The sequence below is a fragment of the Thalassobacillus hwangdonensis genome (assembly GCF_042675915.1).
Classification (GTDB): Bacteria; Bacillota; Bacilli; order Bacillales; family Halobacillaceae; genus Thalassobacillus_A; species Thalassobacillus_A hwangdonensis.
Window position 1 is genome coordinate 165,886 of record NZ_JBHTKL010000002.1, and the last position, 48,422, is coordinate 214,307.

The 48,422-nt window shown below is 45.2% G+C and carries 52 protein-coding genes and 12 tRNA genes (1 of these 64 running past the window's edge); 44 read left to right on the forward strand and 20 right to left on the reverse strand.

All coding sequences use genetic code 11. The features are described 5' to 3' along the window. From ACFQ2J_RS08775 to ACFQ2J_RS08800, 6 genes are all read right to left on the reverse strand, one after another. Positions 1–138, reverse strand: the beginning of a protein-coding gene (locus tag ACFQ2J_RS08775; protein WP_386058880.1) for a TVP38/TMEM64 family protein. The gene continues 537 nt to the left of window position 1, outside the view; only the first 138 of its 675 coding nucleotides appear in the window; its start codon is at positions 136–138; its stop codon lies off the left edge, out of view. Beyond that, positions 128–1,111: a heme ABC exporter ATP-binding protein CcmA gene (ccmA, locus tag ACFQ2J_RS08780; protein WP_386058882.1), complete on the reverse strand. Its 984-nt coding sequence runs from the start codon at positions 1,109–1,111 to the stop codon at positions 128–130. The genes ACFQ2J_RS08775 and ccmA overlap by 11 nt, the downstream gene beginning before the upstream one ends. 4 nt (positions 1,112–1,115) lie before the next feature. Continuing rightward, positions 1,116–1,916, reverse strand: coding sequence for an ABC transporter permease (locus ACFQ2J_RS08785; protein ID WP_386058885.1), 801 nt, complete (start codon positions 1,914–1,916; stop codon positions 1,116–1,118). Between the two features lie 3 nt (positions 1,917–1,919). Further along, entirely contained in the window at positions 1,920–2,774 is an 855-nt protein-coding gene (locus ACFQ2J_RS08790; RefSeq protein WP_386058887.1) for an ABC transporter permease, read from the reverse strand. Then, positions 2,755–3,990: an ABC transporter substrate-binding protein gene (locus tag ACFQ2J_RS08795; protein ID WP_386058890.1), complete on the reverse strand. Its 1,236-nt coding sequence runs from the start codon at positions 3,988–3,990 to the stop codon at positions 2,755–2,757. The genes ACFQ2J_RS08790 and ACFQ2J_RS08795 overlap by 20 nt, the downstream gene beginning before the upstream one ends. Positions 3,991–4,092: 102 nt before the next feature. After that, entirely contained in the window at positions 4,093–4,764 is a 672-nt protein-coding gene (locus tag ACFQ2J_RS08800) for an SIMPL domain-containing protein (RefSeq protein ID WP_386058893.1), read from the reverse strand. A 107-nt stretch (positions 4,765–4,871) separates the two neighbouring features. On the opposite strand from ACFQ2J_RS08800, the gene ACFQ2J_RS08805 reads away from it, so the two are divergent. Next, the gene (locus tag ACFQ2J_RS08805) at positions 4,872–5,468 is read left to right on the forward strand and encodes a class I SAM-dependent methyltransferase (protein WP_386058896.1); all 597 of its coding nucleotides are present in this window, start codon (positions 4,872–4,874) and stop codon (positions 5,466–5,468) included. Here the strand turns inward: ACFQ2J_RS08805 and ACFQ2J_RS08810 are convergent. After that, positions 5,462–6,088: a pyridoxamine 5'-phosphate oxidase family protein gene (locus ACFQ2J_RS08810; protein ID WP_386058899.1), complete on the reverse strand. Its 627-nt coding sequence runs from the start codon at positions 6,086–6,088 to the stop codon at positions 5,462–5,464. The two genes, ACFQ2J_RS08805 and ACFQ2J_RS08810, sit on opposite strands and share 7 nt — an antisense overlap. Before the next feature lie 127 nt (positions 6,089–6,215). Here ACFQ2J_RS08810 and ACFQ2J_RS08815 point away from each other — a divergent pair, with 127 nt between their 5' ends. Beyond that, positions 6,216–6,476 carry a DUF2164 domain-containing protein gene (locus ACFQ2J_RS08815; RefSeq protein WP_386058902.1) on the forward strand — a complete coding sequence of 87 codons (261 nt, stop codon included), beginning with the start codon at positions 6,216–6,218 and terminating at the stop codon, positions 6,474–6,476. Between the two features lie 141 nt (positions 6,477–6,617). Here the strand turns inward: ACFQ2J_RS08815 and ACFQ2J_RS08820 are convergent, their stop codons facing one another. The 7 genes from ACFQ2J_RS08820 to ACFQ2J_RS08850 form a co-directional block, all read right to left on the reverse strand. Next, on the reverse strand, positions 6,618–7,286 hold the full coding sequence (locus ACFQ2J_RS08820; RefSeq protein WP_386058905.1) for a VOC family protein: 669 nt from the start codon (positions 7,284–7,286) through the stop codon (positions 6,618–6,620). A gap of 14 nt (positions 7,287–7,300) precedes the next feature. After that, on the reverse strand, positions 7,301–8,296 hold the full coding sequence (locus ACFQ2J_RS08825; RefSeq protein ID WP_386058908.1) for an LLM class flavin-dependent oxidoreductase: 996 nt from the start codon (positions 8,294–8,296) through the stop codon (positions 7,301–7,303). Positions 8,297–8,401: 105 nt separating this feature from the next. Further along, positions 8,402–9,640, reverse strand: a complete 1,239-nt coding sequence (locus ACFQ2J_RS08830; RefSeq protein WP_386058911.1) for an efflux RND transporter periplasmic adaptor subunit — start codon at positions 9,638–9,640, stop codon at positions 8,402–8,404. Between the two features lie 74 nt (positions 9,641–9,714). Continuing rightward, complete coding sequence (locus ACFQ2J_RS08835) at positions 9,715–10,383, reverse strand: hypothetical protein (RefSeq protein ID WP_386058914.1); 669 nt, start codon at positions 10,381–10,383, stop codon at positions 9,715–9,717. A 224-nt stretch (positions 10,384–10,607) separates the two neighbouring features. After that, positions 10,608–11,675 (reverse strand): LysM peptidoglycan-binding domain-containing protein, encoded by a 1,068-nt coding sequence (locus ACFQ2J_RS08840; protein WP_449343032.1) that lies wholly within the window; start codon positions 11,673–11,675, stop codon positions 10,608–10,610. A 434-nt stretch (positions 11,676–12,109) separates the two neighbouring features. Continuing rightward, the gene (locus tag ACFQ2J_RS08845) at positions 12,110–13,498 is read right to left on the reverse strand and encodes an MATE family efflux transporter (protein WP_386058917.1); all 1,389 of its coding nucleotides are present in this window, start codon (positions 13,496–13,498) and stop codon (positions 12,110–12,112) included. Continuing rightward, a complete protein-coding gene (locus tag ACFQ2J_RS08850; RefSeq protein WP_386058920.1) occupies positions 13,495–13,947 on the reverse strand; it encodes a MarR family winged helix-turn-helix transcriptional regulator in 453 nt (150 codons plus the stop codon). The genes ACFQ2J_RS08845 and ACFQ2J_RS08850 overlap by 4 nt, the downstream gene beginning before the upstream one ends. Before the next feature lie 124 nt (positions 13,948–14,071). Here ACFQ2J_RS08850 and ACFQ2J_RS08855 point away from each other — a divergent pair, with 124 nt between their 5' ends. Both ACFQ2J_RS08855 and ACFQ2J_RS08860 read left to right on the forward strand, forming a co-directional pair. Continuing rightward, complete coding sequence (locus ACFQ2J_RS08855) at positions 14,072–14,734, forward strand: DUF4396 domain-containing protein (protein WP_386058923.1); 663 nt, start codon at positions 14,072–14,074, stop codon at positions 14,732–14,734. Positions 14,735–14,854: 120 nt separating this feature from the next. Beyond that, complete coding sequence (locus ACFQ2J_RS08860) at positions 14,855–15,757, forward strand: YegS/Rv2252/BmrU family lipid kinase (protein ID WP_386058926.1); 903 nt, start codon at positions 14,855–14,857, stop codon at positions 15,755–15,757. 68 nt (positions 15,758–15,825) lie between these two features. On the opposite strand, the gene ACFQ2J_RS08865 is transcribed toward ACFQ2J_RS08860, so the two are convergent. After that, positions 15,826–16,437, reverse strand: coding sequence for a class I SAM-dependent methyltransferase (locus ACFQ2J_RS08865; RefSeq protein ID WP_386058928.1), 612 nt, complete (start codon positions 16,435–16,437; stop codon positions 15,826–15,828). A 151-nt stretch (positions 16,438–16,588) separates the two neighbouring features. Here ACFQ2J_RS08865 and ACFQ2J_RS08870 point away from each other — a divergent pair, with 151 nt between their 5' ends. From ACFQ2J_RS08870 to abc-f, 3 genes are all read left to right on the forward strand, one after another. Next, entirely contained in the window at positions 16,589–17,053 is a 465-nt protein-coding gene (locus ACFQ2J_RS08870; protein ID WP_386058931.1) for a MarR family winged helix-turn-helix transcriptional regulator, read from the forward strand. Positions 17,054–17,120: 67 nt separating this feature from the next. After that, positions 17,121–17,228, forward strand: a complete 108-nt coding sequence (locus ACFQ2J_RS08875; protein ID WP_386058934.1) for an RAxF-45 family protein — start codon at positions 17,121–17,123, stop codon at positions 17,226–17,228. Between the two features lie 98 nt (positions 17,229–17,326). Further along, entirely contained in the window at positions 17,327–19,189 is a 1,863-nt protein-coding gene (gene abc-f / locus ACFQ2J_RS08880; RefSeq protein WP_386058937.1) for a ribosomal protection-like ABC-F family protein, read from the forward strand. A 355-nt stretch (positions 19,190–19,544) separates the two neighbouring features. On the opposite strand, the gene ACFQ2J_RS08885 is transcribed toward abc-f, so the two are convergent. Beyond that, on the reverse strand, positions 19,545–20,642 hold the full coding sequence (locus ACFQ2J_RS08885) for an SDR family oxidoreductase (protein ID WP_386058940.1): 1,098 nt from the start codon (positions 20,640–20,642) through the stop codon (positions 19,545–19,547). Between the two features lie 135 nt (positions 20,643–20,777). Here ACFQ2J_RS08885 and ACFQ2J_RS08890 point away from each other — a divergent pair, with 135 nt between their 5' ends. The 5 genes from ACFQ2J_RS08890 to ACFQ2J_RS08910 all read left to right on the forward strand — a co-directional run bounded on the left by ACFQ2J_RS08890 (position 20,778) and on the right by ACFQ2J_RS08910 (position 24,858). Beyond that, entirely contained in the window at positions 20,778–21,410 is a 633-nt protein-coding gene (locus ACFQ2J_RS08890; protein WP_386058944.1) for an SDR family oxidoreductase, read from the forward strand. A gap of 128 nt (positions 21,411–21,538) precedes the next feature. Continuing rightward, on the forward strand, positions 21,539–21,814 hold the full coding sequence (locus ACFQ2J_RS08895; protein ID WP_386058947.1) for a glutaredoxin family protein: 276 nt from the start codon (positions 21,539–21,541) through the stop codon (positions 21,812–21,814). Between the two features lie 184 nt (positions 21,815–21,998). Then, complete coding sequence (locus ACFQ2J_RS08900) at positions 21,999–22,424, forward strand: YppG family protein (RefSeq protein ID WP_386058949.1); 426 nt, start codon at positions 21,999–22,001, stop codon at positions 22,422–22,424. A 110-nt stretch (positions 22,425–22,534) separates the two neighbouring features. Further along, positions 22,535–23,227, forward strand: coding sequence for an alpha/beta hydrolase (locus ACFQ2J_RS08905; protein ID WP_386058952.1), 693 nt, complete (start codon positions 22,535–22,537; stop codon positions 23,225–23,227). 131 nt (positions 23,228–23,358) lie between these two features. Then, the gene (locus tag ACFQ2J_RS08910) at positions 23,359–24,858 is read left to right on the forward strand and encodes a flotillin family protein (protein ID WP_386058955.1); all 1,500 of its coding nucleotides are present in this window, start codon (positions 23,359–23,361) and stop codon (positions 24,856–24,858) included. 50 nt (positions 24,859–24,908) lie between these two features. Here ACFQ2J_RS08910 and ACFQ2J_RS08915 read toward each other — a convergent pair whose 3' ends face one another. Together ACFQ2J_RS08915 and ACFQ2J_RS08920 are read right to left on the reverse strand one after the other, a co-directional pair. After that, on the reverse strand, positions 24,909–25,763 hold the full coding sequence (locus ACFQ2J_RS08915) for a DegV family protein (protein WP_386058958.1): 855 nt from the start codon (positions 25,761–25,763) through the stop codon (positions 24,909–24,911). 45 nt (positions 25,764–25,808) lie between these two features. Further along, positions 25,809–26,726, reverse strand: a complete 918-nt coding sequence (locus tag ACFQ2J_RS08920) for a DMT family transporter (protein WP_386058961.1) — start codon at positions 26,724–26,726, stop codon at positions 25,809–25,811. A gap of 216 nt (positions 26,727–26,942) precedes the next feature. On the opposite strand from ACFQ2J_RS08920, the gene ACFQ2J_RS08925 reads away from it, so the two are divergent. The 4 genes from ACFQ2J_RS08925 (at position 26,943) to ACFQ2J_RS08940 (ending at position 32,004) form a co-directional block, all read left to right on the forward strand. Beyond that, a complete protein-coding gene (locus ACFQ2J_RS08925; RefSeq protein WP_386058964.1) occupies positions 26,943–28,412 on the forward strand; it encodes a DEAD/DEAH box helicase in 1,470 nt (489 codons plus the stop codon). A gap of 572 nt (positions 28,413–28,984) precedes the next feature. After that, a complete protein-coding gene (locus tag ACFQ2J_RS08930; RefSeq protein ID WP_386058968.1) occupies positions 28,985–29,527 on the forward strand; it encodes an RNA polymerase sigma factor in 543 nt (180 codons plus the stop codon). Next, entirely contained in the window at positions 29,520–29,843 is a 324-nt protein-coding gene (locus ACFQ2J_RS08935) for a hypothetical protein (RefSeq protein ID WP_386058971.1), read from the forward strand. The genes ACFQ2J_RS08930 and ACFQ2J_RS08935 overlap by 8 nt, the downstream gene beginning before the upstream one ends. Further along, the gene (locus ACFQ2J_RS08940) at positions 29,833–32,004 is read left to right on the forward strand and encodes a hypothetical protein (RefSeq protein WP_386058974.1); all 2,172 of its coding nucleotides are present in this window, start codon (positions 29,833–29,835) and stop codon (positions 32,002–32,004) included. Before ACFQ2J_RS08935 ends, ACFQ2J_RS08940 begins: the two co-directional genes overlap by 11 nt. Before the next feature lie 45 nt (positions 32,005–32,049). Here ACFQ2J_RS08940 and ACFQ2J_RS08945 read toward each other — a convergent pair whose 3' ends face one another. Then, the gene (locus ACFQ2J_RS08945; protein WP_386058977.1) at positions 32,050–32,811 is read right to left on the reverse strand and encodes a rhomboid family intramembrane serine protease; all 762 of its coding nucleotides are present in this window, start codon (positions 32,809–32,811) and stop codon (positions 32,050–32,052) included. A 127-nt stretch (positions 32,812–32,938) separates the two neighbouring features. Here ACFQ2J_RS08945 and acpS point away from each other — a divergent pair, with 127 nt between their 5' ends. The 15 genes from acpS (at position 32,939) to ACFQ2J_RS09020 (ending at position 45,839) form a co-directional block, all read left to right on the forward strand. Then, complete coding sequence (acpS, locus tag ACFQ2J_RS08950; RefSeq protein WP_386058980.1) at positions 32,939–33,298, forward strand: holo-ACP synthase; 360 nt, start codon at positions 32,939–32,941, stop codon at positions 33,296–33,298. Positions 33,299–33,358: 60 nt separating this feature from the next. After that, positions 33,359–34,876, forward strand: a complete 1,518-nt coding sequence (locus ACFQ2J_RS08955) for an NAD(P)H-hydrate dehydratase (RefSeq protein ID WP_386058983.1) — start codon at positions 33,359–33,361, stop codon at positions 34,874–34,876. 53 nt (positions 34,877–34,929) lie between these two features. Continuing rightward, positions 34,930–35,949 carry a LolA family protein gene (locus ACFQ2J_RS08960; protein WP_386058986.1) on the forward strand — a complete coding sequence of 340 codons (1,020 nt, stop codon included), beginning with the start codon at positions 34,930–34,932 and terminating at the stop codon, positions 35,947–35,949. Positions 35,950–36,434: 485 nt separating this feature from the next. Next, complete coding sequence (gene alr / locus ACFQ2J_RS08965; RefSeq protein WP_386059055.1) at positions 36,435–37,610, forward strand: alanine racemase; 1,176 nt, start codon at positions 36,435–36,437, stop codon at positions 37,608–37,610. Between the two features lie 136 nt (positions 37,611–37,746). Then, the gene (locus tag ACFQ2J_RS08970) at positions 37,747–38,031 is read left to right on the forward strand and encodes a CopG family ribbon-helix-helix protein (protein ID WP_386058989.1); all 285 of its coding nucleotides are present in this window, start codon (positions 37,747–37,749) and stop codon (positions 38,029–38,031) included. A 4-nt stretch (positions 38,032–38,035) separates the two neighbouring features. Further along, on the forward strand, positions 38,036–38,386 hold the full coding sequence (locus ACFQ2J_RS08975; RefSeq protein ID WP_386058991.1) for a type II toxin-antitoxin system PemK/MazF family toxin: 351 nt from the start codon (positions 38,036–38,038) through the stop codon (positions 38,384–38,386). 237 nt (positions 38,387–38,623) lie between these two features. Then, positions 38,624–39,493: an RsbT co-antagonist protein RsbRA gene (locus tag ACFQ2J_RS08980; RefSeq protein ID WP_386058994.1), complete on the forward strand. Its 870-nt coding sequence runs from the start codon at positions 38,624–38,626 to the stop codon at positions 39,491–39,493. 5 nt (positions 39,494–39,498) lie between these two features. Then, on the forward strand, positions 39,499–39,855 hold the full coding sequence (locus tag ACFQ2J_RS08985; protein WP_386058997.1) for an STAS domain-containing protein: 357 nt from the start codon (positions 39,499–39,501) through the stop codon (positions 39,853–39,855). A 2-nt stretch (positions 39,856–39,857) separates the two neighbouring features. Next, entirely contained in the window at positions 39,858–40,259 is a 402-nt protein-coding gene (locus ACFQ2J_RS08990) for an anti-sigma regulatory factor (RefSeq protein ID WP_386059000.1), read from the forward strand. 16 nt (positions 40,260–40,275) lie between these two features. Then, complete coding sequence (locus ACFQ2J_RS08995) at positions 40,276–41,286, forward strand: PP2C family protein-serine/threonine phosphatase (protein WP_386059003.1); 1,011 nt, start codon at positions 40,276–40,278, stop codon at positions 41,284–41,286. A gap of 72 nt (positions 41,287–41,358) precedes the next feature. Next, complete coding sequence (locus ACFQ2J_RS09000; protein ID WP_386059006.1) at positions 41,359–41,688, forward strand: STAS domain-containing protein; 330 nt, start codon at positions 41,359–41,361, stop codon at positions 41,686–41,688. Between the two features lie 2 nt (positions 41,689–41,690). Next, the gene (gene rsbW, locus ACFQ2J_RS09005; protein ID WP_386059009.1) at positions 41,691–42,167 is read left to right on the forward strand and encodes an anti-sigma B factor RsbW; all 477 of its coding nucleotides are present in this window, start codon (positions 41,691–41,693) and stop codon (positions 42,165–42,167) included. Continuing rightward, positions 42,139–42,933: an RNA polymerase sigma factor SigB gene (gene sigB, locus ACFQ2J_RS09010; RefSeq protein WP_386059011.1), complete on the forward strand. Its 795-nt coding sequence runs from the start codon at positions 42,139–42,141 to the stop codon at positions 42,931–42,933. Before rsbW ends, sigB begins: the two co-directional genes overlap by 29 nt. Next, positions 42,930–43,529 carry a SpoIIE family protein phosphatase gene (locus tag ACFQ2J_RS09015; RefSeq protein ID WP_386059014.1) on the forward strand — a complete coding sequence of 200 codons (600 nt, stop codon included), beginning with the start codon at positions 42,930–42,932 and terminating at the stop codon, positions 43,527–43,529. The genes sigB and ACFQ2J_RS09015 overlap by 4 nt, the downstream gene beginning before the upstream one ends. A gap of 144 nt (positions 43,530–43,673) precedes the next feature. Further along, positions 43,674–45,839 carry a Tex family protein gene (locus tag ACFQ2J_RS09020; protein WP_386059017.1) on the forward strand — a complete coding sequence of 722 codons (2,166 nt, stop codon included), beginning with the start codon at positions 43,674–43,676 and terminating at the stop codon, positions 45,837–45,839. A 121-nt stretch (positions 45,840–45,960) separates the two neighbouring features. On the opposite strand, the gene cmpA is transcribed toward ACFQ2J_RS09020, so the two are convergent. Next, positions 45,961–46,068 carry a cortex morphogenetic protein CmpA gene (gene cmpA, locus ACFQ2J_RS09025; RefSeq protein WP_386059020.1) on the reverse strand — a complete coding sequence of 36 codons (108 nt, stop codon included), beginning with the start codon at positions 46,066–46,068 and terminating at the stop codon, positions 45,961–45,963. A gap of 71 nt (positions 46,069–46,139) precedes the next feature. On the opposite strand from cmpA, the gene ACFQ2J_RS09030 reads away from it, so the two are divergent. From ACFQ2J_RS09030 to ACFQ2J_RS09090, 13 genes are all read left to right on the forward strand, one after another. Further along, entirely contained in the window at positions 46,140–46,592 is a 453-nt protein-coding gene (locus tag ACFQ2J_RS09030; RefSeq protein ID WP_386059023.1) for a SprT family protein, read from the forward strand. Positions 46,593–46,953: 361 nt separating this feature from the next. After that, a tRNA-Asn gene (locus ACFQ2J_RS09035) sits at positions 46,954–47,028 on the forward strand. 2 nt (positions 47,029–47,030) lie between these two features. Then, positions 47,031–47,121, forward strand: a tRNA-Ser gene (locus ACFQ2J_RS09040). Between the two features lie 16 nt (positions 47,122–47,137). Then, positions 47,138–47,209: transfer RNA gene (locus ACFQ2J_RS09045), tRNA-Glu, on the forward strand. Between the two features lie 15 nt (positions 47,210–47,224). After that, a tRNA-Asp gene (locus ACFQ2J_RS09050) sits at positions 47,225–47,301 on the forward strand. A gap of 15 nt (positions 47,302–47,316) precedes the next feature. Next, positions 47,317–47,391, forward strand: a tRNA-Gln gene (locus tag ACFQ2J_RS09055). Between the two features lie 111 nt (positions 47,392–47,502). Continuing rightward, positions 47,503–47,578: transfer RNA gene (locus ACFQ2J_RS09060), tRNA-Lys, on the forward strand. A 10-nt stretch (positions 47,579–47,588) separates the two neighbouring features. Continuing rightward, a tRNA-Leu gene (locus ACFQ2J_RS09065) sits at positions 47,589–47,673 on the forward strand. A gap of 54 nt (positions 47,674–47,727) precedes the next feature. Next, positions 47,728–47,815: transfer RNA gene (locus tag ACFQ2J_RS09070), tRNA-Leu, on the forward strand. A 69-nt stretch (positions 47,816–47,884) separates the two neighbouring features. Beyond that, positions 47,885–47,961 (forward strand) — tRNA-Arg (locus ACFQ2J_RS09075). A 5-nt stretch (positions 47,962–47,966) separates the two neighbouring features. Then, positions 47,967–48,043: transfer RNA gene (locus tag ACFQ2J_RS09080), tRNA-Pro, on the forward strand. Positions 48,044–48,094: 51 nt separating this feature from the next. After that, positions 48,095–48,168 (forward strand) — tRNA-Gly (locus ACFQ2J_RS09085). An 11-nt stretch (positions 48,169–48,179) separates the two neighbouring features. Then, positions 48,180–48,256: transfer RNA gene (locus ACFQ2J_RS09090), tRNA-Ile, on the forward strand. Positions 48,257–48,422 lie beyond the last annotated feature (166 nt).

Consider the following 48,422-nt stretch of genomic DNA (forward strand, 5'->3'; position numbering starts at 1 on the left):
TGGACCCCAGATGCCGAAGGATAGAATATAGCTTCTGATTTGTTCGGCGGACACATCGAATTGGCTTCTTGCATACCAGGCTATGCCGATGAATACCGTCAGAAACAAGAGGGACCGTAGAATCACTTTAAGCTTCATTTCGTGCACCTGCTTTTTCTCCGAATAAACGAACAGCAGACTGTGGAAAAGTGACGGTTACACGCTGGTGCTCGCCCACGCTTTCAGTAACTGGGAGTGTTATGAGACGATCGAGGGTTGTCAGATACACGCTGGCAAACCGGATATTGTTCTGGATGGTAATGTAACGCACTTCCCCTTTGTACATCTGATCTTTCTGCTCGTTGTCACTTTCATCATGAAGCAGCCTGCAGGATTGAAGGGGCACATACTGCTTATTGTCCAAAATCAGCTGACCTCCGATGAACTCCGCGACAAACTCATCAGCTGGTTCATGATATAAAGCTTCCGGATGATCCAGCTGATGGAACTTCCCATCATTGAAAATTCCCATGCGATCGCCCATCATCATCGCTTCTTCATGGTCGTGCGTAACGAAGATGCTCGTCATACCTTGCTGCTTCAAAAAATCCTTCATCCATATCCGCAGGCCCTTTCTGAGCTTAGGATCCAGACTGCTGAAAGGTTCATCCAGCAGTAAAAGGTCAGGCTCCACCGCCAAAGCTCTGGCAAGGGCAACCCGCTGCTGTTCCCCACCGGAAAGCTGATAAGGGTATTTATCGCCATACCCTTCAAGGTCAATTGCCTTTAACAATTCCTCAGCCCTTGATCGGGTCTTTTTCAGTTTCGTTCCGTAATTGATATTTTCAGCTACCGTCATATGAGGGAACATAAGCGGCTGTTGAAAAACATAGCCGACAGGACGGCGGTGCACTTTTTCCGTATCTACTCGCTTAGTATTGATGGCGATTTCCCCGGAAGTAAGCATGTCCAACCCTGCGATACAGCGGAGAAGGGTCGTTTTTCCGCTTCCGGAAGGACCGACAATGCTGAGAATTTCGCCTTCTCCAATGGAAAAGTCCAACTCGGAGAAAATCACATCCTGGTCAAATTTTTTCGTTATCTTGCTGGCCTCAAAGAATGATTGTGTCATCAGGCTATTTCCTCCAACGGATGGTTTGATAAGGTAAGAGTTTCATTAGTGCTTCCAAGCATGCATAGAGAAGAAACGGCAGCAGCGCGAACCATAAAGAGAACGCTGCAAGCAGTGAGCCGTTGGCAGTATCTAAATACGGAAAGAACACCATCGCAAGCGTGATGACCTGACCGCCGCCAATGATTGAGGTGATTGCATACTGGCTCAAACTGATTACCATAGTCAGGAAAATCACACTTCGAATCGGCGGTTTCAACATTGGCAATTCGATGGTCAGCCAGGAACGAAAGCTGGTTGCACCTAGCATGGATGCCTGTTCAATCAGCTTTTCTCCCATTTGCTGGTAAGCATTTGTGAAAATTTTGATGCTGTAAGGGATGGTCGGCACAAGGTGGATCAGCATTACGCCAATCCAGGTATCCGCGAGTCCGAGGCGAATCATCATCAGATGTAGTCCCATGGCGATCGCCAGCACTGGAAGAAGGACAGGTGCCAAGAACAATGCTTCCAGAAGTGCTTTCCCTTTAAAATTGGAGAAAGCCATCGCTTTACCAGTCAGCATTCCGATTGCGAGGTTGATTAGAATGATCCAAAGACTGATGAAAACAGACCAGAAGGTGGCGCTGATCCAGCGCTCATCCTGGAATAGAATGTCCCAGCTATCTAAGCGAAAGTCGAGCGGGACAGGTTCCCCGAAGCGCCAGACTGGTGTAAAGCTTTGAAATACCAGTGCAAATATAGGGAAAATAAAGAAACATATAATGATCAACCAAAAAATCGGGCGTTGAAATTTCGAAGGCATAGGCTAGTTTCCTTTCATCGAATGGAAGCGGGATCGAATGGTAATGCGATAACTGAGCCATGCAAGGAACCCGATCATGGCGCTGATCACTATCATGGCAGCAAATGCCATCGGTCGTTCTTCCCAGCCACCTCCATAGAACCACTGATAGCTCAACACACTGATCATCTCAGGAAATGTGGTACCAAGTAGATATGGTACTTCATAAGCAGTAAGTGTGAATGCGAAAATGATGATTCCGGTCTCAATGAAAGCCGGAAAGATCGCTCTCCATTCCACCGTTTTGAATACATGCCAATTCCCGCCGCCAAGCGTCGCGACAAGGTCCTTATAGGAGGAAGGGATGCTTGCGTAAACTGGATAGAGCATCAGGATGACAAACGGGACTTCCTTCCATACATAAGTGAGAATGATTCCGACTCCGGCATCATCCCTCGTCCAGATTGGAAAGTCTGTGGGAGCTTGGATCATTCCCAATTCAAATGCAGCCTTTGCCAGCCAGCCGGTTTCAGATAATAGCAGAATGACGATATATCCCCAGACAAAGTGAGGGAAAAGCATCGGCAGCCAAACCGAAAGTCTGCTTCTGTAATTGTCGAGATATTTATGGAACGCTTTTGTAAGCAACAGCCCTAATAACAGCGAAAGAATCGTAGCAATCAAAGCTGTACGAATGCTGAAGCCGAGAGATGAAAGAAAACGGGAAGATTCGAATAGACTACCATAATGTTCAATCGTCCAGCCTTCAAGGCTGAAAAAACTCTCTTTTACTGCCGCTAACATTCCATAGAAAGGGAGGATGAGAAAGATCATCCCCGGAATCAACAGCCATAGCGTTCTACTTTTCAACAATTTCACGGAACCATTGCTCCTTCAAATACGGTACATAGTCGGATGATGTCTCGGGCAGGAAGCTTTCCTCCAGTCGTTCAGAGGACAATACACTTTCTCCGCGATCGATGTTTTCAAGTTCCTCCCGCTGCTGATCATTCAGTTTATCAATACTGAGTGGAGTGTTTTCTCCCCAATATTCCGGCTTCAATTTCGCGGTCTGTGCTTCAGGAGAGAGGAAGAAGTTTATTGCTGCCATTGCTCCAGCCTTATTTGGACTATTGAATGGGATCGCTAGGAAATGGGTGTTACCGATCGATCCAGGTTCCATAACGAAAGCTTCCGTCGTTTCCGGAAAAATTCCTTGTTCAATCAATGATTCCGCTCTTGCCTCATTGTACCCCATCGTCATCCAAACCTCGCCCTGGCTATACAGTCGGTCAAGCTCTGTCAATGAATTCGGGTAATGCTCGCCTTTCCTCCATAAATCAGGGGCGATCTCCTTTAAGTAACTCCATGTTTCCTGAAACGCATCGGTGTCTTTGGTATCTTCCAATGGCTGATCATAAATATCTGCTGGTTGTTCTGCATTCGCATAAAGAATGTGACGAAGAAAAGCATTTCCGGTGAAATCATCCGGGTTCGGATACGTGAATTCACCTGGATTTTCTTTTATCCATTGCTTCAATTCATTGAAAGAAGCTGGAGGGGTATCCATTTTGGCTGAATCATAATGAAAAACAAATTGCACCTTGCCCCACGGCGCTTCCATTCCTTCAACGTATGTTCCGAAATCGGTCGTCAACGCGGGCGAATCGGTATCATAGTAATCATTGAAATTAGGCAGGCGCTCCACAAAGGGACCTGCCAGCAATCCATTTTCTTTTGCATTTTTGAAGTTTTCACCATTGATCCAAATGATATCGATGGTCCCTTCCTGTTTATCTGCGCGCTTCTCTGTAACGAGTTTTTGTAGTATCTCTTCTGTGTTCATCGGGACCCGCTCAAGCTCGATGTTGTATTGAGCCTCCAATTCAGGGACCGCCCATTCATCGATGTACTGGTTGATTCCCTCATCACCGCCCCACATATACAGGTACACTTTCGTGTTTTCAGCAGAAGAAACCGTTTCTTCCCAACTCTGATTTTTCCAGTCTTCGTTGGAAGAATCTGAAGCTCCTCCACATGCGGATAATAGGAGTGCAAATGAGCTTATAACGAGTGTAAGTATAGACTTTTTCATAAAGGTCCCCCTGGATTGATGCTACATGAAATTTTAATGTTTGTTGTAATCTATCATACAAATATCCAGCATGGATTGAAAATTATAAGGTTCTGTAATGTGTCAGTTGAAGTATTGATAGGTTGCCACTATGTTAGCTTCAATGGTAAGCTGTCCTTTTTCGATGGGGGTAGGCGAGGATTCAGCCGCAAGCACCATCGACGACTTGGCGAAGGGAATAGGCTGCTCCGCAGCGGTCGACTCTATTATTCTAATCGGTACCGCATTCAAGTTGACTTGGAGTGATTGGGCAATCGTCTGCGCTTTCGATACTGCCTGCTGGAGTGCCTGCTGGAGTGCAGCATTATAGTAGGCATCGATGTCCTGGATAGAAAAAGTCACATCCCTGACGAGGTTCGCACCATTCGAGGTAGCTGTATCAATGACAGCTCCAATCATTGATAGGTCATCAAGGGTAAGAGTGAGGATATTATTTACCTGGTAGCCGGTAAACACTTGCTCACCTTCTTTGTAGTCATAATCGGGAAAAATCCGATACTCGGAAGTCTGGATTTGTTCAGGTGCTACACCTAACCTTGTCAGCGCGTCAATGATGGCCTGGATTACTTGATTGTTCTTCTCTTGGGCCTGCTTTAGACTCATATCCTTATTTTGAAATCCAAGCGTGACGGTCGCCTGATCAGGCTCTCCTTTTACAATTCCTCTCCCCGACACCTTCATTGTCCAACTTGTGGTTGGCTCCGTGTTCCTGTAATACGGATGCATATACATCATCCACCACCTCCTGTATATCCTATGAGAGGAGAAAGCCGCACATGTGCTTACCATGTCAGATGAACGGGTATCGAATGGATAGATAAAATTGAAGGAGAGAGTTGAAGATGAAGCCATTGGGTGAACAGTTTGCAAAGCCGGAAGGATGGATCGGGAAGGGAGTAGGCTGGTTCATGAATTTTGAAAATAAAGAATTGAACCGCTGGACGACTTCGTTTTTGGATATCCAGCCTGAAGATCATATATTGGAAATCGGATTCGGACCGGGGAGAGGGATCAAGCATGTATTGAATACGTACCATCCGTGTGTTTTTTATGGTATCGATCCATCGGAACCGATGGTGGAAGCCGCCTTAAAGAGGTTGAAGTCTCACCGTGATGGACAAGTTTGTCTGATGCAGGGAGAGGCGAAGGAACTTCTGCACTTCAACTCAAAGCTTGATAAAGTGTACGCTGTGAACAACATTACCTATTGGGAGGAACCGATTCGGATTTTGGAGCATATCCGCAGCATGATGAGTGAAGGGGGAAGAATCGCCATCACCCTTTGCCCTCATGAAGAAGGGGCGGATGATGATACGACCGAAGTGCTTGGCGGTCAAATCCAATCCTTCCTTATGAAAGCGGGTTTCCAGCACGTTGAAATCTTTAAAAAACACACGGACCCGAATGATACATGCTGTGTAGTCGGCATCAATCAATAAAGTCTTTTCGAATAGCTTTCATTAAGTGAAGAAACGACAGATGCTTCGTCGACATTCGGAAGCTTTACATGAGCAGCGATCATTTTCGCTGGAACTGGAAGCTCACTTTTTTCCTGCCAGGATTCAGGCTTCCATAGATGGGAGCGGATAAATGCTTTTGCACAATGTATATAGCATTCCTTCACTGTGATTTTTATCGCTAATTTCGGAAGCTTCCCGTTCGCTTCCATCTTTTCGAGGATGGACGGATCGGTAGTGAGTGCGGCACTTCCGTTGATGCGCAACGTTTCATTCAATCCAGGAATCATGCAAAGCATGCCGATATGCGGGTTGTCCAGGATGTTATGAAGCGAATCCATCCGCTTATTCCCAGGTCGTTCAGGTATGTAAAGGGTGTTCTCGTCTTGGACGTAGATGAATCCCGGCGCATCGCCACGCGGGGAGCTGTCGCAATCTCCATTTGAATTGGAAGTGGAAAGGACGACGAATGGGGTAGCAGCAAGGTACGCTTCGCAAAGGGGATCGAGCCCCTTGATGACTTTATTCGCTGCTAGTTTACCAGGTTCGCCCTGCAGTGCAGTCAGTGCCTCATGAGACGTGATTTGATAGGTGTCAGACATGTGTATAACCTCCGTGACTGGTGATAGTTTCCATTGTCCATCAGCCGTGGGTGGAGGTCAAGCATCTTTGATGGTATGCCTTTCCAATATGCGGATCATATCTTACAATCAACTTAGATAGGAGTTGATGGGATTGAAAAAATTGAAAAAGGAAGAAAAAGAACAATTGATTAGCGACATCAAGTATTACTTCGAGATGGAAAGAGGAGAGGAGCTGGGAGATTTGGCCGCTGACCAGATGCTGGATTTTTTCTATAAGGCACTGGCGCCCCATTTGTATAACCAGGGAATCGCAGATGCGCGGAAGATGGTTGAGGAGAAGGTAATCAATCTGGACGAGGATATCCGGTCGCTCGAGCAGCCGATTGGCCGTAGCGGATATAGATAAAGAAAAGGAGGATGCCTTTGGTTTTGGGCGTCCTCCTTTTTTGTGAGCGAAAATCTGGATTTGTGAGCGAAATCTGAGAAATATGGGCGAAAAAGCAGATTTATGAGCGAAAACCCATACTTTATGAGCGAACCCGCAAAATTAGGATAAGTGTACGCCACCAAATTCAGCCCGAATGCCTTTTCTACCATCAAGCGACAGCGAACCATTTTCCAATTGCCACTTAATCTTGCCACTCTCGCTTTGTTGCGTGCCAAGCGGATAATAAAGCTGAAACAGGTCCGCAGCTTTCTCAAGGCTCTCCACGCCCATGTTCACATGGGTGGATTCCAGGTCATTCAAGTCGCCCGGCTGGTTGTCCCCATCCCATTCGATTAAGAAAGGAAGCAGCGTTTCCACGGTTGGACCTTCAGGGAACAGCATCCGCCACTTCAGCATCGTACCATCAGCTTTTTTTCTGCTGCCTGGGAATGGGCCTGAGTAGGCAACTCTTTTAGTCTCCCACTCTCTCAAAATCGCGTCCATATCATTCGTTCTCAATGCAAAATGAATCGGCCGGCCGTCACGCTCATCAATCGATCGCGCCAGATGTTGAATCAATGGGTTGTCCGAAGTAAAAGCTTTCTCGTAATCTTCGATGCCGATCCATTCAATGTAGCTGTTGTTACGGAAATGGCTTAAATAGTTATAGGTGCCCCATGGTTCATGGTGGCCACCTTTTGCGCCTTTCCACTGATGCTTTTCTTTCGCTTCTTCAAATGTCTTTTCAGGGTTCTTGGATGCGATGACGAGGTGATCGAATGCTAACATTTCCATCCATCCTTTCAGGGCTTCAAATTGAATGCTTCAGCAATCAGTTCATATGACTTCAACCGAGCTTCAAACGGATGTACGATTGTGTTGACGATGATTTCATCCACACCATATCCTTCTGCCAATGCTTCGAGTTCCATTTTCACCTTAGAAGGTGATCCTACCACCATCCGGTGACGGTTCTCCCGGATGCGTTCTTTTTCGAAAAGAGAATAAGGATAGCTTCGGGCCTCTTCCGGTGTAGGGAAGCCATTCCTGCTCGCACCCTGCTCGATCTTGAGAATGGCAAGATCCAGGCTGGAAGCTAAATATTCCGCTTCTTCGTCTGTTTCCGCACAGATCGTGAATACAGATACATTTCCCTTTGGCGTCTTTTGTTGAATCGAACCTTCAAAGTGATCAAAATACCGCTGCATCGCTCTCGTTCCACCATATCCATTGATGAAGTGAGCGAATGAGTAAGCCGTGCCAAAATCTGCTGCTAACCTTGCGCTGGTACCACTGGATCCGAGCATCCAGATTGGTGGGGCCGTTTCGCCGGTTGGAGTGGCATACACATCCATGGTGTGGGGATCATGGCCGTGAAGGTATTCCATCAATTCCTTCACTTGGCGCGGATATGCCTCAACATTCGGGTGGGAGCCCTCGTTCAGTGCCAAATTGACGTTCGGCATCCCGCCGGGTGCTCTGCCTATCCCCAAATCGATTCTTCCTGGGTGAAGTGTTTCGAGTACGCGGAAAGCTTCCGCTACTTTATATGAACTATAGTGAGGGAGAAGGATTCCTCCCGTTCCTACGCGTATAGTATCGGTATGTGCAGCTAGATGTGCCACCAGAATTTCAGGCGCGGATCCTGCCAGACTCTTCGTGCTGTGGTGTTCAGAAACCCAAAAACGATGGAATCCGAGTTTGTCTGTCCATTTCGCCAGTTCGGTCGTCTGCTGCAATGCCTCGTATGGTGTCATACCGCTTAAAATTGGAGATTGATCCAATACACTAACTTTCATCGTGGTCCTCCTTACTGTTTCCCGTTCATCCTCCCACTTTCAGGAAATGTTTGCAACGATTATGCATAGAAAATCCTTCACGAAAGCATTCGTGAAGGATTGCATTTACCTTCCTAAAAGTCCTAGCAGAAGGTGGTTTTTTATAACGACTTTATTCGAATCCAGCAATTTTTCCAGTAGGAGGTCATCCTGCTGAATCGGGGTGATGAAGACAGTACCGTCCCTGAATTCATCCCTTGGGTAGTCTGCCAGCCATTCTCCAACAGTAAGCCCATTTTGAACTTCGACGATGCCGTCAATTTCCAAGCCTGTTTCAATGGCGCGGTACTCCATTTCACCAGTATCTGTCATCACCCAGGCGAAAAGGTTGTCTTCTGTCAGCAAAACATCGTCGAACGCAGCTGTCGCATTTTCCGCTTTGTCTGTAATGACATCGAGGTCAGCATGATAACCCGGCAGGATCTTGTCTTCCTCACCTGAAGTCGCCACAGTGAACGGATAGTGACTTGCTTGGTTTACGCTCGCCTGATCAGGGAAATCCCGGATGGAATCCAATGCCCCTGTAAACGTTTGGTCGATGTCGTCCACTGTGTACTCGACTTCCATATCCGGTTCTACTTCTTTTCTTTCTGCTTCGGAAAATTCTCCTTCTATATGAAGGGTAGTCGTTTTCATTGTTATTAGAGGTGAAGAAAGGTCTTGAGAAACCTCTGTCACAACACCTGAGTAGGGACTTTCCACAGTGATGAGCTGACCTTCTTCTTCCAATGTCGTCAACTGTGTTTCCACCATCTCGAGCATTGCTTCTTTTTGAGCAAGCTCCATCTCTTTCTCAGCAATTTGTTCCTGCTGGGAAAATTCCGTTTCAACATAAGATGGAGGGTCATTTTGTTCTTCGTCCTCGTCATCGAAATTAAGAATTGGACTAGGAATCCTGAAGCGCTCGATTTCAGTAAGATAGGATTGGATAGCGGTGATCTCGCTTTCATACCGTTCTGCCTGAGCCTCTAAATCAGCTACTTCCTTTTCATAGTTGGTCACTTCATAGGTGTAGAGAGGATCTCCTTCATTTACAGTGGCACCTTCCTCAACAAGAAACTGTTGGAAGGCGCCGATGTCATCATCGAAGTAGACGACATTGGATTCTGTTGACGCAAAAACGCCATTTGTATGTAATCGTTCGTACAGATCAAAGGTAAAGGCTTCTGTCCATTCCTTGACATAGGAATTGCGGTCGACCTTAGAATCCTGATCGAAGAAGATCAGCAGTCCGTTCATCGTTACAAAAACAATGACAGCCACACCTATGATTCTTTGGATATACTTTTTCTTCCTCTTCTTCATCCCAATCCCCCTTTCTTATGACTAGTGTTAATTAAGTTACGGATTTAGTTTTCTGTTTCATTGTTTAATAACAACTAAAGGATGGAAATCAGGAATGAGTCATAGTGAGCTAGTAGGGAAGCTCCTGACCATAGGATGATGTGCCAAATGATGACTTGGAAAATGACCCAGCCTCGTTTTGTCGATGTCAGATAGGTGACGCATTTCACCTGATACCAGATAATCCATAGCTGGAAAATGGAACAGGCTCCAAAGAAATAGATGACCCAATCCAATTCAGTGAAATAGGACGCCAGGACCCCGAAAGAAAAAGGGGATACGTACCAGTCAAGTCCAGCATAGACCATAAAGGGAATCCAGGTAAGTCGTTCCACTAACATGACTAGTAACACGTTCATTTGAATAATGATCAGCTTTTTATAAGAGACGGTATTGAAAAGCCAGAAAAAGAATGGTGTCACTAACAGAAGAAAGAGTGCGAACAGGACGGCATAGATTACACGCCCAAGCAGAAACCATACTTTTCGAAGCTCGTACTCGATCCTTGTGTACTCCGTCGCATTTGCTGACAATGGATCAGTACCTAGACCAATCCAGCTAGTAGCTATGTATGTTAATGTGGTTAAAAACAAAAGTAGGAAAAAGAGATTGTAAAAGTTATAGATTCTTTCCGCACGATGCAGCTTGAAGAGGTGATCGTCACGATGGAAGAATAACTTGAATGGATTGATGAAATACGACATGGCCAGCCACCTTTTTAGTTTCGATGTATCAATTTTAACCGAAAAAGGTAAACTTTTCTAGAATATACCAACATCGTGTCAGACAATGGGTAAAAGGGTGTGAGGCATTGGGTATATGGTAGTGAATTCAAATCATATTGTTTAAAAGTAGGACAGCCGTGGAAAAAGATAAATAAATAGAAAAAGACGTTGCAGTTGCAACGCCTTTTGCATGTGATAGGTAATTAGAATGATTTAGCGCCAAGGTAGCGGCTGGACCAGTAACTGATGTTCATGTCACTGATTTCTACGCCACGGCTGGATCCTGCATGGATGAACTTGTTGTTTCCAAGGTAGATGCCTGCGTGGGATGGACCAGCTTTATAAGTTTCAAAGAATACTAGGTCTCCTACAGATGGTGAGCTTACAGAGGAACCTGCATTATAGATGCCTGCAACCGTTCTTGGAATGCTGATTCCCTGTTGAGCAAATACATATTGTAAGTAACCACTGCAATCAAATCCGCTTGGGGAAGTTCCAGCCCAAACATATGGTACGCCGATATAGGATTTAGCAGTTGAGACCAATCCAGAGTTATTCGCTTCGGATTTAGTTGTGGAAGCGTGTGTCGGTTTGCTGGAATCATCATTGCTTGCAACCGCGTCTCCCTTAAGCGTTAGCGTTTGGCCCACATAGATGATATGGCTGCTGATGTTGTTCCATGATTTCAATGATGCGACGCTTACATTGTATCTGCTTCCGATTCCGGATAGTGTATCGCCACGTTTAACAGTATAGGAAGTAGTAGATTGATTGGATGAAGTAGTAGATTCAGATTTCGTTGTTGTTGAGCTGCCAGTAGTAGAGTTAGAGTTGGAAGTAGTGGCAAGTTTAAGTTTTTGACCTACATAGATGATATCGCCAGACAGGTTGTTAAGACTCTTGATGTCGCTGATGCTGACATCATAATCTCTGCTGATTTCCCAAAGTGTGTCACCCGATTTTACTGTATGATAGCTGACACTTGCTGACGTTTTATTTGATGATGAATCAGATGAAGCAGTCGTATTGGAACTTGATGAACTGGATCCTTCTGAAACTTTCAATGACTGACCTGGATAAATGATATCAGAAGAAAGACCATTCAATTGTTTGATTTTATAAACAGAAACGCCATACTTTTGAGAGAAATCCCACAACGTATCTCCGCTTTTCACATTGACACTTTCTGCATTTGCAACACCCGCACCGATTGTCAAAGCACCCACAAAACTAGTCGTAACAATTGCCTTCTTCAGAAAGTTGTTTTTCATTATGTACCTCCAAAATATATTATGTTTGTAATTTATTAGTAAAAATCTAATTCCTATACTATCACAGAACAGTAGGGGTATAACATTACAAGTCCATTACAAAAACGTAACAACCCCCAGTAAATTTTTTAATATATTTTAGGGTTGTGCCAGGTGGGTTTATTAATAATGGGTAGAAACCTCTTTCTGATCACCAGGCATTAATGCTTGAATGGCAAGGGTTCATTAGACATTTTTCGCTATGGAGCAACATAAAAGTTCTGTTTCTCTGATTTTTCTGCGTCACGATTCGGGGATGTATCCCTGTACATAATGTGTAATTTTACATATGTATTTCAATTTCAATTCATTTGAAGGTGAAGAATACTATTGTTAAATAAAGAAAGACCTGACCGGAATTCCGATCAGGTCTTTCTGATATTGAGGATTTCAAATCAGGAACTCGGAGCAGTAGAATAATTCGTACTTCCCGATCCTCCGTCTGAACTTTTGAAGAACAACTGACGATCTTTATATAGGAATACCATTGAAAGTGTGAAGGCAAGGACATCCGACAATGGGAAAGCGAGCCATACCCCAGTCACCCCGAAGAAATGAGGGAGCACGAGCACTAACGGTATCAGAAACAGTACCTGCCTTGCCATTGATAGAATGAATGCGGGTCTTGCCTTTCCTAATGCCTGATAGAGACCACCGCTGACGACCTGTGCGCCGATAAGGATGGCCATCGCAAACATGATTCGCATCGCATGGGCACCGGCATCGATCGTTTGCTGGTCACCGGTGAAGATCATCATCAGCACTTCCGGCAACGCCATCATGATGACGAAAATTCCGGCAGACATGATCGTGACTACTTTCATTCCGAGTACAATCGTGTCACGCAACCGCCCGTAGTTTTTGGCTCCGTAGTTGAAACCGATGATTGGCTGCATCCCCTGCAGGACGCCGATCATCGGCATGATCGTGAACATCGTCAGTTTCTGGACGATTCCGAACACCCCTACCTCGAATTCTCCACCGAAACGGATGAGCATCGAGTTGATAGCAATCATCATGGCGCTTCCGGCTACTTGACGGACAAAAGCGGGCATGCCGATGATCAATGTCTCTTTAATGACAAGCCATTGAGGTTTCAGAGCTTTTAGGTGCAGGTTCAGTGAACTTTTGCCGCCTAGGAAATAGACAAGTACCATGACGGAACCGATTGCCTGGGCGATGACGGTTGCAAGCGCAGCTCCTTGGACGCCCATATCCAATCCGAAGATGAAGATGGCATCCAGGAAAATATTCAGGATGGCCGGAACCACCATAGTAATCATGGCGACCTTGGAATTTCCTTCAGAACGGATGATGTTGTTCGTTGAAAATGCAAACGTAAAGAATATAGAACCTACTAAGATTGGGAAAATGTAATCTGAAGCGTAGGGCAGGATTTCATCACTGGCACCGAACAGCTTCAACATCGGGTCCATAAAGGTGAATGCACTGATCAACCCGAAGAAGCTGACCGCCACAATCATGAAAATGACATTTCCGAATACTTGGTTGGCTTCTTCCTGACGATCTTCACCAAGCCTACGCGAAATGACGGAAGCACCCCCGATACCTACAGCAGCGGACACTGCCATCATGATCATCATTGCTGGAAAAGCGATGCTGACACCTGCTACACCGAGAATCCCTACACCTCTTGCAATGAAAAGTGTATCGATAACGTTGTATAACGCCATGACGAACATGCCGATCATTGCAGGTACGGATAGGTTACGCAGTAATTTTGGAATTGGTTGTGTACCTAGTCGTTGACTCTGTTCATTCATTGTTGTTCCCTCCCCGCTGTTACTGGCTGGATATTAGCTTTCATTTTGTGCAGCCAGCGCATAATCGTTGCTCTTTCCGACTCCGAAAAGCCTTCACTCACCATGTTCTCGATTTCCAGAATCGTATTCCAAACGAGGTTATCCAACTGCTTCCCTTTGTCACTTATATCGATCACTTTCGTGCGTTTATCTTCAGCACTGGATGTTTTCGTAATCAGTTCTTTCTTTAATAAAGAATCCAGAATTCCGTTTATGGAGGATGCTTTGATATAGAGTCTTTGCTGAAGCTCGGACTGTGTTTGGGCCCCGCAGTCGGAAAGGAAATAAAGGACTTTGGCCTGTGCAGTCGTCAAGCCGAACTCAGAAAGCTTTTCGTTATATATATTTTTAATCAAGTGCGAAATGATATTGATATTGTACCCTAAGTGATGGTCGATCTCTCTTTTCATATTTACTTAGCCTCCTAACTAAATCAGTATAAACCATTCTACGTGTCAGGTAAATCGATAATGCTCGATGTGGAATGTTTATTGGAAAGTTGCTGTAGGGTAGAGAATCATAGAGGTGAGAGTAATGGAAACTTTAAGAGTGGCAGCTTATATAGCTTTAGGAATTGGCCTTATTTCTTCATTAATCATAGTGATAGACATTAGAAAACATCCGCAAATGATGAAAATCATGAACATCGTATGGCCGATCAATGGGTGGTTTCTTGGTCCGTTCGCTCTCTGGACTTACTTCAAGTGGGGAAAACTGAAGGCGAAAGATAATGAAAAGGAAGATCAGCGTGGAGAATCTTCCAAAGTGTTCGTCTCCACCAGTCACTGTTCAGCAGGATGTACATTAGGTGATGCGATCGGGGTTCCGATAGTGGCATTGACAGGAGTTACTGTTGCAGGCTCCGTTTTGTTTGCGCATTATGCAGTGGAATTCATTCTCGCTTACTTATTTGGTATCATTTTTCAATTTTTCGCGATCTATCCTATGAATAAAGAGGAAGGTCGATGGAATGCAATCAGAGAATCGATCAAGGCGGATACATTATCCCTGATTGCATTTGAAGTAGGGATGTTCGGGTGGATGGCTATCGTACATGGGGTGTTATTTGCACAGCCGCCTAAACCGGATACAGCGACATACTGGTTCATGATGCAGATTGCGATGATTCTCGGATTCCTTACCAGCTATCCTGCAAATTGGTGGCTTGTGAGAAAAGGAATAAAAGAAGCGATGTAGCGTGGTCGACTAAGTCATCCTCTATGGGGTGGCTTTAATTTTTTCGGGGGTTTTACCTGGAATAAGAATCCCGGAATAAGGGTAGAAGGATAAGAGGATGTTTGGAAGGGGGAAGACAGGATGCCGCGTTATAACCGCGCGTTATTTTTATATAATGGAAATGCCGGCAGTGACAATTTGGAACAGAAATTGTCCAAAACATTGCCGATTCTAGCACAGGAAATAAAAGAGCTTACCGTTGTGCAGACAAAAAGCATTGATGAAGCTAAAGAAGTCTGTCTTGAATATGGAGAAGTAGTGGAACTGGTGCTAATTCTCGGTGGAGACGGAACATTGCATGCGTGCTGCAATACATTGGCTGAATTAGATAAGCGGCCGGTGATCGGTGTGTTACCAGGTGGTACAAGTAACGATTTCAGCCGTCTGCTCGGTATGCCACAGAACTTATCACAGGCTGCTTCTGCAATCATCAACGGAAGGGAAGCCCCTGTAGATGCAGGGAAAGTCAATGGAGGGTACTTTCTTAACTTCTGGGGAATCGGTCTCGTGACAGAGACCTCCTTGAATATAGATGAAAACCAGAAAAACCGGCTTGGTGTACTCAGTTATTTCATCAGTGCACTTAAAACGATGAATCAGGCGACGCCATTCAATTTCCGCCTGGAGCTTGATGGAGAAGTAATGGAAGACGAAGCGGTGATGGTGCTTGTGTTGAACGGTAAGTTCATTGGCACAAGACGAATCCCGATTGATTCCATTGATGCAGGGGATGGGCTGTTGGATATTATGATCGTGAAGAATTCCAATCTGACGATGTTCAAGGAACTGCTGACCGCCAATCAGGCCTGGTCGGATGAAGACAGCTTCCAGGAACTCTGTCACAGGCGAGCTGAAAGGATCACGATTGAAGCTACTCCGAATCAGCAGTCGGACATGGATGGAGAATTGAAAGGGGAGACACCGACAACGATTGAAGTCGTGCCCAATCATTTCACTTTCCTTTATGCAAATTCCGAAGAATGAATACGCATGTCTAAATTCGGTACATACACGAGACATGCAAAAGGAGCTTTCACAGATGAAAGCTCCTTTCACTTTATACAGACGGCTATTCCAAGGGGGTAGTTTACTTTATCCCGTGGAGGCTCAATCAAAACTCCTTTTTGATAAAAAAAGTTCGTTTCACTGTAATTGGTAAATAAGTCACGGAATTCCTGTGGAGTGATCTGGTGAACATGAAAAGGTGACCCGCACGATTGACCTCTCCCCTCGCCGAAAGGTGTGGAGACGATCAACGTGCCACCCGGCTTCAACAGTGCATGATAGTTAGCAAGCAATTGCTCTTCGTCCTCAATATGCTCATAGGTTTCAAAGCTCGTAATCACATCGAAGGTTCCGAGTTCTGCTGGAAAGTCCGGATCAACTGCATTCATCACTTTGAACGTTGATAATGGATGGTAATACGTTCCCTTGGCATATGTAATGATTTCCGTATCAATATCGATTCCAACCACTTCATCGACGACGGACTTGTTTTCCTTCGCCATCATATGCGTTCCGTAACCAGATCCGCAGGAAAGATCAAGTACTCGTCCTTTCACGTATGGTAATGCAAACTGGTAGCGTGCCATATGCTCAAGAAGCAATTTGTTCGAGCTTTTCATGAACTCAGGAATGACGCGCTCTCCTGTATCTTCAATCACTTCGTTTCACCGCTTCCCTTATGGTAAGATAAGTATATGAACATTATGACATAAAAGCTGGTCAGAACAAATGGACTACTCTGATTGACAAGGTAGTGGGCGGGTTTTTATAATCGGTTTAATTTGAAGTGCAACAGAGAGGACGTAAAGTATGGAAGATAAAGAATTATATCAAAAAAAGAAGAATGACCCTTCTCTGAAGCTGTTCGTCGTTTTAATGAAAGCGGAGCGCGCAGTCGAAGAACTGGTGAAAAAGGATATTCAGCAGCACGGTCTTAATCCGACTGACTTTGGAGTGCTTGAATTGCTTTATCACCGTGGAGATCAACCGCTCCAGAAAATCGGTGAAAAGATCCTGCTGGCAAGCGGCAGTATCACCTATGTTGTGGACAAGCTCGAAAAGAAAGGGTTGCTTGAACGTAAGCCTTGTCCTGCAGATCGCAGAATTACGTATGCTGGGATTACAGAAGCGGGAGAGAAGTTGCTGAATGAAATCTTTCCGGATCATTGGAAAAAAATCGAAGAAATCACTGCCGGTTTGACCGATGAAGAGAAAGAACAGGCGATTCATTTGCTGAAAAAACTTGGTCAGTATGCCGACTCGATGAAAGGCTAGGAATTTTCAGAAAGATAGGGTATGATATAGTCAGCATTCATTACTAAAGACAAAGGAGGGTACGAAGATGCTATTTAATACGTGCGACAATGATCGTCATCTGCTTCATATTAATCGCGCGATTATTCATGATTTAACTGCGGATGGGAGAAGTCTGTCCTTTTTTAACAGTTAAATAATGAAAATAGCGTCTCGTATCTGATTAAATATTATGTATGAAAAGTCAGAGGTACAGGAGACCTCTGGCTTTTTTTGTCTTTAGGAGGAAAAATGATGATGATAACAATGAATGATATAAAGAAAACAATGGGTGGAACGGTATTGTTCGAAGCGCTCCATTTTGAAATGAAAGTTGGGGAAAGGGTTGGTCTTGTAGGCAGGAATGGTTCCGGCAAGTCTACATTATTCAAGTTGATCACTCAGGAAGAACCTATCGATGCTGGTGCATTGTATATCCAGAAGAATGTTTCCATCGGTCACCTCAAGCAAATCCCGGATGAGTGGGAAGGTACTGCAAAAGCATACCTTCTGTCTGCTTTTGATGATTTGATGAAGATGGTCCATGCCATGAACGAATTGGAGCAGGACATGGTCGACCCGGAGAAAATGGATAAGGCGTTGAAAAAGTACGGCGATCTGCAGGAGCAATTCACGCAGGCAGGTGGCTATGAAATAGAGGCGAACATTGAAAAAATCGCCCACGGTCTTGGTATTTACCATTTGCTTGACCAGAAATTCGCTCAGCTGAGTGGTGGGGAAAAAACGAAGCTTGGCCTTGCTATGCTCCTGCTTGAACAACCGAATGTCCTGCTGCTTGACGAGCCGACGAACCACTTGGATCTGAATGCGATTGAATGGCTGGAAAACTATCTGACCAGGTATGACGGAGCGGTTTGTATCATATCACATGATCGTACCTTCCTTGATCAGACGGTGGACCGTGTTGCTGATTTAGAGTCCGGGGAGATTACGAGTTATAAAGGTAACTATATAGCGTTTGAAAAGCAGAAAGAGGAGAAGCTCCTCGCTGAATTTCAGGCGTACCAGGAACAGCAGAAGAAGATCAAGAAAATGAAAGAAGCGATCCGAAGACTGAGGCAATGGGCAAATGAAGCTAACCCTCCTAATGAAAAGCTTTTTAAAAAGGCGAAAAGCATGGAGCGTGCCCTGGAACGGATGGAAAAGAAAGAAAAGCCGTTGATCGATCCGAAGAAAATGAAGCTTGCGCTTGATGCGGATGGAAGAAGTGGTACAGATGTATTTCTATTACAGGAAGTCCGTAAGTCTTTCGGTAACAGAGATGTGCTGACGGGAGTCGATTTGCACCTGCGATATAAAGAACGCCTGGCAATCGTCGGTGCGAATGGCAGTGGAAAGTCCACCCTGCTCCACATTCTTCTTGGTAAAGGGAAAGAAGATCAAGGGACGGTACAGGTCGGTAGTTCGATGGAAATTGGCTACTTGCCTCAGGAGCCGCTACAGGGTGCGGACCCCGAAATGAGGATGATCGACTATTTCCGTGAGCATATTCGAGTAACGGAAGGGCAGGCGCGCCACATATTGGCTGCTTTCATGTTCTATGGCTACCACGTCTTTCACAAAATCAGGCAGCTGAGCGGTGGGGAACAGATGCGGTTGAAGCTCGCCATTTTCATGCATCAGGGAATCAATGTGTTGATCCTTGATGAGCCGACGAACCATCTTGATATTGAGTCGCAGGAAGTGTTGGAGGAAGCGGTCGAAAAGTTTGCCGGGACAGTACTGGCTGTCTCACACGATCGATACTTCCTGAATGCATGCTTCCCTGAAACCGCCTATTTAGTGGATGGTAAACTCCATCGTTATCTTGGGAATTATGATGCAACTCAAACGAAATGGAAAGAACTGCAGGAAATGGCTTTGGAAAAAGTGGAGCGTAAGTCTGTTCCAGATCAACAGAAGCGGACACCTGAATCTCCAATAATTGACGAAGCGGATGTTGAAGAACAGATTCTAGCACTCGAGGAACAATTGGAACAGCTTCAGCTGCAAATGGCTGAAGAACAGGACGTGGATCAGTTGATGGAAGCGCAGGATCGAAAAGAAACACTGGAAAAAGAGCGTGATCGACTGTATGAGCACTGGATAACGAGCTGATGTGAAAGAGGCTGGGACAAAACAATTTATCCACGGTCCAAAGACGATCATTTTAGTGTATTCTCTGAACCTCGCTAATGATCTCCGTGCAAGACTCCGCTTTCCGCGGGTAGCCCGTAAGCCTCCTCGGTCGTACCTCCCTGTGGGGTCTCACATTAGCTACTCTTCCCACAGGAGTCTACGTCTTGCACTCCAATCAACCGCTGGAAAGAGCTAGAACTAAATATAAATTCGAACTAAAAAACCGAACTATTTGGCATCAGCAAGCCAATTCAGTTCGGTTTTTATATACACTAAAACACTTTTGTCCCAGCCTCTTTGTTCTGTTCAAATTTACTGTATACAATCATTGAGTTCAATGAATCACCGGGTGCTTCTCGCGGTCGTGCTTGTGCTGCTCGTAATAGTCAACCATGTGAGGAATGACTTCTTTCAAGTCCGGACATCGGATCGGTGTGCTCCTCAAGTCTTCCAACGCCTGTGTGCAATCATAATTACTTTCACAAGTGAAGTAAGCCAACGATTCTTTCTGGACCCCAAGTGCCTTGCGTAACTGTGGCAGTGACAATGATTTTTCAGTCAGGAACATCGGTAGCGAGAAACGAGGTTCCTTTTGTAAGTATTCGTTCAGCAGCATTTTATAGATATCCCTGGCTTTATAGGGGCGCGGATCTGTTAAATGATAGGTTTTGCCTTCGCCGGATGGATTGTGTGAAAGCTCGATCGTAGCCTGGATCACATAATCCAGTGGAACGAGGTTTACATAGGCATTCCCCTTACCAAAATACGGGACAATTGGCGATCTCCGAATGCGCTCCAGCAAATTCAACATAAGGTAAGGACCATCGAATTTCATTGTTTCGCCGGTTTTTGAGTCACCGATGACGATTCCGGGACGGATAATGGTAGTGGGAACTTCATTCATTATCGAAGCTAGCGTCCGTTCTGCTTCATATTTCGTATATTCGTAGTGGTTTTTGAAGCCTGCATTGTGCTCAAGTTCATGTTCGTAAATCGTACCTTCACGTTTCCCTGAAACGTAGGCAGTACTGAAATACGTGTATCGCTTCAACTGTTTGAGTCCCTTCAACCATTCGTTGATGTGACTGGTCCCGTTAACATTTACTTGCCACGCTGGCTGCAAAGGTACAGCTAAATCATAGATCGCAGCAAGGTGATACACGTGTGTCACTTTCTCACGTAACTGTTCCTGTTGCGTCGGTTGCAGCCCGAGGCCGGGTTTGGTGATATTTCCTTCCACAGCTGTCAATTTATCAGCGGAAATAAGTCCTTCCATTGACAACTGTTGAATAGAGTCTTCCGCTTTATGTTTCATGTCGGGTAAATGAAGCAGGTACACCTGATCGATTGCATACCCCTGATGAATGATTTCTTTAATCAGATGGGTGGCTAGAAATCCTGGATATCCAGTAAAGAAATAAGTGGCTCCCATAACGATGCTCCTTTTATGTTTGGATATTTTTGTATTTCTAGAAGTTTCTGGAGGAATCCTGCTTTTTCCGTAAGGCTAGTTTATTCTGCGTGCTTCAGGGAAATATTTGTATGTGAGTAAAAGGAGGCAATTTAAATGAAGGTATTAGTGATTGGAGCAAATGGACAAGTAGGGAAACACATCGTAGAAAAGCTGAAGGGTACTGAACATGAGCCTGTAGCGATGGTTCGCGATACGAACCAGATACCTCAATTTGAAGAACAGGGGGTAAAAACGGTTCTCGGAGATTTGGAAGGTGACTTTGAGTCGGCATTTTACGGAATCGACAGCGTCATTTTCGCTGCTGGTTCAGGACCTAATACAGGGGCGGACAAGACGATCCTGATCGATCAGGAAGGTGCCATCAAAGCCATGCATTTGTCCACCTTCTATGGTGTGCGCCGATTCATGATGCTAAGCTCTGTCGGAGCCGATCGCCCTCATTTGGGAACGGATGATATGAAGCATTATCTCTATGCGAAACACCGAGCAGATGAACATCTGAAAAGTACCGACTTGAATTATACAATTGTACGTCCCGGTATCCTCACAAATGACGCTGGCAATGGAAAAGTCGAAATTGCAGAGCACCTTTCGGAGATCGGAGAAATCCCGAGAGAGGATGTCGCTCATTCCATTGTACACTTATTGGATGTGCCTGCTGTGGAATATAAAAGTTATGACCTTGTTAGTGGAGAGCAGAAGATCGATCAGCTGTTCAGGACCTGAATATGTATAACCGACAGGATTCTAAAAATTTCATGTTTATCCTATTTCAATGGGGGTAAACATGTCTATGGACTTATGTTATGATAATCCGTAGTTATTTGGAACTATCGGTTTAAGGAGGTCACACCATGTCAACTCAACAAGTGGTTGTCTATATCAGTGATAATTGTAAAAGTTGTGAGCGTCTCATTCATCAGTTCGAAGAATGGGAACTTGATTATACAGTGAAAAATATTTCAAAAGATAAAGCGTATTTTCAAGAATTGCAGCAGAAGAAGGTGTATGGAACCCCGGCCACATTCATTGACGATGAACGAGTATTAGGCTTTCAAAAAAGAAAACTGAAACGGACGCTAGGAATCCGTGAAAATGATATGCGCGATAACACCGCATTCAATGCGTGAGAAACAAGCGATGCCCCCATCCCTTGTTTCTCTTTTTTTATGGAAAAGCTCCGTTTGCTGAAGACTCAGTGTCGAGACAAGTGTCTCCCAGCCGACCTTTCCACTGATTGAAACTGACAGTAAGCATTAACTTTTTTCGGGTTCTATCATAGGCTGTAGTATAAATTGGAAAGGGTGAGTACACGTGTATCCGTTCGATTACAGACCAGAAATGCCGTTCAACCAGAACTTCCCCCCTTTCGAGCAAATGCAGCAGCCATTCTTTCCACAACAACCTCAGCAATGGGAGGGAATGGAATGGGGAATGAATCCTCAGGTTGGGAACGACTTCAATACCCAACAGGCGCCCCCAAACCCACCATCTACCCCTTTTGAAATTTACGCTAAGCCGCCATACGAGCCGCCGCAGGATGCTTTCGGTGGTTACGGGCAGAATCAGCAGTTCTACGGTGGTGCTCCGAAGCCGGGAATGTTAAGCATGTTCCAGGATAAAAATGGGCAGCTGGATATGGAGAAGATGATGTCGACGGTAGGACAGATGGCAAACACAGTCAATCAATTGTCGCCTCTTATGAAAGGAATCGGGGGATTATTCAAAGGGTTCCGTTAAAAAGCGTGCAAAACTGCACGCTTTTGTGCTTCAATCGGCTGAGAGAGCGGCATGCTTTTTCTTTCAATGGGGTATGGTATAGGTAACAGATTACATAGGAGGGACCAGCGATGATCGGTTGTCTTTGCATTCACGGGTACACAGGAAGTCCATATGAGGTGAAACCTTTAGTTGATTATTTGGATGCGAGGACGAACTGGGAATTCGTAGTCCCTACATTGCCAGGTCATGGGGAAGATCTGGATTTGAAGGGCCATTATTATCAGGAGTGGATTGCAACGGCCGAGCTGGCGCTGCTGCAGATGATGAAGGAAAAAAGCTATGATAAAATCTATATCATCGGTTTTTCCATGGGTGGAATGATTGCAGCCTACCTTACTGCAAAGTATAAGATCGATCGACTTGTGCTGTTATCTGCTGCAGGTAAATATATATCGATTCCTCAAATGTACAAAGATATCCTCGGACTGATGGTGGAAGCGGTGAAAGGGAGCGTCAGGTCGAATGAACTCTATCTACGTTACAGTTATAAGATGAAGCGCACACACTTTTCTTCTACGCTCGAGTTCATCAAGTGTGTGAATTTCACGAGGGATTACTTAGCATATGTCACCTGTCCGGTATTGATCATGCAAGGAGAACTGGATGGCATGGTTCCGCTGAAGTCCGCCTTTTATCTGGAACAGGAAATTCCATCTGAGAAAAAGGAGCTTGTCTTTTTGAAGCAGTCGAAGCATCTGGTCTGTCACGGAGAGGATCAGGATGAACTGTTCGATACAGTCCTCTCCTTTTTAACAAGATGACAAGATAGGAATAATTCACAAACATAGAATCTTAATGATTCTATGTTTTTCTTTTGGGTCAAACCCCCATTAAAGGTAATTTATGTTAAGGTGAAAGAGGTGTAATTACTAACGAAGAAAGGAATGGTAAGATGCTTGAAGGTGCTTTGATCATGATTGTTCTTGCGGTACTTGGAGTGGTAGTGGTGATTGGTGGAATCATTACGTTCATCATTTTCCGTCTCCGTTACAAAACCGCAAGTTCGAATGAAGCGTTGATTGTCACTGGCCCGAAACTTGGCGACCCTGAACAGGAAAAGAACGTATTTGAGGACGATAATGGCAGATCTGTCAAAATCATTCGTGGTGGTGGATACCGCCTGAGAATGTTCCAGACAGCGACCCCGATCGACCTTACGTCTTTCCAATTGCAGGTCAACTCAGATAAAGCTTATACAAAAGAGGGAATCCCAGTACGTGTCGCCAGTACTGCTGTAATCAGTATCGGCAGTGAACTGGAAATCATGGCGAACTTCGCAGAGAAATTTCTCGGTAAGAAACAGAAGGAACGGGAATCGGAATTGAAGGATGTATTGAATGGACATTTGCGTTCCATCATCGCCTCGCTCCCGATTGAGAAAATCTACAACGATTTCAAAGAAGTGAACACCCAAGTCAAAAAGATCGCTGAATCCGACTTGAAAGGGATGGGCTTTGAAATTACATCCTTTGCACTAAATGATGTGGAGGATGTCGATGTGGAAAATGGCTACATCGATGCACTGGGCCGACCGCATATCGCAGAAGTACAGAAGAAAGCGAACATGGCTGAGTCCGATGCAAACAAAGAAACACGGATCTATCAGGCTAAGAACGACCAGGAAGCACAGGATGAAGAGAATCGCCGCCTGACTGCTGTCGCTGCTTCAACGAAAGAAAAAGAAATCAAGGAAGCGGAGTTCAGAAAAGATACTAACCGTGCAAAAGCAAGTGCCGATCAAGCCGGTGAACTGGAAAGACAAAAGATTGCCCAGCAAATCAAAGAAGAAGAGCTGAAAGTACAGTACATAGAGAAACAACGGGCAGTTGAGATGGAAGAAGAAGAGAACAAACGTCGTCGTTCGATTGCCGATGCGGAAGCGTATGAAGTTACGAAACGTGCAGAAGCAGAAGCGAATACAGAGCGGATCAAAGGGGAAACCGAAGCGGAAGTCATTCGTCAGCGAGGCATCGCACAGGCAGAGTCGAAAGAACGGATGGCAAAAGCGATGGAGCATTACGGCGAAGCAGCCATCATCGAGATGCTTATCAATGTACTGCCTGACTATGCCGAGAAGGTTGCATCTCCATTAGCGCAGATCAAAGACATGAAAGTGATTGATATGGGAGGCGCGAATTCGCAAGGTGGATCTACAAAGGTTGCGCAGAGTGTGACTTCAACAATGCTTGGCATTCAGGAGTCCTTGAAGGAAACAACCGGAATGGATTTGAAAGCAATGCTTGAGAATTACGTTTCTAGAGGAAATGTGAATCACTTCGGCTCAGAATATGATCGTCAGTACGAGGAAATATCCGCAACAGAGGAAGCGGATGAAGTAGAGGACGAAGCAGTCGAACATAATGAAGAATCGCCGAAAACCGAAAAAGAATGATAATAAAAGCACGTGCAGCTTTCAATGCTGCACGTGCTTTCTGTTTACTATCAATCTCTGAAAAAGGCGATTACGATGGCGCTTTCCCCAGTGTAAGTAGCAATCAGTGGTCCCATTTCTACAAATAATGAGTCCTTGAACTTATATTTCTCCTTAATATCATTCAGAATCGTGCGCCCGCGTTCCGCGCTATTTACGTGAGACATCGCGATCACCTGGTCTTCCAGATTGCTGGCATATTCCCCGACCTGTTCGATGAATCTGCGAATTGCCTTCTTATTACCGCGAACCTTTTCACTTACTTCGATTTTTCCTTCTTCGAGGCTGGCGCGCAGGATCAGTTTGATGTTCATCGTCTTCGCAATAGCCCCTTTGACACGATCAAGTCTACCGCCTTTGATCAGGTTCTCCAATGTCTTCAGTACAAAAAGGGTGGTTACTTTCTCGGCACGATTTTCCATATGTGTGACGAGCTGGTTCCATTCGTATCCTTCTTCCATACGGGTGGTCGCTTCATGAATAAGCAAGGCAATGCCGCAGGAAGCGGTCTTCGTGTTGATAACCTTGATTTTCCTATCCGGTTCTTCCTCAAGAAGCATGTCCGCTCCCATGACCGCACTGTCATACGTACTGCTGACACCACCGGAAATTGCCAAAACGAGGATCGGCTTCTCTGGATCGACTTTTTTGTACACTTCATAGAAGTCATATGGGCTTGGCGCAGAAGAACGGGGGAGCGAGCTAGATCGTTTCAACTTATCATAGAATGTCGGAAGGTCTAAGTTGTCCGTTTTGAGTTGTTCATCATCGAAATGAAGGTTCAGCGCTACAGACAGCACTCCATATTTGTCCATCATTTCTTTTGGTACATCTGCACCACCGTCAATTATCAGCTGGATCGTCATATCCAAAACACCTGCTCTCAAAAGTTTATTTTTTCTTTTAACCAATCAATTGAATTCTTTATCTGCTCGTGTCAATTTCGGTTTGACCTTTTTCGTCGTACTGAAGATGAACATCATCAATCCGAACAGCACGATCGATCCACCAAGCCATTGTGACCAGGTAATCACTTCCCCAAGTATGAAGTAGGCTAGAATGGAAGCGCCGATCGGTTCGAAAAGGATACTCATCGAAATCGTCGATGTACTCAACCATTTCAACGACCAGTTGAAAAGTGTATGGCCGAAGAAAGTAGGGATGATGGCTAACGCCAGGAAAATCATCCACTGATCGGAATCATATCCGGTGAACGGGTGCTGCAGGATTACGTTATAGACGACGAGCGTCAAGGATGCCATCCCATAAACGACGAACGTATAGGTCATCAATGACAAACGTTTGCGGATATTTTGTCCAAGTAAAAAATATCCTGTCACCATCACCGCGCCCAATAACGCGAGAATATCCCCCAGCAATGCCAAACCGCTGATTTGGAAATCTCCCCAGCCGATGATGACGCTTCCAGTAATTGCAATGATCAGGCTGAGAACGGCGCCGGCTGTGAACCGTTCCTGAAAAAACAGAAACGTGCCCAGGAAAGCGAAAATCGGCTGGAGTGTCACAAGCACGACCGAACTTGCCACGGAAGTGTAATTCAAGGATTCAAACCATAAGATGAAGTGGAGTGCCAGGAAAATTCCGGCAAAGATCGAAAGCAGCCAATCTTTCCTGGCTATTTTCGTAAATTCATCACGATGTTTCCAAATGACATAAGGTGCCATGATTAAAACTGCGAGTAAAAGCCGATAATTAGCAATAATGGATGCAGGAGCATCCCCTGCCAGCTTCACGAAAATAGCAGCGGTGGAAACGGAGAGGACTCCGATCATAACCGGTATATATGGATGAAATGGAGGCTTATCCATTGGATCCCTCCTTGAAGATTCAGTTTTTATCATTTTATCATTCATCCGTTTGAAAAGCATCTTAAAAATATGTAGAATTAGGTATGCGCTTGTGTTATGATGGATGAATCTATTGGAAAAGTGGAGCGGCAGCCTCTTCTGTAGTGGAGGAAGGCTTTTTTAACGTGTCTTACTATAGATATACAGATTACACACTAAAAGGAGTATGAAAAGAACGTGACTACATTTTATTCTTTAGGATTAACAAAACCAGTAATCAAAGCTTTGGACCAGATGGGGTTTGAGGAGACGACACCAATCCAGGCTCAAACGATTCCACTGGCGATGCAGGGCCGGGACGTCATCGGTCAGGCACAGACAGGTACTGGTAAAACAGCAGCATTCGGTATCCCGATGATTGAGCGTATCGATCAGGACCGTAAAGATATTCAAGGGTTGATCATCGCACCGACTCGTGAACTTGCGATCCAGGTTGCGGAAGAAATCAATCGTCTTGGTAAATTCAAAGGGGTACGTGCATTGCCTGTCTACGGTGGACAGCATATGGAACGTCAGATTCGTGCATTGAAAGACAATAATCAGATTGTGGTTGCAACACCTGGACGCCTATTGGATCACATTCGCCGTAAAACAATCAAATTGCAGACCGTCCACACAGCTGTGCTGGATGAAGCAGATGAAATGTTGAACATGGGATTCATCGATGATATCAAAGATATCCTGAAAGCAATCCCTGAGCAGCGCCAGACATTGCTTTTCTCTGCGACAATGCCGAAAGCAATCCGCGAAATCGCGACGACGCTGATGAAAAAGCCAGAGGAAGTAAAAGTAAAAGCAAAAGAAATGACAGTGGAGAACATTGAACAGTTCTTCGTAGAAGTGCAGGAGAAGCAGAAATTCGATACGTTGACGCGACTATTGGATATCCATGCACCAGCACTTGCGATCATTTTCGGTCGTACGAAGAAGCGTGTCGATGAGTTGACTGACGGATTGCAGGCGCGCGGTTTCCGTGCGGAAGGAATCCACGGTGACTTGACGCAAGGGAAGCGTATGTCCGTGCTTAAGAAGTTCAAGCAGGGTCGCGTTGAAATCCTTGTAGCTACAGACGTAGCAGCACGTGGATTGGATATTTCTGATGTATCCCACGTCTATAACTTCGATATTCCACAGGATCCGGAAAGCTACGTGCACCGTATCGGCCGTACAGGTCGTGCTGGTCGTACTGGTGAGGCAGTCTCATTCGTCACACCTCGTGAAAAAGCACAATTGGCCTTGATCGAGAAGCTGACGAAGAAAAAGGTAGAGCGTCTAGCTGTTCCATCCATGGATGAAGCGCAGCGTGGTCAGCAGCAGGTTGCTGTCGACAAGATGTTGAAAACGATGGAAAGCAAAGACTTGAAAGCATACCACCAGGCAGCGAATGAATTGCTGCAACAGCATGATTCCATCGAGTTGGTAGCTGCTGCATTGAAGATGATGACAAAGGAACGTCGTGAAGTTCCTGTCCGTCTATCAGGTGTACAGCCGATCAGCGTCAAAAAAGCATGGGATGATAAGAAAAAGAAAAAGTTCAACCGTAACGACAAGAAGCGTGGCGGCGGAGGCGGATACAACCGCAACAAGAACTCACGTAACCGTAAGTTCAACCAGAAGCGCAGCCGCAACAACCAAAGCCAAAGCTAATTTTAAATAAAAACGTCAGCCAATCCGGCTGGCGTTTTTTTGATGTCAGGAAACCTTAGTTTCGAGACTGAAGTATGTGAATAACGTGGCTGGGAAACGAGTCGCTTTCCTGCAGGGATGGTGGCAAGCCTCCTCGAGCCAACAGCTCTGTGGGGTCTTGCCAACCATGCCATTCCTGCCGGAGTCTCCCCGTTTCCCAGTCACCATACGATAAAAAGCTCTCGAACCTAACTTTCTAAGTGAGGGGTTGCCACATTTGATATCGTCTGGTCATTATTGTGAAATTTTAACTGTTTGTGTAAATATTCATGTAGCGATTTCGCGAAGAAGTTGTAGCTAGGGGTGTTGGGGAAGGGTGAGACTCCCACGGGAGAAGGAGCTAGGCGAGACCCCGGAAGGCTTGCCAGTTCCCCGGTAGGAAAGCGAATCTTCCCCAACGCCTCTAATACTCGCCAATCATCTCGAAATCAATGCTTCATAAACAATTTCACGAGAAATTTTCAGTAAAGTGAAACCTGACTGTGGTAAACTGCATCTGTTAAGGTAGAACGGCTGATGGGGAGAGAGCGGAATTGGATGTATTAGCGAAACTGGAACAGCAAGACGAGCGGACAATGAAAGAAGTGATGGATCAGTACGGCTCCTACTTGAAAAGGAGCAGCTACCTGATGGTGAAGGACGAACAGCTGGCAGAAGAAATCGTGCAGGACAGCTTCATCAAAGCCTTCCGAAACATCCATCAGTTGAAAGAGCCGGAAAAATTGAAAAGTTGGCTTACCACCATCACCTATAACCTATGCCGTTCCCATTTAAGAAAGAAAAGGTTCAAGCTCTTCTCGATAAGCGATCATGACCATCACCTTGAAGACGAGCGGGAAGAACAACCCGAATCCTACATTGTCAGAATCAGTCAGAACCAGCAGTTGGCAAAAGCAGTACTGCAATTGAAAGATACATACAGGGAAGTCATCGTTCTTTTTCATTACGATGAATATTCCATTGAAGAAATCGAAGCCATTACTGGCATGAAACAACCTACGATCAAAACACGCCTGAGACGTGGGAGAAACCATCTGAAAGAGATTCTGGAGAAGGGAGGACTGGGTGATGAATGACATGAAATCCAAGCTTGATAAAGACCTGGAACAGATCAAATTCCAATCACAGCAGGAAGTGCTTCGCCATATCCAGCAGCCGAGAACGTGGAAAGAGCGGTTCGTCGAGTTGTGGAACAAGGAGATTCAACTGCCCGTCCTCCCGATGACGACCGCCAGTGTTGTCCTGTTTGCAATGCTTTCTTTTTATCCGGTATTGCAAAACGGAGACGGCATTCAGGATACAAGATCGATCCAGCAGACAGAAATCATTCAGAAAGGCGGCAGTGTCTATTGGAAGGACCAGTTCGAAGAGGTGAAAAAGCATGAAGATTAGCATGAAGGTGAAGCATCTCGTCTATACGGCACTTGGAGTGCTGTTCGCCTCGCTGCTCATTTCTCAATATATTCTTCCAACTTACAGCGAAGCGGGAGATCGACAGAAGGAAGTCTCCTCAGCGGAGGGAATTTTGAAGAAGTTGGAGTCGAGCATGTTGTCAGACAAAAAACGGAATGACCTCATTATGGATCAGCTTTCCATCCGCTCAGTGGACTATAACACCTATGACTTATATATAGGGCCCAGCATGACTCACCAAAGCGCAGTGACAGATGGGATTGAAAAGGTGCCTTTTGAACAAATGCTGCCGCATGTAAGAGGTTATCTTGAAAAGAATCGAAATGCTACCTATGAAACTGCAGTGAAATGGATCGCCATCCATTACAGAAACCAAGGTAAGCTTGAAAAAGCGGTGAAAGAAGTAGATCGGTATGCTGATCAACTTACGATGAAAGGCAACGAGTATTGGAGCCTTCAATTATTCAAAGCTGAATTGTTATCTGCAGAAAGTCCTGAAGCATCGTTAGAAGCTCTGAATGAATACAAGCAAGGGATAAGGAAAGTTCCAGATTCCTATCTAGCATTGGAATCAGTAAGACTTGAGGTCCGGATGCTGCTTGCAGAAAAGCGTTATGAAGAAGCGCTTGGCCTGATTGAAGAATGGAGTCCAAAGGCGAATTCGGAGAATGTATTTTCTACCTACAATTATTTAACGACTACGCAAGAACAATTGGAAGCATGGGAGGAAGAACAGGCATCGCTTCACACAGTATCCGGCAAAATAATGAAGGATAACGGAGAGCCGTTAAAGCATGTAACCGTCTATTTGCGACCTCCGGAGTTTTCGAACCATAGCGTGATGGAGGAAAGTGAACCGTTCTTCGCTACCACGGATGAAGAAGGACGCTTTACCATTGGTGGTGTGCCGAAAGGGAATTATGAAATGATGCTCGGCATGCAGTTCTCTCAGATCAATGGGTACACCTGGCCTGTGGAAAACGGAGATGTGTTCACTGTAGAGGAAGATGAATATACCGAAGTGAATATGCAGCCATTGATGAAAACCTATGCGCCTTCAGATTTCGAGGAGCTGAAGGGAAATGTGACCTTCGAATGGGAACCTGTGGAAGGGGCTGCTTCCTATGAATTGAACTTGGGGATTGATACAGATAACTATCATATCTCCTCGCTGGCAAGACCTGATATTCAAGGAACCACCGTCACCCTTAAGAAGGATGAGATCCTCGGTCATGCGAATGGAATCAGTCATTCCGGTAACGGAGACGGAGGCATGAAGCTCGTACCTGAAAGTGTGCTTGGTTTTTCGAACGCGGAAGCGGATTTCTTCTGGTACGTAAACGCATATGATGCGAGTGGAAACTTGATCACCTCAAGTAACGGATACCGGTTAAGTGAGGATTATGTCGGGGAAATTCCTTACTTCCAATACAAGGAGCATGATTTATCGAAAGCGGATCAGCTGCTGCTCGATGATCAAACCGAACAAGCGATTGAAGCATATCAGAACGCATATAAAGAAAATCCGGAAAATATCCATGCCCTTCGGATGCTGACAAAGCTTACTCGTGAAATGGAACAGTTGACGGAGGATGAACAGAAAGACCTCGAAATGGAGTACTTCAAAGATCTTGCTGAGAAGACAAACGATGCCCATGCCTTATTCCGGCTAATGATGCACGCTTCTGAAGAAGGGGATTGGGAATCTTACTTTGAATATGCAGAGAAATACAAACAAGTAGAAAACATGAACAGCTATACTTCTGGAATGCATGCAATTGCGTTGATGAAAAGTGGTGAAGAACAGCAGGCTGCATCACTTTTTGAAGAAGTAGTCGTAGAAAGAGGAGAGCACCGGTTCATGCCGGTTTGGGCAACGTTGACCATCAGCATGACTGGAGATTTCGAACAAGCGATTGAACTTGCTTCCAAATACCCTTACATTGATGATGAGTCGGATTGGAAAGGGATATTGGAAAGACTTGAGAAAAAATTGGAAGATGATCCAGTAGCGAAAGAACAATTTGAAGAAGGGCTTGAGTTGTATCTTTCAGGAGATGAATCAAGCTTTAATCAGTGGCTTGAGAAAGAAGCGGAAAATACTGTGCATTTCTTTTTCAAGCAGTTGCAAAGAGTTTAAGAAAAACGCATGGATCACTTATGGTCCATGCGTTTTCCTGTTCTATCAGAGGAATCTTCCGATGACGGCGAAAATTACCAGGATGGCAAGACCTCCCCAAAGTACATAGGTGGCAATTTTCTTTGTCGGGAATCTCCGTTTCTTCCAACGGTTCGGGTTGAATGAGATTTCATCGTCATTCCTGCTTCTTCTGTTCCGCCATGTTGAAAAGCCAGTCACATTTTTCAATACGAGTGGTGCAATGATGAATCCTCCGGCAAGCCCACCGATATGACCTAGGATATTGATATTCGAACGGATGAAGGTCATGACAAGGCCGATAACTAGAATCGTCATTACGATTTGTGAGTTCGCCTGATCGATCAAATGCTTTTTATTCATCACCATGTACAGATAGACGCCGAACAATCCGAAGATCGCTCCTGAAGCACCTAAGTGTGGAATGATCGAGTCCGGGTTGAAAATATACGTGGCTAAATTTCCGATGAACCCCGCGAACAGGTACGTGAGTATGAACTTCCCTTTCCCGAGCATCTGTTCCAATGCCGGGCCGAAAAGAATTAATGAAAACGAGTTGAAAACGACGTGCCCCAATCCACCATGCAGGAAAACCGGAGTGATCAACCGCCAGTACTCGCCTAAGCCTACGGCTGCGTTCAGACCGATGCCTGCCCGCAGCAGGTCCTGGGCAAAAGGCAACTGTAAAACATCGATCAGCAGCCATAGAACCAAATGAATGGTAATCAATATCGATACGACCGGGTAGAATCTAAGGAAATCTTTGAAGCTTTCGGTACGGAGAAACATAGTACATCCCCTTTTCTATCATCCTAGTAACAATCTAGGCTTATTTTGGTTGGTTTATTCGTTTTTCTTTTCATTACCATTGTATCGGTTATACTGAATGTAATATGAAGGTAAAAGGAAGATTATCATGATTAAAGGGATCGGTTTGGATATCGTTGAATTGGATCGAATCAATAAAAGTATAAAGCGAAACGAGCGGTTTCTTCAACGAATATTGACTGAGGAGGAGAGGGGAATTCTTGCCGACCTCCATCAGGAAGCGAGAAGAGTGGAGTTTGTAGCAGGAAGATTTGCTGCTAAAGAAGCTTTTTCGAAAGCGGCAGGAACCGGTATTGGCAAACTCAGCTTCCGGCATATCAATGTTCTTAAGAATGATCAGGGAGCTCCGATTCTTTTTGCTGAAGGGTATGAGGATACCCGAATATGGGTGTCGATTACACATGGAAAAGATCATGCAATTGCACAGGTTATTTTAGAAGAAAAATAGAGTGCTGCATAATTCAACAGGTTGTCTCATATAGTTTAATGCGGGTAGGAGGGAACGATTTTGAATATTGTCACCGCGAAAGAAATGTACGTTTGGGATCGTCAGGCAATGGAAGAAGCCGGCATCGATGGGAAAATACTGATGGAGAATGCTGGACGGGCAGTGGCGCAGAACGTAGAGAAGCTGGTAGATAAGCGGCAGAGGATTCTCGTCCTGATCGGAGCGGGGAATAATGGTGGGGATGGATTCGTCATTGCAAGGACCTTGCTGAATAAGGGGTACACGGTCCGGGCTGTCCAAGTTGTTCCGGATGAGAAGATCAAAGGGGATGCCCTGGCGCATAAGCACATGTTCCTGGCTTCCAATTACCAACTGGAGCATCTGGAGAAATTGTTGGACTTGTTCCAGTCTATCGATCATTCGGATGTCGTCATCGATTCGATGCTTGGCATCGGTGTTGAGGGCAGGCTCAGGTCCCCGATCGACCAGGTTGTCGAGTATTTGAACCAAAGCAAATGCTTGAAAATCGCTGTCGATATTCCATCCGGCGTACCTGCAGATGAAGGAGTGACCGACTTCAGCGGATTGAAGGTGGACCATACCTTTACTATCGCTGCTCCTAAAATCAGTATGTTCATCGAGAAAACGGCTCCCTATTTTGGTGAATGGGAAGTAGTAGAAATTGGACTGCCGACTGCCAAGCTCAAGAAGGCGAAAAGAAAGCTGTGGGAAAAGCGTGATGTCGCTGCAACCTTTCCGCGAAGAAATGCCTATGCGCATAAAGGTGTTCATGGCAAAGCGTTGTTCGTAGGTGGCAGTTTTTCCATGCCAGGCTCGATTGCCATGGCGGCGCGAGCTGGTCTTCGCTCTGGAGCTGGTTTGGCAACGGTCGCTACCGTTGAAAGCGCATGGCCCTCTGTGGCTGCCCATATCCCTGAGGCTACGTACACCCGAGTAGAGGAAGAAGCCGGGAGTATGGTTGGTGTCATCGATTCTGGAATAGAAGGATATGATGCCATTGCGATCGGTATGGGAATGGGGAGAAAGGAAGGGGCAGAAGCGATGCTGCGTAATGTCCTCGAAAAGAGTACATGCCCCGTGTTGATTGATGCGGACGGCTTATATCATGCAAAGCAATTGCTTGATGAAGTAAGCGTCAGGAATGCTCCGGTCATTCTCACACCACACCCAGGCGAAATGGCGCACCTTCTCGGAATCAAGGTACCTGAATTGCTTGCCAGACCATTCGAGTGGTCACAGCGACTAGCTTCCGAACGCGGTGTGTACGTCGTGCTGAAAGGGCCTGCGACAATCATCACCACCCCTGAAGGGACACAGTATGTGGAAACGTCGGGGAATGCAGGACTTGCAAAAGGCGGCAGTGGCGATGTGCTGTCCGGTATCCTGCTTGCGATGATCATGCAGACGTCATCGGTTGCAGATGCATTATGCAATGGGTGCTTCCTGCACGGGAAGACGGCAGAGCGATTGACGGAAGACAGCCACTCACAGGTGGACCTGCTTGCGACGGATGTAGTTGAAGGACTCTCCCAAACCTTACGTACATTTTCTGGTTGATATGGTGAGTACGTTCCCTTTGTCCTCGAAACGAGACAAAGGAGTTGAATTCATTGAAGAAACGTAGTGCAATGATCGTATTCGCCTCACTGATCTTCATCCTGCTCACTGCTTGCGGAGAACAATCCAAGGAGGATGTTGTTCAAAAGCTGGAAGAGCAGGTAGAAAAAATGAGCGGATATAAGACAGATGCCAGCATGACGATGAATACTGGAAAAGAGGAACAGAAATATCATATAGAAGTATGGCATAAGAAAAAAGATTACTATCGTGTGAAATTGAAGCATGATCAGGATGAGCAGGGAAGCCAGATCATCTTAAGAAACAAAGAAGGTGTCTATGTCCTGACGCCTGCATTGAATAAGAGCTTCAAATTCCAGAGTGAATGGCCGGACAACAGCAGCCAGCCGTACCTGTATGAATCTCTGGTCCAGGATATCACCAAGGATTCCGACTCTACATTCGAAGTGATGGACGACTATTATAAGTTCACTACGAAAACGAACTATCAAAATAACAAATCTTTACCGTATCAGGATATCTATTTTGATAAGAAATCCTACCAGCCGGTTCTCGTGAAAGTCTACGATCAGGACATGCAGGCGCTTGTCCAGGTGCAATTCGGCGGCTTCTCTCAAGATCCATCATTCAAGGATGAAGATTTCGATGTGCAGAAAAACATGGCTTCCGCACAGACAGAAGTACCTGTCATGAACATGGAGGGCGAAGAGCAGCCATTCATGGTGCTTTATCCTAACGAAAACATGGGAGCGGAACTTGTAGAAGAGCAGGAAGTAGACCTGGAAGACGGGAAGCGGGTCATTTTAACGTTTGAAGGCGAAAAGAACTTCACGCTGGTTGAAGAAAAAGCCGAAGTTCAAACGACAAATGCAACCACGGCAGTCCCGGTCATGGGTGACCCTGTCCAACTCGAATTCACGGTCGGGAACATGAACAACAACACCCTTGAGTGGAATCACCAGGGGATGAAATTCTACCTTGCAAGTGACGACTTAACTAAAGAAGAGATGATCGCTGTTGCCAACTCTGTCTCTGGAACTGCGATTAAATAAATTCCGTAGATAGCAGGCTCAGAGGGTCTGCTTTTATTTTTTGACCATAGTAACATGTGGAGTCCCATTGCTGTACAGGTAAGAACGGTCCAGGGAAACGACTCACTTTCCGGGGGTGTACGCTGAGCCTCCTCGGACGTACCGTCCTCCGGGGTCTCACCATGTACTTGTCTCCCCCAGGACATTGAATCAGCTCCTTGAGTATGCACCGCACGATGAAAATGCGAATGCATTTTCGAGGATCTCGCCGTTACCCTTCCCCTGCTGTTAAGGAGGATAATGGGACATCATCAACAAATGATTAAGTTAGTAGTCCAAAACAAAAGCGAAAGCAAAACTATATTTGAAGCGAGCAGCTACCTTGGACCGAACTTTTCATACGGGAATGGAATCCAGCTTAACTTGTCGCTTGGTATTTGACAGGTGTGGTCGGTCCATCAATAATAAATGAAAGGAGTTTGAGAGAGGAGATTCATGGTTTGGCAATGCAGACGTTCTATCGCGATTCCTGGGTGGAAGTCCGCCTGGATGCAATCGAGTATAATATTAATCAATTAAAACAACATATTGGTAAAGATAAAAAAATCTACGCAGTCGTTAAAGCCGATGCCTATGGACATGGGGATACACAAGTTGCAAAAGCTGCATTGGATGCAGGAGCTGCAGCCCTGGCAGTTTCCCTGCTGGATGAAGCCATCAGATTAAGAGAGTGCGGGTTTACTTGTCCGATCCTCGTCATGGGCTGGGTCCGGCCGCAGGACGCAAGCATTGCTGCAGAGATGGACATTTCCCTTACGTTTTTCCAGGAAGATTGGATCAAGGAAGTGAAAAACCTCGATCTCGCCAATCCGTTGAAGCTTCATATGAAGTGGGATACAGGGATGGGCAGGCTCGGAATCCGTTCTGTTGAAGAAATGCAGGTCCTTCTCAAAGAGGTGCAAGAGGATGAACGTTTGATATTGGAAGGGATATTCACGCACTTTGCAACAGCGGATGATTCAGATGCTGCCTATTATCAGGAACAGCAGAAACGTTTGGGTGAGATGCTCACAGAGTTTAAAGCTCTATGGCAAGATCAGGTAAACGTCCACACGAGCAATAGTGCAGCAAGCCTTCGCTACCCGGGGAATGAAGAGGATTTCGTACGCTTCGGCATAAGTATGTATGGATTATATCCTTCTCCTGTTGTAAAAGGTGAAAGGCAGATAGAACTCCAACCTGCTTTTTCGCTTCACAGCCGCATCGTCCATGTGAAGAAGCTGAAGGAAGGGGAATGCGTCAGTTATGGTGCAACCTACTGCGCTACAGAGGATACCTGGATTGCCACGGTTCCATTGGGTTACGCAGATGGTTGGATCAGGCGCCTCCAGGGGATCGATGTACTAGTCGATGGTAAGCGGAGACCGATTGTCGGAAGGATCTGTATGGATCAATTCATGATTGAGCTTGATAAGGAATATGATGTGGGGGAGCAGGTCACATTGATCGGCAGGCAGGGAGATGAAGAGATAACAGCTGATGAAGTAGCGGCTTATCTTGATACGATCAATTATGAAATTCCCTGCATGATAAGTGAGCGGGTCCCTAGAGTGTATAAGAGCAACCAGCACATTGTAGACATTGAGAATTCACTCTCCACAAATAGCAGGAAAATGATGTAAGTTCCCTTTTGACGGGATAAATAAACATATATCCGTGAAAAAACTTGAGAACCCCTTTGCAATTGAGGCTTTTCAATGGTAGTATAAAAATGGATATAAAGACTGGTTAGTGAGAGAGTGTGGATGGTGGAGGTGTATGGTTTTGTCCGAAAGCTTGCATGAAGAATTAGTCATCAAACTTCCCAAAAACCTTTTGAATGAGGTCGACCATCTCATTCAACTCGAAAACGGTGATCGGAGCGATTTCATGTATCAAGCAACGAAAATGTACTTGCGTGAAAAGAAAAAGCGCCACATAAGAGAATCCATGCGCAGTGGATATATGGAAATGGCTAAAATCAATCTCAACATTGCTTCGGAAGCTTTTCAAGCTGAAGAGGAGGCAGAGAACACCCTTGAGCGCTTAGTGAGCGGGGTGTGAAGATTTGATAGTCAAAAGAGGGGACGTCTATTTCGCTGATCTTTCCCCGGTCGTGGGGTCTGAACAAGGCGGCGTCCGCCCTGTACTTATCCTTCAAAACGATATCGGAAATCGATTCAGTCCAACAGTAATCGTAGCTGCCATCACTGCACAGATACAAAAAGCGAAACTGCCGACACACGTAGAAATCAACGCAGAGAAATATGGTTTCGAAAGGGATTCTGTCATTCTGTTAGAACAAATCAGAACAATCGACAAACAAAGATTGACTGACAAAATTACAAAACTAGATGAACCTATGATGAAGCGGGTCAACGAAGGCCTGCAAATTAGTCTTGGGTTGGTCGATTTTTAAAAAACTGCTCGAATGGGCAGTTTTTTTGTATTTTTTAGGTTTAGTGTAATTGGAACAAGGGTAAAGGTATCAGTATTTGATTTTCAAAAAATGCCAGGTGGTATATTAATTCTAAAATGTCTGTTAAAATTATATTAGAATAATAGCGTGGAACTCTTTATTTATTGATTATCTTTCTTAAACATGGAAGAATAATTACAACTATAAATTATCAAGAGTGGAAGACGGAGGGGCGAAATGGATACGAAGATTAAGAACATTGTAATGGAAAATAGTAATGATATCGTCAACATGTGGCTGGAGGAAGTGCAGAAAAATAAGAACCAGGATTACATCTCAACCATTTCTGATGAATTATTCGACAGTACGAATCGTGAGTTCGTAAATGTAATTTTCACAAGCATTGAGAAACGCGGTCTTACAACAGAACTGGAGGATTTCTCTGAACGTCTGATCAACCTTGGTTGGCCGTTGAGCTATTTGACAGAGGGGATTCAATCTTTCCGCAGAGTGACCATCGATTTTATACTTAGCAGATCTGAAACTGTCGATTCCGACTATCTATCTGTTGTATTGAGGGCGGTAGATAATTGGGTCGACCCTATCATAAACCGGTTGGTCAACGAGTACTCAGGCAGCTGGGAACATATTGTTTCATTACAGCGGGTCGCATTGCAGGAACTATCTGCTCCACTGATTCCGGTGATGGAGAATGTGACGATCATGCCGTTGATCGGGACCATCGATACAGAGCGTGCAAAATTGATCATGGAAAATCTGCTTGATGGCGTAATCAAACATAATGCAGAAGTCGTGCTGATTGATATTACTGGTGTTCCGGTAGTGGATACGATGGTGGCACACCATATCATCCAGGCCGCTGAAGCGGTCAGGTTGATTGGATCGACATGTATTCTTGTAGGAATCCGCCCGGAAATTGCCCAGACGATCGTCAATCTGGGAATCGATCTTACGAAATTCCCTACAAAAAGTTCGCTTCGCAAAGGATTCCAGTCAGCCTTGGAGCTTACCAACCGCAGAATTGTCGATACAGGTAACGATGAAGACACGATAGAGAATCTGCTTGATTCTCTGGATAGGGAGTGAGTGCGATGAGAATACCTATTTTGAAGCTGCATAATTATTTGTTGATTTCCATCCAGATCGATTTGGATGACCAGACGGCGATCCAGTTCCAGGAAGACCTATTGAGCAAAATCCATGAGAGCGGTGCGACTGGAGTCGTGATCGATCTGACGTCTGTAGATATTATCGATTCATTCATCGCAAAAGTGCTTGGGGACGTCGTGACCATGTCTGACCTTATGGGCGCGAAGGTCGTCATGACTGGCATCCAGCCTGCAGTAGCGATGACGTTGATCGATCTTGGTATTCATATGCAGGATGTTCCTACTGCGTTAGATCTCGAACAAGGGTTGATAAAACTTCGTCAGGAACTGGAGGAGTGAGTATGGACTTCCAATCCTGTGTAAATATAAAGAAGGAGTGGGATATTGTCGGTGCTCGGCAGCTTGGTCGTGATATAGCCAAGAAAATCGGCTTTGGTACAGTCGATCAGGCCAGAATAGCTACCGCGATATCCGAGCTGGCAAGGAACATATACTTGTACGCCGGTAACGGGAAAGTATGCTTCGAAGCCATTGATGATTTGAACCGCAGAGGTTTGAGCATCGCCGCAATCGATTCCGGACCTGGCATTGAAGAGATCAGTATGGCAATGGAGGACGGGTACACCACATCGGGTGGACTTGGTGCCGGATTGCCGGGGGTTAAACGACTGATGGATGAATTCGATATCATTTCAGAGCCTGGAAAAGGTACAGAGATTAGAGTGGTGAAGTGGCTCCGTTAAAAGGGGGTAATGGACGGTGAGTACGCTTAAGTTAGACTTGCAAGATTATAAAGATTTACTGAAAGAATATATACGGACCAAAGATGAGCAGGCGTTATATCAGGCAGAACAATTCAGTAAACATTCGATGCAGCATAACATCTCTCCGGAAGAAATCATCAACACCCATATCCAGTCCATGCAGGACCTATTCCCGGATTTACCGGATGATATTCAATCTGCGATGGATTTCCTGCTGGAGACGATGGTTTCCTACGGTCTAGCCTATCAGGAGCATCGAGCGCTGAGAGAAAGGCAACTGGAGCTTAAATCTGAGCTCTCCGTAGCGGCGAATATGCAGAAGACACTGTTGAAAACCTATAAGCCGGTCACGGAAGGTCTGGAAATTGGTGCGCTGAGTGTGCCTGCAAAGCAGATGAACGGGGATTACCATCATTTTGTTCATGATAATGAAGGTTCATTGGGGATCGCAATTGCCGATGTCATCGGTAAAGGTGTCCCAGCAGCATTGTGCATGTCCATGATCAAATATTCGATGGATAGTTTTCCGGAGCGCCAGATGGTGCCATCTACAGTGCTGGAAAACCTTAACCGTGTTGTCGAGCGTAATGTTGATCCGAGTATGTTCGTAACGATGTTCTACGGTCTGTACAATAAAGAAGAACATATGTTTTATTATTCTTCTGCAGGCCATGAGCCTGGATTCTACTATGACCATTCTGAAAATACCTATCATGAAATCGATGCTTCAGGACTTGTGTTGGGCGTTGCTCCTGAAACAGAGTATAAGCAATATGAAAAGAAGATCGATGAAGGGGATATGGTCATCCTGCTGACAGATGGTGTTACAGAGTGCAGACAAGGGGACAGGTTCATCGAAAGAGAAGAAGTCCTTGATATAATCAAAAAATATGCACACCTTGAAGCGCAGCAGATCGTAGAGCAGGTATATAAACATTTTGAAAAACTGCAGGACTTCCAATTGAGGGATGATTTTACACTGATTATTCTGAGGAGAAATGTTTGACTGGTTAACAATAAGGGTAATTCCTTCGTGTACCTATATACTTTACGAAAACATGGATGAGGGGGAAAAGGTATGAATCTGACGATTGATGTGACGAATAAAGAGCGCGTTTCGATCGTATCACTTGCTGGTGAAATCGATGCGTTTACTGCTCCTAAGTTAAAAGAGACATTACTGCCACTTACGAAAGAAGATGGCAAAACGATAGAAGTTGACCTTCAGGAAGTGAATTATATGGATAGTACAGGTCTTGGTGTGTTTATCAGTGCCCTTAAGTCAACGAAAGAAAATGACACAGAGCTGAAGCTGGTGCACATGCAGGAACGTGTTTACCGACTGTTCAAGATCACCGGTCTGACGGAAATCATCAACATCGACTCTACGGTGCGAGGTGGAATGTAATTATGGAACCATTTGATTTTGTTGAAGTCAAGGTGCCCGCTAAGGCTGAATACGTAGGCGTCGTAAGACTGAGCATATCCGGAATTGCCAACCGAATGGGCTTTTCATATGAGGATATTGAAGATTTGAAAGTAGCCATTTCCGAAGCCATTACCAATGCAGTGAAGCATGCATATAAAGAAGACGACGATGGTGAGATCACCATTGGATTCGGTGTATATGAAAATCGATTGGAAATCATGGTAGCCGACCACGGAGGAAGCTTCGATCTGGCCCAGGTGAAAGAAGATATCGGGCCGTATAAGCAAGATGATTCGATTGAAGACCTGCGCGAGGGAGGTTTCGGACTGTTCCTGATTGATGCCTTGATGGATAAGGTGGAGATCAACAGCAAGTATGGAGTTATTGTCCTAATGACAAAATACCTGCATGAAAATGAGGTGGGTCTTGATGACGACCAAATCTCAACCACACAATAATAAGCGTGATGATGAAGTATATGAGTGGATCGCTTATCTTCAGGAGAATCCTAGGGATGAAGTGATTCAGGAAAAAATCGTTCTCGTCTACAAGGATCTGGTTGAATCCATTGCGAGAAAGTACTCAAAAAACAGCACGATTCATGAGGACCTCGTTCAGGTAGGGATGCTTGGTCTGCTGGCAGCGATACGACGTTACGATGCAACTTTCGGAAAGTCTTTCGAGTCATTTGCCATACCCACGATCATCGGTGAAATCAAGCGTTTCATCCGTGATAAGACGTGGAGTGTCCATGTTCCTAGAAGAATCAAAGAACTTGGACCCAAAATCAAAAAGGCGGCAGAAGAGCTGACGACGATGCTGCAGAAGTCTCCTTCCGTAGCGGAAATCGCAAATTACCTGGAAGTTTCCGAAGAGGATGTACTGGAAACGATGGAAATGGGTAAAAGCTACAAAGCCCTATCCGTGGACCGGAAAATCGAAGCAGATTCTGATGGTAGTACAGTTACGATTCTGGATCTCGTCGGCAGTCAGGAAGACGGTTACGACCAAATCGATCAGCAGATGCTCCTTAAGAAGGTGCTGCCGATTCTTTCCGAACGGGAACAGGAAATTCTGCAATGCACATATTTTGAAAATATGAGTCAGAAAGATACAGGTGAGCGGTTGGGAATTTCCCAGATGCACGTATCCAGGTTACAGCGACGAGCGTTGAGAAAACTGCGTGAAGCCCTGCAAGCAGAATCGACGGAGGCTTTCTATTGAGCGAACAACCTTCTAAACGATTGAATGTACAAAGTTTTCAAAAGGCGAAGAAAGGTAACTATTATTGCGGGGATAGTTACTTTTACAAAGAAACCGAGGATGCGTTCGTTTGTGCGCTTGCAGATGGACTTGGCAGTGGTGAACTTGCGATGGATTCGTCGAAGGCAGTCATAAAGACGATCGAAGACAATCCGGAGCTGGAGATCGAGCCACTGATCAATAAATGTAATGAATCGTTAGCTGGAAAGCGTGGCGTAGTATTGGGGATTCTTCGTATTGAATTCAAATCCAATACGTATTCTTATTCTTCGATCGGCAACATAGGGATCATGATGATTACTGGTGACGGTGTGAAGAAGAGGAATATTCCACAGGCAGGCTACCTTTCCGGATTTCCGAGGAAGCTTGGTATCATGCGAGGGACACTGACTCCTAACATGATGTTCATTATGTTTTCAGATGGGGTGGACGACCGCCAACTGTCCTCGGGATTATTCAAAAATGGTGATCCATCCAGAATCATCGATCAATTCAAGAATGATAATGCGAAATTACGACAAGACGACACCACGTTGATTGCAATTAAATACGATTAGAAAAGATCTTATCTTTCAATGGATAAGGTCTTTTTTAATTGTCCGGATACCGTCCCTTCCCATCTTCGTTGCTTGTACCTATATGCGGAAAGAAGCGCGTTTTGATAGAATGGAGAATAGTTGAAAGTTCAAGGAGGTACTACATTGTCAGAAAACTTTAACCAAGAAATCCTGCTATGGGTTTCCAAAGAAACTCAAGTTTCACATAAAGCAATTGAAAAAGTCATCACCATGCTTGAAGAAGGAAATACTGTTCCGTTCATAGCCAGATACCGTAAAGAGATGACAGGTGGACTTGATGAAGTGCAGATTAAATCCATCGAGGACAAATGGAACTATGCGCAAAATCTGAGCCAACGTAAAGAAGAAGTCATCCGATTGATCGATGAACAGGGAAAACTGACAGATGAATTGAGAAATGAAATAACGAAAGCGACACAACTGCAAAAAGTGGAAGACCTTTACCGTCCATATAAACAGAAGCGACGCACTCGAGCTACGATCGCTAAAGAAAAAGGACTGGAGCCACTGGCTGAAAAGGTCTGGAAGCAAGATAGAATCCAGCTGGAGGAAGAAGCATCGAAATATCTTTCGGATGAGCATGAACTTCAATCAGTGGAGGATGTACTTAGTGGTGTAAATGACATCATTGCCGAATGGATTTCAGATGACCCTGACTTCCGTGAATTCATCCGTAATAAAACCTTCACGGCTGGCAGCATCCAATCCGCCGTCAAGAAGGAAGAAAATGATGAAAAAGGTGTCTTTGAAATGTACTACGAATATCAGGAGCCTGTTCGCGCTGTTGCATCCCACCGGGTACTTGCGCTGAACCGGGGTGAAAAAGAGGACGTACTGAAAGTTTCGGTCCAGCCACCTGAAGAAACAATCGTAAGCCACCTGAGCAGAAAAGTGATCAAGCGCCACGCGCAGGAAGACGTGCGCCAACTACTACAGACTGCGATTGAAGACAGCTATAAGCGTTTGATCCAGCCATCTGTAGAACGCGAAATCCGTAATGCACTTTCTGAAAAGGCGGAAGAACAAGCGATTGAGGTATTCTCGAAAAATCTGAGGAGCCTGTTGCTGCAGCCACCGTTGAAAGGAAAAACGGTTCTTGGTGTAGACCCTGCATTCCGGACAGGGTGCAAGTTGGCAGTCATTGATGAAACGGGAAAAGTACATGCGATTTCAGTGATGTATCCGACAGCACCTAGAAAAGATGTAGCAGGAGCTGAAAAGCAGGTTCTGGACTATATGAAGAAGTATCCGATCGAATTGATCGCTATCGGTAATGGCACAGCTTCCAGAGAAACGGAGCAATTCATTGCCGAACTGATCCAGAAGCATAGTGTTGATGTCCCTTATATGATCGTCAATGAGGCTGGGGCGAGTGTGTATTCAGCATCCAAGCTTGCCAGAGAAGAATTCCCTGACTTGCAAGTGGAAGAACGCAGTGCCGTTTCCATTGCAAGACGTGTACAGGATCCATTAGCGGAACTTGTAAAAATCGACCCGAAATCAATCGGAGTGGGACAGTATCAGCATGACGTCAGCCAAAAGCGCTTGAACGAATCATTAAGCTTCGTTGTAGAAACGGCCGTGAACCAGGTGGGAGTGAACGTAAACACAGCCTCCGGTTCGTTACTTCAATATGTATCCGGTTTAAGTAAGACGGTTGCCAACAACATTATCAAGAAGCGCGATGAAGTTGGTAAATTCACGACTCGGAAGCAGTTGAAAGACATTCCACGCCTTGGAGCGAAAACGTATGAACAGAGTATCGGATTTCTGCGCGTCGTGGACGGGGAAGAGGCCTTCGACCGTACACCGATCCACCCCGAAAGCTACAAAGCAGCAAGAACGATTCTTGATATGGTTGGAATGAGTGTTTCCGATTTAGGTACATCTCCTTTGGCGGACAAGCTGAAAGAGCTTGACGAAACAGCCACTGCCGAAAAGCTTGCTATCGGAGTACCGACACTGCAGGATATCATCAAATCCCTTAGCCAGCCTGGGCGGGACCCGCGTGATGATCTACCTAAACCATTATTGAAAAAGAATGTACTATCAATGGAAGATCTTAAAGAAGGAATGGAACTGGAAGGAACGGTCAGGAATGTTGTCGACTTCGGTGCATTTGTCGATATCGGAGTAAAACAGGATGGGCTTGTCCATATTTCCAAACTGGCCAACCGTTATGTGAAGCATCCGATGGACGTAGTATCCGTTGGAGACGTCGTGACGGTATGGGTCGAACAGGTTGATGTGAACAAACAACGGATCGCACTTACAATGGTGAACAAATAAAACGAACAAAAAAGATACCAGTGCTCTTTTGCTTCTGGTATCTTTTATTTATACTTTATGAGAGTTTACTTCTATTGTATAAGAAACACTGAGGCTTTGGTGATAAGTACTGGACGACAAGCTAATATTCCTTTTTATAAAAGAACCAACACTGGTTCAACATTTTGATCTGATACTTATCTTTGTGATAAAAAGCGTTGCTCATTTGCTTTTTTAACCAACCCGGCATAAGAAAACCCCTCCTTGGTAATAAAAGCTGCTGGGATAGCTTATGCAGAAAACGAAAGGAGTGTGAGTGATATGGAACAAATGACGAACGAAGAATTGCAAACATTGACGAACGAGCTTTCGATGACTTACTTTGATAAAGCCTTTATGGATGAAGTACGTTTCAACGGTCGTCTAAGAACGACTGGAGGGAGGTATATTCCATCGGAACGTGTGATCGAACTTAATCCAAAGTATTTGAAGGAACTCGGCAAAGAAGAATTCATCGGGATCATCAAACATGAGTTATGCCATTATCATTTGCACATTGAAGGGAAAGGATTCAATCACAGAGATAAAGATTTCAGGGAACTGATGGAACGGACAGGTTCACCGAGGTTCTGTTCTCCTTTACCATCTCAGCGAGCTAGAAGGAAGCAAGTCTACCAGTGTACAGCCTGTGGTCAGCTGTTTCATCGAGTGAAGAGAATCGATACGAAGCGCTATCGCTGCGGGAAGTGCAGAGGAAAGTTGAAAAAGGTTTAAATAATTATTGACGAAAGATTAAGCGCATGTTAAATTAAATAAGCCTTGAAAAAAGCGCAGCAAATCAAACGCTTTTCTCCGAAAAAAAGGTTTGACAAGCTACGTAAGATGTTATAATATATTTATCGTCGCTGTTAAACAAGCTTTGCTATTTCAAGCCATATAAACAGGATGCTAAAGATTGATGATATACTGAACAACATTATTCCACCGTAGCGAAGCCGTAAACACCTTGAATTCACTTCAATGTAGGCTTTGCGAGGAGTACAACAGTACACATGATGCCGGAGAGTATAACAAAGGTGTTGTACGACGAGCATAAACTTAGGTTGTAGCTCAATGATATCCTTAATAACATTATTCCACCGTAGCTCAGTGGTAGAGCAATCGGCTGTTAACCGATCGGTCGCAAGTTCGAATCTTGCCGGTGGAGCCAGTGGAGAAGTACTCAAGTGGCTGAAGAGGCGCCCCTGCTAAGGGTGTAGGTCGCGCAAGCGGCGCGAGGGTTCAAATCCCTCCTTCTCCGCCATTTCAAATTCCAACGTGGCCCGTTGGTCAAGCGGTTAAGACACCGCCCTTTCACGGCGGTAACACGGGTTCGAATCCCGTACGGGTCATTTCTCAATTACATAGGTCCGGTAGTTCAGTTGGTTAGAATGCCTGCCTGTCACGCAGGAGGTCGCGGGTTCGAGTCCCGTCCGGACCGCCACTTTCATTAAAACGTTGGGCCATAGCCAAGCGGTAAGGCAACGGGTTTTGGTCTCGTCATGCCCAGGTTCGAATCCTGGTGGCCCAGCCATCATCTTTCAAAAAAAGATGTTGACAACCAAGGTAATCCCATATAGAATGGTTCTTGTTGCTTTAAAAAACATAACGATCATAGCCTTATTAACAAACACCTTTTTAACAAGAGCCATTAGCTCAGTTGGTAGAGCATCTGACTTTTAATCAGAGGGTCGGAGGTTCGAATCCTCCATGGCTCACCATTTTGGATATGCGGGTGTGGTGGAACTGGCAGACACGCTAGACTTAGGATCTAGTGCCTTACGGCGTGGGGGTTCGACTCCCTCCACCCGCACCATTAATTATTGCTGTGAACATCACGGCATTTTATTTTTGCTTTTTACAGCATGATGCGGTCGTGGCGGAATCGGCAGACGCGCTAGGTTGAGGGCCTAGTGGGAGTTAATCCCGTGGAGGTTCAAGTCCTCTCGGCCGCACCAAAAAAAGTTCAAAAAAACATTGACTCAATAAACTGACTGTGTTAAATTAGAATATGTCGCTTCAATCAAGCGCCCGTAGCTCAATTGGATAGAGCGTCTGACTACGGATCAGAAGGTTAGGGGTTCGACTCCTCTCGGGCGCGCCATTCTACGGGAAGTAGCTCAGCTTGGTAGAGCACTTGGTTTGGGACCAAGGGGTCGCAGGTTCGAATCCTGTCTTCCCGACCATCGAAATTACATAACTACTTACATATAATGTGGTTATTTAAAACTTAACATGCGGGTGTAGTTTAGTGGTAAAACCTCAGCCTTCCAAGCTGATGATGAGGGTTCGATTCCCTTCACCCGCTCCATTAAATCATCGGGGCCTGTAGCTCAGTTGGTCAGAGCGCACGCCTGATAAGCGTGAGGTCGGTGGTTCAAGTCCACTCAGGCCCACCATGATTCAAAATTGATCTTTGAAAACTGAACGAACCAACCAGTACGTCAATTACGTTTCTTCATTATATGAGGAAACGAAAACAAAGCACTTTCGAGTGCATTTTTATGAGCTAATCAACTCAACTTTTATGGAGAGTTTGATCCTGGCTCAGGACGAACGCTGGCG

Excerpts from the sequence above, each read along its gene's own strand:
- ACFQ2J_RS08980 (WP_386058994.1), top strand. The coding sequence starts at position 38,624 with ATGGATACGAAGATTAAGAACATTGTAATGGAAAATAGTAATGATATC.
- ACFQ2J_RS08970 (WP_386058989.1), top strand. The coding sequence starts at position 37,747 with ATGGTTTTGTCCGAAAGCTTGCATGAAGAATTAGTCATCAAACTTCCC.
- ACFQ2J_RS08860 (WP_386058926.1), top strand. The coding sequence starts at position 14,855 with ATGCCGCGTTATAACCGCGCGTTATTTTTATATAATGGAAATGCCGGC.
- ACFQ2J_RS08905 (WP_386058952.1), top strand. The coding sequence starts at position 22,535 with ATGATCGGTTGTCTTTGCATTCACGGGTACACAGGAAGTCCATATGAG.
- ACFQ2J_RS08935 (WP_386058971.1), top strand. The coding sequence starts at position 29,520 with ATGAATGACATGAAATCCAAGCTTGATAAAGACCTGGAACAGATCAAA.
- ACFQ2J_RS09030 (WP_386059023.1), top strand. The coding sequence starts at position 46,140 with ATGGAACAAATGACGAACGAAGAATTGCAAACATTGACGAACGAGCTT.
- ACFQ2J_RS08875 (WP_386058934.1), top strand. The coding sequence starts at position 17,121 with ATGCTATTTAATACGTGCGACAATGATCGTCATCTGCTTCATATTAAT.
- ACFQ2J_RS08990 (WP_386059000.1), top strand. The coding sequence starts at position 39,858 with ATGGACTTCCAATCCTGTGTAAATATAAAGAAGGAGTGGGATATTGTC.
- alr (WP_386059055.1), top strand. The coding sequence starts at position 36,435 with ATGCAGACGTTCTATCGCGATTCCTGGGTGGAAGTCCGCCTGGATGCA.
- ACFQ2J_RS08820 (WP_386058905.1), bottom strand. The coding sequence starts at position 7,286 with ATGTTAGCATTCGATCACCTCGTCATCGCATCCAAGAACCCTGAAAAG.
- ACFQ2J_RS08815 (WP_386058902.1), top strand. The coding sequence starts at position 6,216 with ATGGGATTGAAAAAATTGAAAAAGGAAGAAAAAGAACAATTGATTAGC.
- ACFQ2J_RS08940 (WP_386058974.1), top strand. The coding sequence starts at position 29,833 with ATGAAGATTAGCATGAAGGTGAAGCATCTCGTCTATACGGCACTTGGA.
- ACFQ2J_RS08915 (WP_386058958.1), bottom strand. The coding sequence starts at position 25,763 with ATGACGATCCAGCTGATAATTGACGGTGGTGCAGATGTACCAAAAGAA.
- ACFQ2J_RS08885 (WP_386058940.1), bottom strand. The coding sequence starts at position 20,642 with ATGGGAGCCACTTATTTCTTTACTGGATATCCAGGATTTCTAGCCACC.
- ACFQ2J_RS08830 (WP_386058911.1), bottom strand. The coding sequence starts at position 9,640 with ATGAAGAAGAGGAAGAAAAAGTATATCCAAAGAATCATAGGTGTGGCT.
- ACFQ2J_RS09000 (WP_386059006.1), top strand. The coding sequence starts at position 41,359 with ATGAATCTGACGATTGATGTGACGAATAAAGAGCGCGTTTCGATCGTA.
- ACFQ2J_RS08800 (WP_386058893.1), bottom strand. The coding sequence starts at position 4,764 with ATGATGTATATGCATCCGTATTACAGGAACACGGAGCCAACCACAAGT.
- ACFQ2J_RS08850 (WP_386058920.1), bottom strand. The coding sequence starts at position 13,947 with ATGAAAAGAGAGATCGACCATCACTTAGGGTACAATATCAATATCATT.
- ACFQ2J_RS08945 (WP_386058977.1), bottom strand. The coding sequence starts at position 32,811 with ATGTTTCTCCGTACCGAAAGCTTCAAAGATTTCCTTAGATTCTACCCG.
- ACFQ2J_RS08805 (WP_386058896.1), top strand. The coding sequence starts at position 4,872 with ATGAAGCCATTGGGTGAACAGTTTGCAAAGCCGGAAGGATGGATCGGG.
- ccmA (WP_386058882.1), bottom strand. The coding sequence starts at position 1,111 with ATGACACAATCATTCTTTGAGGCCAGCAAGATAACGAAAAAATTTGAC.
- ACFQ2J_RS08845 (WP_386058917.1), bottom strand. The coding sequence starts at position 13,498 with ATGAATGAACAGAGTCAACGACTAGGTACACAACCAATTCCAAAATTA.
- ACFQ2J_RS08840 (WP_449343032.1), bottom strand. The coding sequence starts at position 11,675 with ATGAAAAACAACTTTCTGAAGAAGGCAATTGTTACGACTAGTTTTGTG.
- ACFQ2J_RS08895 (WP_386058947.1), top strand. The coding sequence starts at position 21,539 with ATGTCAACTCAACAAGTGGTTGTCTATATCAGTGATAATTGTAAAAGT.
- rsbW (WP_386059009.1), top strand. The coding sequence starts at position 41,691 with ATGGAACCATTTGATTTTGTTGAAGTCAAGGTGCCCGCTAAGGCTGAA.
- ACFQ2J_RS08985 (WP_386058997.1), top strand. The coding sequence starts at position 39,499 with ATGAGAATACCTATTTTGAAGCTGCATAATTATTTGTTGATTTCCATC.
- acpS (WP_386058980.1), top strand. The coding sequence starts at position 32,939 with ATGATTAAAGGGATCGGTTTGGATATCGTTGAATTGGATCGAATCAAT.
- sigB (WP_386059011.1), top strand. The coding sequence starts at position 42,139 with ATGACGACCAAATCTCAACCACACAATAATAAGCGTGATGATGAAGTA.
- ACFQ2J_RS08870 (WP_386058931.1), top strand. The coding sequence starts at position 16,589 with ATGGAAGATAAAGAATTATATCAAAAAAAGAAGAATGACCCTTCTCTG.
- ACFQ2J_RS08890 (WP_386058944.1), top strand. The coding sequence starts at position 20,778 with ATGAAGGTATTAGTGATTGGAGCAAATGGACAAGTAGGGAAACACATC.
- ACFQ2J_RS08920 (WP_386058961.1), bottom strand. The coding sequence starts at position 26,726 with ATGGATAAGCCTCCATTTCATCCATATATACCGGTTATGATCGGAGTC.
- ACFQ2J_RS08910 (WP_386058955.1), top strand. The coding sequence starts at position 23,359 with ATGCTTGAAGGTGCTTTGATCATGATTGTTCTTGCGGTACTTGGAGTG.
- ACFQ2J_RS08825 (WP_386058908.1), bottom strand. The coding sequence starts at position 8,296 with ATGAAAGTTAGTGTATTGGATCAATCTCCAATTTTAAGCGGTATGACA.
- cmpA (WP_386059020.1), bottom strand. The coding sequence starts at position 46,068 with ATGCCGGGTTGGTTAAAAAAGCAAATGAGCAACGCTTTTTATCACAAA.
- ACFQ2J_RS08810 (WP_386058899.1), bottom strand. The coding sequence starts at position 6,088 with ATGTCTGACACCTATCAAATCACGTCTCATGAGGCACTGACTGCACTG.
- ACFQ2J_RS08785 (WP_386058885.1), bottom strand. The coding sequence starts at position 1,916 with ATGCCTTCGAAATTTCAACGCCCGATTTTTTGGTTGATCATTATATGT.
- ACFQ2J_RS08855 (WP_386058923.1), top strand. The coding sequence starts at position 14,072 with ATGGAAACTTTAAGAGTGGCAGCTTATATAGCTTTAGGAATTGGCCTT.
- ACFQ2J_RS08795 (WP_386058890.1), bottom strand. The coding sequence starts at position 3,990 with ATGAAAAAGTCTATACTTACACTCGTTATAAGCTCATTTGCACTCCTA.
- abc-f (WP_386058937.1), top strand. The coding sequence starts at position 17,327 with ATGATGATAACAATGAATGATATAAAGAAAACAATGGGTGGAACGGTA.
- ACFQ2J_RS08835 (WP_386058914.1), bottom strand. The coding sequence starts at position 10,383 with ATGTCGTATTTCATCAATCCATTCAAGTTATTCTTCCATCGTGACGAT.